This is a genomic window from Providencia sp. PROV156, assembly GCF_028480905.1.
GTDB classification, from domain to species: Bacteria; Pseudomonadota; Gammaproteobacteria; order Enterobacterales; family Enterobacteriaceae; genus Providencia; species Providencia hangzhouensis.
The window spans coordinates 173,014-224,111 of the sequence record NZ_JAMPPE010000005.1; the positions used below are offsets into that span (position 1 = coordinate 173,014).

Consider the following 51,098-nt stretch of genomic DNA (forward strand, 5'->3'; position numbering starts at 1 on the left):
CGTTTATCTTGCTGTACTAATTGATAAAGTGCATTAAGGTGCTCTACACCGGCTTCAATTTCATCATCTAATTGTTGGCATACCATAAATTTCACTCGTTCATCATCATAGTCACCTAATGTTTCTTTAAAGGCGGCGACTTGATTATTTTCACAGCCTAAACCGATGACTAAAACGCCACCTGCATTAGGGTGCTTAACCATATCTTGTAAAATAGTACGGGTTGTTAAATGGTCATCACCGAGCTGGGAACACCCTAAAGTATGGTTATAAAGATAAACACCATCAATATCAGAAGCGCCATTATGTTGTTTATTAAAGCGTTCGATCATTTTTCTCGCCAGTGCATTAACACAGCCGACTGTTGGTATCACCCAAATTTCATTACGGATAGCGACATCACCATTTGCTCGGCGATAGATTTGCACTTCTGGATCCGGCCGTGTAACGGCAATTGTGTTGTGTTCAGGGCGGTACTCATAATCATTTAAGGCACTTAAATTGGTGGCGGTATTATGAGTATGAACATGCTCTCCAGCCGTTATGGTCGTCGTTGCATGGCCGATGGGAGCGCCATATTTAATAATATTATTGCCAGACTCAATCAAGGTGAGGGCAATTTTATGCCCTCGATCAACATCTTGTTTTAATGTTACTGATTGCTCTGCAACACTAATGGTTTCCCCTGCTTGTCGGTTAACTAAAGTAATGGCGACATTGTCATTGGGATGTATTTTAATTATATCTTTTATCATATTGCGTTCCCTGAACTGGAAATCGGATTAAGCATGATCAGCCATAAAAAGTATGAATGATCTTTTGTTGTCTAAATTTCATTCATTATACGATCCGGTTTACAACTTTAAAAGATGTTATACCAATTTATTATGATTTATTTATTAGTGAAGTTCTATTTCACCCATCGTCGAAAAATTTCGTTATACTGTGGACATTGATGGCCAGCGAGTCGGGTGGTTATGTGAAAGGAGAAAATAATGAGCTCACAAGAGAGTGAACCGCGCCTATACCAACAAGTTGCGGCTCTGGTCAAAGAACGTATCGAAAATGACGAATACCCAGTTGGCACTAAATTACCTGCGGAACGGTTACTTGCTGACGAAATGAAGGTGAGCCGTACTGTGATCCGTGAAGCCATCATTATGTTAGAAGTAGAAGGCTATGTGGATGTACGCAAAGGATCTGGCATACATGTTATTAGTAACCGGTCTAATAACTCAGTCAATACAGAAACAGGATTAGAGTTTAGCCGCTGTGGGCCGTTTGAGCTCTTACAAGCAAGGCAATTGATTGAAAGCCATATCGCCGAGTTTGCCGCGACCCAAGCCACCAAAGAAGATATTTTAAAACTAGTTGATATTCAAAAGCATGCTCGCAAAGAGGATCGTTTTCGTGATTCAACATGGGATCTTGCTTTTCACATGCAAATTGCCGCGTCGACCCATAACAGTGCGATGGTGGTGATCGTTGAGCAAATGTGGAGCCAACGCTTACGTAACCCTTACTGGCTCAAGCTTCATGAGCATATTGATAACCGTTCGATTGAGAGCTGGTGCGATGAACATGACCAAATTTTGCAGGCGTTAGCGCGTCGAGACCCTAAAGGGGCGCGGCAAGCTATGTGGCAACATTTGGAAAATACCAAAAAAATGTTATTCAATGCGACCAGTGATGACTTCGAATTCACCATGGATCGCTATTTCTTCGCAGATAGCCCAACCATGGATGATAACAGCTAGTTATTCCTCATCATCTTCCGATATTTGCTTCAGCGCGGGGAGGTTAACTAAAATAATTTTCCCGTATTTTGCATCAATCCAGCCTAGTTTTTCCCATGCGACTAAACGCTTATTGATGGTTTGCCGTGTGGTATTAATGATGGTCGCTAAGTCATCTTGTGTGAGATATAAGCTTAGTTGAATTCCTTTTTCATGAGGTTCGCCATAGCCTTCTGCTAAGCTCAATAAGCGTTTGGCGAGTCGGGCTGAAACAGATAATAAGGCACTGTCATTGATAATGGTAAAGGCATTACGAATCACTTTGCAGAGTAAAATATTCAGAAATTGGTAAAAAACGGGGTGTTTTTCCAAGATCATGGTTAAGTCTTTCGGTGATATCGTCAGTAATATGGTTGGGCTAATCGCTTTGGCATCATGGGTGCGCGCTGATTTATCTAGCATGGCAATTTCGCCAAACCAATTGCCTGGTGAAAGATAGCGAAATACACATTCACGGCCATCTGAGGAAATTGAACTTACTTTTACTGAACCTTGAATCACCGCATATAGACCACGAGCAGGGTCACCCTGATAGTGAACCATTTCACCATCTGGATAGAAACGTAATGTGGCGCATGTCATTAAGATGGAAATCAAATAATCAGGTAAGTTACTAAACCAACTATTTGTTTTTAATATTTCAAGAATATTTTCATGCGTTAGAACTAATTGGCTGTTTTGTACCGCAATGTTCATCTGAATGCTCCCTGCATGATTGGCTAACTTTATCATGACATTTGGTAGGGTTATGTTCAATCATGAACCGCCGTAATATTCGAGTAAACCTCATAAATAAGAAATAAGGTAATAGAAAACCCGAGCCATTAATGTGGCTCGGGAGGGATTTAAAAGATAATTAATTAATCTTCAAATCGTTTTTCAATACCTAATCTTTTTAATGTCAGAATCAACAGACCACCGATAAAGGTGACCAATGCGATAAAATAGAGTCCTGCACGGGCAGATTCAAAGGTAGTTTCAGCCCAAACTCGTAAGTTTGGTGCCACAAAACCACCTAAGTTACCCACTGAGTTAATCAAAGCAATACCCGATGCAGCTGCGGTGCCGCCTAAGTATGCAGATGGGAAGCTCCAATACAGAGGCTGCATCGCCAAGTGACCAGCCGCTGCCACACACAGGGCAATAATCGCAATGACGGGAATGCTATCGAATAAACCAGAAACCGCAATTCCCGCCGCACCTAACATAAAGGTGATGGCAGCGACTTTACGACGTTCTTTTAGACGTTCTGAAATACGAGGTACATAATAAACCGCAATTGCCGCACACAGTGGTGGAATGGCGGTAACAAAGCCTACAAGTATGCCGACTTTACTGCCCAACAACGTACCGATTTGGGTTGGTAAGAAGAAATAAATCCCATAGCCACATATTTGAACGGTAAACCAAATCAGACACAGGTAGAGAACGCGCATATCTAATAATGCTCTCAAGGCGCCTTTCGGGCTATGGCCTGCTTTGGCATCTTCTTCCAAGGCTAATTTAGCGGAAAGTGCACTTTTTTCCTCAGCTGTCAGCCATTTGGCTTTTTCAGGGCGGTCATCAAGGTAAAAGAACACCCAAATCCCGACAATAGATGCTAATAAGCCTTCTACGACAAACATTAACTGCCAGCCGTATAAACCGAAGGCAAATGAAGTTCCTTCCAACGACAATAATGAGCCAGATAATGGGCCGCCAATGATAAACGCCAGTGGTGCCCCAAATAAGAAGTAGCCTGTCACCCGTGCCCGGATATTTTGTGGGAACCAGAAGGTTAAATACAGAATAACCCCCGGAAAGAAGCCAGCTTCACTGACACCAAGTAAGAAACGCAGCACAATAAAGGTGGTTTCATCATGAGCAAACATCATGGCGGCAGAGACTAGCCCCCATGTGACCATAATGCGCGATAACCATACCCGAGCGCCAATTCGGTACAACAGAATATTACTTGGCACTTCAAATAGTGCGTAGCCGATAAAAAAGATCCCTGCGCCAAATGCGTATGCAGCGTCACTTAACCCAGTTGTTAATTGAAACTCTTGTTTTGCAAAACCAATATTTGAACGGTCTAAATAAGCCAATATGAACATTAATACCACCATAGGTATTATTTTTCGTATTGCTTTGCTGGTAGCCGATGATAAATGATCCGTATTGGTGGACATGGTTCACCCCAGTTTTTTGTAAGATAGTAATGTTATCTATTCATTTTTATTATGTGTTTAGCCCGCCGCTGAATAACCAGCAGAGTAGAGTATAGAGCTAATGTACTCGTCATACTTCAAGTTGCAGTGTTGTTGATTGCACCATGAATTATTCAGAGTATAAATAAGTAATTTAAAATGAATAATTCTTGTTATTAATTTCCCTTTTTCATGTTGTTAGAAATGAAATATTGAAAAAGGGAATGATCATTATTTCACGTTAAATTTGGCTAATGCTTCAGGTTTTAACGTCGTACCTGCCCCAGGCGCGGTTGGTGTGGTATAAACACCATCAATGACTTCGACTGGGTCAACAAAGCAATCCAGTGTCCATGGAATAAATTCCAGTAAAGAACAAGCGGGATGTGCCATTACCAGATGCAATTGTGCCTGCATCATATCGCCATGGTGTGGTGTCACTGGTAAATTAAAGGCCATACCTAAGTCAGCAATTTCCCATACCGCTGTTAAACCGCCACAGCGTGTTGCATCAGGTTGTAAGTAATCAACGGCACCCGCCAAGACAAATTCTTTAAATGAATCATTGTGATAAAGTAATTCACCTAATGCGATAGGTGTATCCATATAAGCGGCAAGCTGTTTATGGCTGGCGACATCATCATGCCATAATGGTTCTTCAAACCACTTAATATTGAAATCATTTAAACGGTGGCCATATTGCTTGGCAATACTGATATCCCATTTACCGTTTGCATCGACCATTAGGTCGATATCGTCGCCAATTGCGTTACGAACAGCTTCAATACGTTGTAGATCTTCGCGTGGATCTGGTTTACCAATTTTCATTTTTATTGCTTTGAAGCCTTCTTCAAAGATCATTTTTTTACAATCATCGACTAAGTCTTCTTGGCTACGCACTAACCAACCGCAGTCGGTGTTATAGGCGTTAACTTTATTGTGTTTTGAACCGCCAAACAGTTGCCATAGCGGCTGATCCGCGGCTTTAGCTTTAAGGTCCCAAAGGGCGATATCGATGGCAGAAATCGCCATTTGCATCAAACCACCACGACCTACCCAGATATTGGTTGAGCTGCGAGTGAGTTTTCGATGTAAATAGCGCACTTCTGTTGGGTCTTCGCCGAGTAACATTGGGCCGAAAACATCTTCAATAATAGTGGTGATTAAACGGTCAGTGGTGATGTCGGCATGTGTCCCTGTGTGGCCATAACCGACTAATCCACATTCTGTTTTGATCATGACACCCGGCATCCCCCAATGGGTAATGCTGTGAGTTGAGTCACCAATTAGGTCATTAGTGACAGGTACGTGCATGATAAAAGTACTAATTTCTTTTATTTTCATTGTTGTTCCCAGGTGTTGTAAGGTGGTTGAATGCCAATCTAACAGTGGGAAGTGGATTAAACTGTCAAATGATTTACAGATTGTGCCTGTATGGCGCTTTTTACTGATAAATATGAGCTAGATCTCTTTATTTTGTATGATAGATTATGGCGTATCTTTAAAATTGGTATAACAGCTTAATAGGTGAAAATAGTGGGAAGCAGGGAACAATAAAAATTTTTATCAGGGTATGGGGTTCAATCTAGAGTAGGTTTAGAATAATGGCGGAAACCCAGCTTTATAGTGGATAAAACATGTCTAAACGATTTCTTTTATTGCTTTGTATTTTATTTACGAATTATCTTCCCCAATCTTTGGCTTCTGAGACCGTCAACAACACTGACGATTGGCAGTTGGCAGACATCCCACCAAAGCTAGTGCAAACAAAACAGCCTGAAATTATTTTTGCGATGATTGCTGGAGAAATGCGAGCCGTCGCAGAACTCAATGCAGAACACGGTTTTTATGCCTATTCTCCTTCGGGGGATTATTGTGCAATGCAGTTTGGCAATGGGTATGCCTTTGTAAAAACAGTATCGTTTTCTAACCAAAAACCGCGTTATGTACCTGAAGTGGATAGGCTAAATGATTTACAAAATCCCATTTATGATTATTTGGTCACGCACCAAAAAACAGCGGTATATAACTCAACTCAGAGTAATAGTAAGCAAATTGCCTCTTTATGGGAAAACCTGCGCTACCCTGTGTTAGCACGGATGATTAAAACGGATAAAGCAGGAGAAAAGACTGCTTGGCTAACGATTCGCCTAGGGGATAGGCTGGGCTATGTGCGTTTAGATGATGTAGCATTAGATAAAGGCATTCCAATTTTAACTTATCACCATATCCTCAAAGACAGTGAAAATAAGCATTTTCGTGACACGTCAACGACGACATCCGTGGAAGCATTTCGTGAACAAATGAATTATTTAAAACAGGCGGGTTACCAAACGCTTTCGCTTGCCGATGTGGAAGATTATCTGAATAAATCTGCTAACTTACCAGGTAAAGCAGTCGTGCTGACATTTGATGATGGTTTAAAATCAGTTTATCGCTATGCATTACCGATTTTAAGGCATAACCGCCAGCAGGCGACGCTATTTATTATTTCTTCGCGGATTAAAACACAGCCACAAAAATGGTCAGCGCATGACTTACAATTTATGAATAAACAAGAGATAAAAGATAGCCGAGACGTTTTTAATATCCAATCTCATACTCACTTTTTACATCGTTTAGATAATCATAATTCACCCATTTTATTTAGCCGGAAAGAACATACGATCATGTTGGATTTCAAACGGTCGATGAGAATTCTAAGCCGTTTCGAACCTGAGCAGCGTTACCTTGCATATCCATTTGGTGGTTATAACCAATCAGCGATAGATGCAGCTAAAGATGCGGGGCTACATCTTGCCCTAACGACCATTCAAGGAAAAGTTAAATTGGGGGATAACCCTTTTGCGCTCAAACGTTTGTATGCTTTTCGGACTGACCCATTAGAGAAATTTGCTCAGATGGTAGGTAATAGTGAAAAAAGCGTCATAAATCAAAATATTATTATCGACAGATAATCAATATAGCGAAGTAAGCACTGGGTTGTTTGGCTCAGTGCTCATCCGCTTGCTTGCCCGTTCCCATCTCTTTTAAAAATTGTTGTTGGTAAACAAACAATTCTTTCGCGCTAATACAATGATAATCCATCGAAAACTGTTCGGCGGTTTGCTCAATGATCTTAGCAAGTGCAGGGTAATGGCGGTGGTTCCAATTCGGAAATAAATGATGTGTAAGATGTAAGTTTAACCCGCCTAACCAATAGGTTAGCCAACGAGGTGTGGTTTGCCAATCATAAGTGGTTGAAAAAGTATGAGTATAAAAACCATGCGGCATATTGCCTTCTTTGGGGGGCGTATAAAAAGTTGCTTTCGCCCAATGGGTGCCAAGTATTAATACAACAAATACGAGGGAGGCAAGCATTTGGCTAAATAAGTAAGTGAGTAGCAAGGTACCTAAACTGATATCAGTGATAACAAACGCAGGTATGACTATTGCAACAATCAAATGTAGTAACTTAGCCAATAAAAATGCCCCAATACCACGACGGCCTTGATGGCGCATATGAGGAGCGACGCGCGTCATATGAAATCTATCCATCCAATCAAAGAACCAAATCAATGCAGGGAAAGTCATTGCGGCAATTAATGGCCAATACAGATGCTGAGCTCGCATAAACGGGTACCAGCGCTGATAAGGGGTTTGGCGCAAGACAAAATTTTCTTCGATATCTAAATCATAATGACGAATGTTGGTGTGAGCATGGTGAAAAATAATATGCCTGACTCGCCAACATTCAGGGTCTAAACCCAACGGAATAGTGACCCAAAAATTGAGCCAATAATTGGCTTTGGCCTGTTTGAAAATCGCATTATGGGAAGCATCATGAACTAAATTAATTGCCAATAATAATGCGAAACAGATAAACAGGGGATAAAAAATAAAAAAAGCCCAAGACGCGTTAACACATAGCGCTATGCCGTAACTGCCTAGGCAGCACAAGATTAAAACCAAGCTTTTTAAATAAAAGCGTAAGTCAGCGAACCGGTGATCTGCACGCTGTTGTAAATAGTGTTTAGCGGCCTTGTTCAACGCTTTTTGGAACGCTTGATCATGGCGGTGTTGGTAGCCTAACGGCCTTAGCGGCTCAGGCGACATCACGCACCTGTATGGGTTTTCTGCCGATACCAAGTAACATTAATAAACTATGCAGCCACAGAGCCGTGGTAAAAATTACCCAAAATGGCGTTGTCCATTGCCAAATAAATAAAATGCAAATTAATAGTAAGCAAGCGATAAAAAACCAGCTCATCAGGCCAATTTTGCGGCCATCTGAAATACCTGATAGTGCCACGGTACCTAAGGCTAATAAGATAAATAAAATCACTTGCTGTTGAGTCGTTCCCTGATAACCATAGCCATAAATATAGACATAACCAATAACTAGGCTAAATAGGAGAAGTGTTCCCATTACTAATGCGATTTGGTTCACGCGAAATAATGGTGCGGGTTTTTCCTTGGGTTGACTGCGACGTTTAATGATACGCCAAAAAGGCAAATTACTATCAATAAATGGGTTTTCAGAAGCAGGAGCCCCTTTGATGCCAAAATGGTGTTCCGTTTCAGGTAATTTGGAAAACGTACCAAATAGTTTGTCCCAAAAAATAAAACTGCCGCCAAAATTACGGTTGGAATAGTGTCCTTCTTTCACATGGTGAACTCGGTGGTGCTGTGGCGTTACCATAAATTTCTCCAACCAACCCAAACGCGGGATCAGCGCACTGTGGTTAAAAAATTGAATGGTATAGTGCAATATTGAAACGGTGATAAACACTTCTAATGGGATCCCCATTAGTGCCAGCAACATAAAGAATGGGATTGATGTAAGTGATGAATACCACGAATTACGTACGCCTAATGATAGGTTATAGTGCTCCCCTTGGTGATGTACCACATGAACGGCCCATAAAACACGGTAAGTATGGTGTAAACGGTGTAGCCAGTAAAAACCAAAGTCCCAAGCAAAAATCGCAAACACCCACACCAGTGCGGTTGGCCAGTTTTCAACGAGGTTGAATGAGTAGTGGGTCACGACAAAGCCGTAACAAAAAATCTCTAACCCTCTAAATAACCACAACATAATATGGCCAGAGTTCAGGTTGAACACCAATTCTTGCCAGCTAACGGTTCCTTTTTGCGTTTTGGCGATCACTAAACCTTCTGCGACCACGACCGCTAACATGAAAACAATCGGAAAGGTTAATTCATTCATCAGTGTTTCTCTTTAAGACAAACTTCGCAGTGTGAACAATCACTAATGCCCCACAAGCGGTGAGTGCGCCAGTGACCACATCAATAAATAAATGGCGTTTTAACACCAATACAGAAGCACAAATAGCAAGGGCCCAAATTACGGCTAGAACCGTGCGAAATTTTTGTTGTGTTGACCATAATGCATTCAGTACGACGAGAGTCAATGAGACATGTAGAGAAGGGAGTAAATTTTGTGGGCTATCAATATTCATTAAAGCAGATAAAGCCAGTCCGGATAAGGTTGATAAGTCGTAATCGTGGTATAGCATAGTCGTGGGGTAGCACAAATAAACAGCCCCAGAAACCAGCGCACAGAGTTGCATGGCATACATAAGTGGGCGCGCTTTTCTTAGGGGGCAGAGAAAATACCCAAGTGGGATAAACAGAAAAAAGGAGAGGTAAAGCCAGATGGCATCGGGGGAAAATGGGACGGCATTATCTAGTTTACTAGGGAGTAAAATATGAGCTTGCCCAGTCACTTGCCCGGTATATTGGTAAACAATACCTACGGTTCCCCAGCCGAGTAGGCAATAAATAAAGCGAGTGAATAATTCCCTGTTGTTCATTTTACTTCCTTACGGGTTATACGTCGCTTTTTAACCGAGAGTGCTTGCGTAATAGCGGCTGATGATAATTGCCAATCTAATTGCGTAATATCAACGTGTTGGCTTGCAAAGTAACTTGCTAGCTGTTGCTGGCAATGGGATAACTCCATGGGAGAGCATTCAGCCTGTAAATATAATGAGTTGCCTTGCTGTGTTAAGCGGAAATCAGCAGTAACAGGTAAGTGATTCACAATAACCCGCGCACAGGGATCTGCAAAAATAGTCACCATTTTGCCGTTATAACCCGGAAGTTGAAGCAAATCATCACAGCGACCCTCAATGCGTTCTATCGCCATTTCAGGGGAGCCACATGGGCAGGTGTTTTTTTTCACCACTAACACATCATCCAGTTGATAACGAACGATAGGCTGTGTTTTACGGGTAAAATCCGTAATAATCGGCGAAAAACGGTTATTATCAAGCCAATTAGGCTCAATATGCACAAACGCTTCATTTAAGTGTAAAGTACCATGAGAACAAGTACAGCCTAAAAAACCTTCCGTTGCTTGGTAGACCTCTCCAACATTGGGGAAGCAATTCTGTAATTTTTGTTTATCATGGGGTTCTAATACTTCAGCCACGGAAATGACTTTCTGCACATTTAGTTGAAGTTTCTGTTGGTTAATGGCGTCAGCTATTGCGCATAGCACTTGGGCTGGCGCAACAATAATTGATGGTTGATATTGTTCAAGTGCAGTAAGTTGCAGGTCAAAATCTGCAAAAAGGTCATAAAAACGCAGTGAAATCCAACGGTTATTGACACTTTCATACAGGTTATTATTAGCACGTAAAAATAGAGCAACACGTTCACCACTAAACAGACTTTTAGGTAGCATTTTAGCTAACATGCTGCCAGACCAAACATTTTGTTCTTCTGGGCTAACAACGAAAAGGCCTCGACGGCCTGAGGTTCCAGAGGACAACCCGACACTGTAGCGCCCTACTTTAGGGGCAAAATCCCGAGATTGCTCACTTTTTTGTGCACATTCTAGAAGTTTTTGGCTAGAAAGCCCGGCGGTATTCATCTCATCAAAATTATCCATCATGACTTGTTTATTCATAATGGGAAAATTCGATAATGGCTGATTGATATATCGCTGAAAGTAAGGGCTTTTCGATAACACTTTGCGCTTAAAATGTGCCAAACGTTTTTGTTGATAAGCTTCTAGCTCGTCACGGTTGCGAAACGTCAAATGACGAGCGCGCCAGTAATGCCAAAGCATCGAGAGGATCACAATAAATCCCCTTCGTGGCACAGTTGGATAACCACATTGCGTTTATCAATTTCATGTAATTTATTGAGTGTTTCGTAATAAGCCTGCTTATCATCCATGATGATATTGGCAATGGCCATAGGGCCGCGCAATTCACGGTAATTAGTGGGAGACCATGCTGCGTCACCTGCGAGCAATATCCAGCCTGAGTCAGTTAGTACACACAAACCAATATGCCCTGCAGCATGCCCAGGGAGCGGCACAATGAATAACGTCTTCTGTTGATTTACCGCATAGCCTTCGCCCAAAACTTGTAATTCATTAGGTAACGCCACCTTTGGGAAACTTTCATAAAATACAGTACGTTGTTCAAAGTCTTCTGGTAGAAGACCACTGACAAAGGCATTTTTCAATGCAGCAAACCCTGTTAAAGGGCGTGTTTTAGCCCAGCCATCTCCTGAGCAAATAATGGGGATGTCAGGGAAGTCACGTAGCCCAGCGATATGGTCACCATGAAAATGGGACAAAATCACACCATTGATATCATTAGGTTTTAAGCCATCATTAGCCAATTGATTGACAAGGGCGTCTTTGCTTTCGAAATACACTGGGGTAACAGTTCGATATAACCGCATAATGCCATGGCGCGTGTGATCATAAAAATGGGTGGCATAACCCGTATCAAATAGCCAACGCTGGTGTTCATCTTCAATCAGCCATGCTCTTGCTGGGAATTTACAGGATTTAAAACTAGCACCTTTTAAAGCCACACAGCCTGGATGTGTGCAGTAACCCACTTCATATTGATGAATTTTTAGCATGGGTTCTCCTGTTGTTTCAGCCATTTAGCGGTCAAATGAATACCTTGTTGCATACTATATAAAGGATAGTAATCCAGTTCTTGCTGTGCTTTTTGGTTATCTAATGTCATGGTGAAATAGGCTGCGCCAAGGCTATAGCGTGTGAGTAATGGTTCTTTTCCCGTTAAATAGCCAATGGCTTCTAATAGGCTGGCAATAACATACAGTAAAGGGTAAGGGGCTGAACGAATTTCGCAATCTAAGTTTAGCTCACTAAATAACTGATTTAATGTCTGTTTTAGTGCTTGGGGCTGTTGGTTGGTAATATTATAAATGGCGCCATTAGGGAGTATTTCTTTGAAAGTCGCCAACTGCATGCTGTGAACCACATTTCCCACATAGGTGAGGTCAAAATGGTTATTTCCCCCATTAGGTAACACCAATTTTCCCTTACGTGATTTTATTTGGGCGAGCAAACGCGGTAGCAAAACGCGATCATGGGGGCCAAATAAACCTCGAGGGCGCAAAATAGTGTAACGAGTTGTCGGAAACTGCTTAACGCACTGCTCAATCCTAGTTTCGGCTAAATATTTTGTTCTGGCATATTGGTTAGCGAAATGTTTATTAACCGTGGACTCATGAATATTTTGCTGGTGGGTGAAATTAAAATAAATGGCTGGGGTGGAAATATGGATAAAGCGTGAGACTTTGGCTTCCCCCGCGGCGGTAGCCAAAATTTGAGTCGCATGAATATTTGTTGTCTCAAAATCTTGGCGTTTGCCCCAAGGTGAAGAAAGAGCAGCGCAGTGCCAAATGGCATCACAGCCAGTCATCATCTCTTTGGCCTGTTGCAAAGAAAGCTGAGCCAGTTCACAAGGGATAAATTCAGCTCCCATTTTTACTAGCTGTTCTCCTGCTTGCGGGTTTCGCCCACAAGCGACGACTTCAAAACCTCGCCCCAGTAAGTACTCACTTGCATTTCTACCAAGGCCACTCGTGGCACCTGTGACGAGGATCTTCATGGCACTAATACCATGGCGCACAGCGCTAACCCAGCGGCAGTGCCAATTAGCATGGCACTGGGCTTTTCATAGAAACGGCCTGTGATAATTGCTTCGTGTAATGCTGAAGGGATAGAGGCCGCAACTTGGTTCCCACGATGGCAGTAGATATCGACTAATTGCTCAGTTGTTACGCCCACACGTTGGCGCATATGTTCTAAAGAAAGATGGCTTGCTTGGTGTGGGATCACGGTACCAATTTGTTTGAGTTGTATATCTGATTCACTGGAAACCTGTTGCATAAAATCTTCAATCAAAGAAGATGCGAGGCGAAACAATTTTTTCCCCTGCATATGGAATAGAAAATCATCATCGGTCATCCCTGCACGTGGATTGCGTCTTGTGCCACCTGCGCGAATTTCACAAAAATCAATGCCTGCTGTATAAGTGGTGTGTGTGTAAGAAATAATTCCACTATTCCCATCCCCTTTTTCCACAACAACGCAAGCTGCACCATCACCAAAAATCAACGATGATTCTTTATCTTGCCAATCAATACCACGCGAGGCGATATCCGCAGAAACAATTGCAATGCGTTGATAAGCACTGGTGGCTAATAACCCCGCAGCAACCTGTAGCGCAGTGATAAAGCTGATGCAACTTGAATTAACATCAAAGCAGGCAATCCCTTGATTTAAATTTGATTGTTCAAGGATATGCGCTGCGGAGCAAGGCAAAGCTTGCACGGGAATTGCAGACGCATTAATTAGCATATCAATACTGCTTGGTGCGATATGGTTCGCATGCAATGCATTTTGAATCGCCAGGGAAGCTAACACTGCTTGTGAATCGGTATGACTTGCATGGAAGCGATATTCGATACCTGAATGTTTTTCAACAAAACCTTTTGGTTTATTGAGCTTTTCATCAAGCATTGAGGAGTAAATTTTGTTTTCAGGTAGTGCCACACCAGAAGCAATGATTTTTAGTGGGGTGATTGACCTATTACCAGACATATAAGTAGTGCCTATCTCATCATAATATTGACAATAAATATCAAAGTTCAAATATTTAATATATAGGAATTACGGAGAGGAATTACGGAATTATTCTGATTCACTCTCTCTTGAAAATGTTTCATAAACTTCATCAATCAATTCATTGATGGTGTTTTGCCATAATTTAGGCAATGAAGCCTGCCATACCACATCAATCCCCCATTGGGCTTGTTCACAATGTTGAATTGGAATAAAGCGGATGTCTTTTGAGCTAATATTTCTTGCGCTATAGGGTAAAAGACTTATGCCAACCTCAGCGGCCACAAGGGCAATTAATGTTTGAATATCATTTGCTTCCTGAGAGGGCGTAATTGATAAGCTTTCATATTGTAGGTAGCTCTGAATTTGCTGATGAAGCTTTGAGCCACGCTCTGCGCGTAATAACAATAAAGGAAAATGGGTTAGATATTCTTTCATTGATAATAAGGAGACCGATTTTTGTGCTACTGCTAAGGCAAGAACTTCAGATTTTAATGTTTTGCTCTCTAAGTTATCGGTTGTTTTAAAAGCAAATTGACGAGTAAAAGCAATATGCAATCCATGGGCTTGTAGCTGTTTCTCCATTTCGTGAGAAGGCATATCATCCAGTTGGATTGGAATATTTGGTAATTTTTCACGTAGCCGTGCCACAAAGAAAGAGGCTTCTTGAAATGTTGATATACCAAACCCGACGGTTAACTTTATAGGGGGCTGTTCTCGAAGCACTGCGGATTGGTGTAAAAATTCAGTGGTTTGAGTGAGTACTTGTTGTGCATAGGGAAAAAGTATTTTCCCATGAGGAGTCAATATTGCACCATGACGTCCCCGCTCAAATAGTACTATATCCAATTGTTTCTCAAGAAGTTGAATTTGTTTTGTTAAGGCTGGCTGACTAATATATAGGCGTGATGAAGCTTCGCGGTAATTTTTTGTCTCTGCGAGAGTGATAAATGCACGGAGTAGTCGAGTATCCATAGTTGTTAGCCAGTTCCTGATAATAGAAGACGCTATAACATTTCTATTATGAATGCTATAGCGAGCCATTGACTTTAACTATTATTGCTTTTCTTGATGATAAGGGGAATTCTCAGAAGCAAAACGGACATGGCGAATATCCGTTTCGTAACCCAGAGTTTCAGTGATGATTCGGTAGAGCTCAGGGCGTCTTCCGGTTAACCAGCGACGGCCATTCGAGGTAGGCAATAAATCTAATTCAAGATCCGCGATGACGATATCATCATCTATTGCGCAGCTTTCTTTAATTACTCGTCCGTAAGGGTCTATGATCATGGCGTTTCCGGTTCGAATTTCATCATCATCTAAGCCAACGCCATTACTAAATAAATAAAATACACCATTATCATGGGCTCTGGAGGGTAACCAGCGCATTAGCCATCCGCGCCCATGCTCCCCTAGACATGCATCTAATAATGCTTGAGGATTTTGTTTTCTATTTTCCCAGAGACGAAGGTCGAGCGGTTTCATGCCATGGGGGCTACTCGAATGAGTTCCACCTGTTTGATGGGGGGCAAGAATAATATCTGCACCAAGTAGCGCGTTGACGCGTGGATTTTCAATTAAGTTATTATCCCAACAAATTAAAATACCGACTTTTACCCCCCATGGCGTATCAAAAACAGTGTAATTGTCTCCGCTATGAATGGCGGGGTGCTCAAAGGCATGTAATTTACGATGAGCGTGGTATTGGCCATCTGGCATACAAGCGACCCAAGTATTGTAGCATTTGCCATCTAATCCTTTTTCAATCAACCCAACCCCGATAATCATGTTTAATTCAATAGCCCGTTGGCGGATTAATGCTAATGACGGGCTATCATGTAAAGTTTCACTTAAAGCATAAACGGCATCATCTGGTAGCTTCGGCACGTGCCAATAACCAGTAATACACATTTCAGGTAAAACCAGTATTTTTACCTTCTCTTGGGCGGCCTGAGTAATAAACTCATGGATACGTTCTAAATTGTAGGTTTTGTCGCTAGGACGGTGTTGGAACTGGACAGTTGCAACCCGAAGCTGTGATTGTGCTGGCATCATTTTTATCTCCTTAGTTAGGGAAATAAAAACATGTAATTTGAGCTAAAAATAATGAGTTATTTTCTCATTCCATAACGATAGGTTATTGAATGAATCTGTCTGGTCACCAATATTAGCATTTTTATACATAAATTAACGTAAAAAGAGATGTTGAAATATATATAATACGGAAAAATAGCCTAGTTAAGTGTAATCTTCCTAGGTTGTCCATTTTGGTTTAAAGCGTATCAGGTCAATTATTCCTCAATGAAATGCTTTCATTTAGTGAATCAAGCATACAAATGCTCTTTATTCTCGGTATTAAAAGCACAAATTTAACCTAAGCTATATGTGAAACATACAATAATAGTAAGCATTTACCTTGTTGTTTTGACTGATTTCTTGTGAAAGTGCGAGGTAAAACTCTTGTTTTACTCGTTTTATAGCTCCCTGTAGTGCAATTATTATGTTTTCTTTTTGTTATATTTCATTTTTACCTTGTTGATCTGCAATAGACTTTTGTGTTTTGTTACAATTGGAAACAAGTATAACATATTGTTATTTATACGTTATTTTTGTTGGTGATTGTTGTTTTTTACTCGAAATGTGAGTTATCGATGGCTATTAATATTGTTATTACTCTTAATATGAATAACTTGATTTATTTATGAGTAGATAGCGACCAATAAAAAAAAATTGCAGTTTTTTATATCCTATAACTCTTATTGTGAGTAATTAAAAATACTATTAAATTAAATTAAATGATAAGAATAAAAAAACCATTGTTAGTTGTTTTTTTGAAGCAAACATTAAAAATGTAAAAAATAAATTAATTTATAAAAATAAGTATATAAAAATACTTAGGAATCAATGAATACCATATAAAATTAATTATAAATGCCTTCATTCCATTATAAATTAAGGCGTTGTTATATTTTTGGATGTTACCATTGATAGTGGTAATTTGTTATTTTTCTTTAATATCAATTAGTTGTATATTATTTGTTTATTTAAAAAAGAATAATAACTAATATGAATTATGTGTTTTTTATCTTATATGATAATGCAAACTAAAAAAATGAAATATTGATAGGTTTCAGTGGCTTTAATTTATTCTATCGATCGTTACAAACAGTTTTACTTTTATATATTGAAAACTATAATTAACTCAAATTTCGTGTTTTAATTGGTTTGTTCTTTTTTGATTTTTTATATAATCAGTGCAATTTATTATGTGAAATTTTTTGATTTGTAATATAATTTAGCCATTTAATATTTTAGGTTATTTTGGGCTATTGTTGATGATAAATGTAAATCGTATAGTAGGCAGAGAGATTAGAAAAAGAAGAAAGCATTTAGGGCTTTCAGGCATCGAATTAGCTAATCTTGTTGGTGTTAGCCAACAACAGATTTCACGTTATGAAAGGGGTGAGTGCAATATAAATATTGAAAACTTGCACACCCTTGCTAACGCTTTAGATACAGAAATGATTTGCTTTTTTATTGATGATGTTTTTATCAATAAAGAAAGTAATTAATTTAAAAAATTAAGAGTAATCTAATTATAAAAATATTCATATTTAAAGTTAACTAAATATCTAAAAAAATAAAAATGTAGTGTTTTTATTTTTTTAGTAAAAATCTAACTTTCTTATTTTTACCTTTACATTCTCAGCAAATAAATATCAACCTAGTAATTTATTGATTATTAGGTGATTGGTACATCTGTCGTCTTTTTATAGGAAAATATAAATGAAATTAACTAAGATTGCATTAGCTACAATTATCGCTTCTTCATTTGGTATTGCACAGGCAGCACCTGTAGATCAAGGTAGTGGTGTCATCAATTTTACTGGTAAAGTTATTAATGCACCTTGCTCAATCCCAGGTGACGGTACAATTAACGTTGACCTCGGCCAAGTTGCAAATAAAGTATTAGAAACTGGTAACAAATATAGCCAAAGCGTTCAATATAATATCCAGTTAGAAAACTGTGATTTAGGTGAAGTTAAAGATGCTAGCGATGTAGTTGTCTTCCCTGCAGTTAGCAAAGTTAAAGTAACTTTCACGGGTACTCCAGATACTACAGCAAAAGAATTACTGGCTAATACAGGTACTTCTAAAGGTGTTGGTGTTCGTTTAATCAACGCAGATGGCGCAACAATGAAAGTTGGTGATACCAGTGTTGAGCTGCCATTAGCGGATGGTCCAAATAAATTAGTATTCAGTGCACGTGTTGAAGCAAATGGTAGCAAAGTTGAAACTGGTAGCATCATTTCTCAAGCAACTTACGCTTTAAACTACCTGTAATTTTTTATTTAAAATAACAGGCATATATTTGCCTGTTATTTTTCTTTCTTTATTTTTATTTTTCTTACAGGGAACATCATGTCTCTATTTCCTCAGTTTAAAATAAATAAAATATTATTTTCGATTGCTTTGGCATTTTCCTTTTCTGGAATGTCTAATGCAGTGGAATTTAATATGAATATTATTGATGCTAAGGATAGAGATAATATTGACTTAAGTCAGTTTTCTAACCCAGACTTTATTCCTGCAGGTGAATACCTAACGGATATTACATTAAATGGTCGAAAATTATCAGGGCAATATTTAATTAAATTTATTGAAGAGAGTAAAGATACCTCAACACTCTGTGTTACACCAGAGATGGTAAATATTTTTGCATTAAAAAAGAAAGTTAAGGAAGAACTTCTGCAAAATAATAATGGCCAGTGTATTGAGCTATCTAAAAATTTAGATATTAATTATCGCTTCGACAAAGCTAACCAGAATATCTTATTTTCTATTCCTCAAGCTTGGTTAGAATATGATGACCCGTACTGGGTTCCACCTTCCCAATGGGAAAATGGAATTATGGGTGCATTTCTTGATTATAACCTGTTTGCCAACTATTCCGCTCCTAAAAATAATAGTGAAACATTCAGTGGTAGTAGTAACGGTACCGCTGGCGTTAACTTAGGGGCTTGGCGTTTCCGCGCTGATTATCAATATCAATATAATCGTTCCCAAGGTAAAACGAATGAACGGTTTGATTGGACTCAGTTATATGCCTTTCGTGCTTTGCCTCAAATGGGTGCAAAAGTTTTACTTGGTGAGTCTTATTTGAAGACTGACTTATTTGATAGTTTTCGCTTTATAGGGGCATCTATTTTTAGTGATAATCGAATGCTTCCACCGTCACTACGTGGTTACGCGCCTCAAGTGACGGGTATTGCTAAAACGAATGCAATGGTGATTATTTCACAGAATGGGCGTGTGATTAAACAAGTTAAAGTCGCTCCAGGGCCATTTAATATTCAAGATATTACTGAAGCGGTGCAAGGCACTTTAGATGTCACCATTGAGGAAGAGGACGGTTCAAAAACCACTTATCAAGTGACGGCGGCATCGCTGCCGTTTTTAACTCGTCAGGGGCAGCTGCTTTATAAATTTACCATGGGGCAATCTGACCCATTTGGCCGCTCGCAGAAAGTTGACCCTAAGTTTATTGTAGGGGAAGCTTCCTATGGTTTATTTGGTGACACATCCATCTTTGGCGGGTTAATTGCTACGGTAGATAATAACAATTACCAAGCGATAAACTTAGGAATAGGGCAAAACATGAATATGTTTGGGGCTATTTCCTTTGATATTACTCGCACTCATGCAAATGTAGATAACTTTGGCTCTTACTCGGGTAACAGCTACCGTTTAAATTATTCTAAACGTTTTGAATCTACCAATTCGCAGGTCACATTTGCAGGTTATAAGTTTTCTGAAAAAGAATTCTTAACTATGCCTCAATACATTGATGCAGCGAATGGTGTGCTTGATTTTAGACGTGACAAAAACGTGTATACCGCGTCTTTTAACCAATATATCAGTCCGTTGGACTTAACTGTCTATTTTAATGCTTCTCACCATCAATTTTGGAATAGTGAATCTACAACAAACTTTGGTATGAGTTTTAGTAAGTTATTTAGCATAGGGCAAATTAAAAACATTTCCGGCACCTTATCACTTAATAAAATTAAATATGAAGAGACGGATGATAATCAAATTTACCTTTCTTTCTCCATGCCACTTGAAAATGGTGCGTCAGTCAGTTACGACGCTCAATATGCAGATAATGACCATAGCTTTGGCCAATCGGTAGGTTATTACAGCCCGAACGAGAATAATAACTACTGGAGTATGCGTGTTGGTGGTGACCAGCACAAACTTGGACGTGCTGAGCCAAATATCAGCGGTAGTTATCAATATTCATCGCCTTATGGCGTATTGAGTGTTAATGCGACAGAAAATGTGAACTCATATCGTGCTTTTGGCGGTAGTTGGTATGGCTCCATGACAGCAACGAAATATGGCGCAGCTATGCACCGTAACGGGACTAACAACGAACCTCGAGTGATGATTGATAGTGACAATGTCGCTGGGATTTCTATTAATAATGGTGAATCTGTCACGAACCGATTTGGGATTGGTGTTGCGACAAGCTTAAATAGTTTTTCTAATTCAGATGTTTACATTGATATGAATACACTGCCTGACGATGTGGATGTCAATGACAACATTATTGGTAAAACATTAACTGAGGGTTCAATTGGTTTTCAGAGAATAAAAGCGAACCAAGGAAAACGTATTTTAGCAGTTATCCGTTTGAATAATGGGAATTATCCACCGCTTGGTACCAGTGTGACTGAATTAAGTACAGGAAGAGAAGTCGGAATTATTGCAGATAGTGGTGTTGCTTATTTAACGGGTGTGGCTCCAGAAGAAAGCTACATAGTGAAATGGGCTGCTGGCGCAAACCAATGTAGTTTGAATTTACCTAATATTGCCGAAAAAAATCAGGGGAAAGTCCTGATCCCTTGCCAATAAAGGAATGATGTATGAGTAAAAAGTATGTAGTAGCTTTAGGATTTTCATTAGTTTTTGTCGGCATGCAAGTTGCGTCTGCTGCGATTAATATTGACCGTACACGGATCATTTTTCCAGGCAAAGATAAATCAATCAGTTTGGTTATTAATAACCAAAGCAAAACAATGCCCTACTTAGCTCAATCTTGGATGGAAGATGAAAAAGGGAATAAGGTTTCTGAACCTTTTACAGTTTTACCTCCAATGCAACGTGTTGAGCCGAATGCTAAAAACCAAATAAAAATTATTAAAACAGAGGGAATTGATGCTCTTCCACAAGATAGAGAATCTCTGTTCTATTTAAATGTGCGTGAAATTCCACCGGTGACAGATAAAGAAAATGTCGTACAGATTGCGATTCAAAGCCGTCTAAAAATGTTTTATCGACCACCTCAAATCGAAAATAACAGCGATAAAGTATGGGCTAAAGAGCTGAAATATACGCACACAGGTGGGCAATTACTTATTGAAAATCCAACTAAATATTATGTGACATTGGGTTATCTCAGTAATAATAACCAGAAAAATTTTCCTGGTTTTGAAAGTGTGATGATTGCCCCGCTTTCTAAGGAAAGTGTTCCCGTACCAGCAAGCAGTTTTAATCAGTTATATACCGGTTATATGGATGATTACGGTGGCATGAAAATGTTGACTTACCAATGCGCTGCGTCGACCTGCCAGCTGTCAAAAGAGAGCCAATAGGATTTTAGATATGAGAAATTGCTACTTTTCAATATGTCTTTTTATGCTATCTCTATGTGGAAGCCAAGCTTATGCAGATAGTAGCATGATGAGAGGTGATCTTAATTTTACGGGAAATGTGGTGGCATTGCCTTGTAAGATTTCATTTTACTCGATAGATCAAAATATTGAATTAGGACCAATATCTCTGAATTACTTTAATGAAATTGGAGACAGAAGCCCTAAGCATGAAATCAAACTAAAGTTTGATGATTGTATTTTTCCAAAACGCAATCGCGATGATAGGGTTCCGGTTGTTCGGATCATGTTTATTTCAGAACCAACTGAAAGTACAGACCGTAATTTATTTGGTGGTAAAACCATTCTAAATGGTTATGGGATTCGATTAATGGATAAAGATGGCAATATTGTCCCCAATGGTGAATACCGTAGTTATCCAATCTATTTTGATGATAACCAGCAAATTACGATTTATTCCATGCTAGAGAGTTATCTACCAAGAAATGAATTAACAGTGGGTAATATTAAAACGCAAATTACCTTAAATATTACTTACATATAAGGTGTATAAATCATGATACACAAGTTTATTCAAAAATATGGTTTTTATATTTTATTTCTATTCGTTTTTATTAGCCCAAAAACCTTTGCATTAGATTGTGTGGAAAAGGGGACTGGAGTCGTCGAAAAACCCGCAGTTCCTGTAGGTCAATTGGCCATTCCTGCTGATACAACGGCAGGTTCTATTATTTGGCAATCCGACCCTTTAACAGTAACCGTTTATTGTGACAATGTACTTGGTAATGCTGTTGACGTTGTTCATATGTATTTTAATCCGAAATCTCAAAAACTTGGGACAGGGTTATTACTAGGCGCGAATTACCAAGGCCAACAATTGGAACAAAATGAGCAGCGTGTCAACTTAGGGACTCCACCTATTCGCCGCGGAGAGAATGTCACGGTAACAGTGACTTTTACACTATATATCAAAGTGACGGGTATTGTTCCTCCTTCAGGTAACTACACAGGGGATAACCAATTTACGGTTTTCCAGTTTGATGGAAGTGGTGGGATAAACCATACCAATGGTGCAAAAAACTTGAAGTATTCTATTACTGGGTTACGAGGTATTCGCTTCCTCAAGTGTGGGGCTGATATTAAAGTTTACCCAGAGTCACAGCAAATTGACTATGGTCAGTTAATGATTACTGAGCTTAATCAAGGAAAAGAGTTTAAAAAAGATTTTCAGATACAAGCGGTGAAGCGGGGCTGCTTAGATAATTTTTCCATGAATATTAACTTCGAAACTACAGACCCGTTAAATGGAGAGTATGCCATTGATCTAAAAAACGGGACTAATTTAATTATTTCGGATGATAAAGCGGAAAAAATAAAATTTAATTACTTCCAGTTTTTCGGAACACTCCCCTTAGGGAGTACATCGATTACACGTGACTACAGTGCGACGGTTAAAAAGGTGGGAGCGGTAAAAACAGGACCATTTAGCGCCTCAACGATTGTCCGTATTAACTATTATTAACATTAATCCGAAGAGATGACTAAAAATACATGATGAAAATCAATAGATTGATTTTCGGCTGATAACGCAAAGCGGGAAAAATCACACTGTTATCCCACGTTGTCAACAACCAAAGAGCAGGCCAAAAGCCTGCTCTTTGCTATGTTACATCGTTATGCAGTGATATAGGCTAACGAAATTTAGCGCATTCCTTTGCGCTAGAGTGGCAAATCTTATTTAACGCATTTACTGCAAGTCTCATTTTGGACTTGTTCAAAGAAGTTATTGCCTTTGTCATCAACGAGAATGAATGCAGGCAGCCCCTCAACTTCCATTTTCCAAATTGCTTCCATTCCTAATTCTGGATACTCAAGGCAATTTAAACTTTTCACATATTCTTGAGCGAGAATCGCAGCTGAGCCACCGATACTACCTAAATAAAATCCTCCGTGTTTTTTACATGCATCGGTTACTGCCTGAGTTCGGTTGCCTTTCGCCAACATCAGCATACTACCACCGTGGGATTGGAACAGGTCAACATAGGGGTCCATGCGGTTACCGGTTGTCGGGCCTAAAGAACCGGAAACCATATCTTCTGGTTTTTTGGCAGGTCCTGCGTAATACACCATGTGGTCTTTAAAATATTGAGGCAATTCTTCGCCGTTATCTAAACGTTCTTTAAGCTTAGTATGCGCAATATCTCGAGCAATAATCAGTGGCCCGCTGAGAGAAACACGTGTTGATACCGGGTGTTTACTCAGCTCAGCCAAAATATCTTTCATTGGGCGGTTGAGGTCGATGTGTACCACTTTTCCTTCAGCTTGGTTACGCATAGATTCAGGAATGTATTGGGCTGGGTTATGCTCCATTTTTTCAAGCCATAAACCGCTTTTGGTAATTTTAGCTTTAATATTACGGTCGGCAGAGCAAGAAATGGCTAAACCGATTGGGCAAGAGGCACCATGGCGAGGTAAACGAATAACTCGTACATCGTGAGCAAAATATTTACCACCAAATTGTGCGCCAAAACCAAGATGACGAGAAGCTTCTAATAACTCATTTTCTAGTTCAATATCACGGAAAGCACGGCCGTACTCATTACCTGTGGTTGGCAGGTTGTCGTAGTATTTTGCAGAGGCGAGTTTGGCGGTTTTCAGTGTTGTTTCCGCTGAAGTACCGCCGATAACGAAGGCAATATGGTAAGGCGGGCAAGCTGTTGTTCCTAAGTTCTGCATTTTTTCAATTAAGAAATTTTTTAACTTGGCTGGGGTTAATGTTGCTTTTGTTTCTTGGTAAAGTGCTGATTTATTTGCTGAACCACCGCCTTTGTTAACAAATAGGAAGTGATATTCATCGCCTGTGGTCGCAAAAATGTCAAACTGTGCTGGCAGGTTTGTGCCAGTATTAACTTCATTAAACATATCTAGCGGTGCATTTTGAGAAAAACGCAGGTTTTCGTGTTGGAAGACATTATAAATCCCTCGAGAGAGGTACTCTTCGTCATTGCAGTCTGTCCAAACTTGTTGGCCTTTTTTCCCAACAACCGCAACCGTTCCTGTATCTTGGCAGTTTGGCAAAATACCTTTTGCAGAAATTTCAGCATTGCGAAGTAATTGTAACGCCACGTATTTGTCGTTTTCGCTGGCTTCTGGGTCTTGTAAGATAGCGGCGACTTGTTTCTGGTGCGCAGCTCTTAAAAAAAACTGGGATTCATAAATTGCGTGTTCTGCAAGGAGAGTTAATGCCTCAGGTTCTATCTTTAAAATTTGCTTACCAGCAAATTGTTCTACAGAAACATATTTATCAGAGACTTGGAAATACTCAGTTTTATCCTCAGATAATGGATAAGGTTCTTGGTAAAAAAACTCTTTATTAGCCATTTTGCTCACTCACATATTAATTTCAGTGGAATTTCCAAAGGTAATCACCCGAAGGCTTATGTTTATTCTTTAATTGATTTAACTCGAAAGATACAAAGTAAAATTTATAGGTGTAATAATGAAACAAAAATCACAAAATAAGTCACTAAAAGTTACAGTTTAGATTGAAATTATATCAATTTGATTATTATATTCAAAGAGATGCAAAGAATAATATGATATTGGTTAAATTTATTGAGATAAAAAATAAGGATTAATGAAAATTAGATTTAAATCACATAATAATATTATCAACTGCGACTTTAATTATTTGTTATAGATGTTACCAGTTATTGCCTTTGTTCTATATATAATCACGATATATATCTACTGGATATAACTACCATCAAAACTCGACGAGTTAGTTATGGTAAAGGCTTATTGTATTTTTATCTCGCATGAAGTTTTAAAATTTATATCATTAAATATATGAATTAAAAAATTAAAAATAATAAAAACTATTAATTCCATAATTATTATTATTTTTATTGTGAACTGTTTTAACTCTATGAATTTCATTGGATTTGACTTAAGTTTTATCTTCGGATGTATCATGTAAATCTATAGATATGGACAGACTGATTCTATATATCGCTATGTCGCTTATTTTTCTCAAAAATCTGTTTTATTTATTGAGAATTCATAATGAAAGGCAAACGAAGTTGTGAAAATGGCTTTCAATTTGCAAAAACAGTGTTTATCATGCATGCCTTATGAAGTTTAAATGGCGCTACTGGTTTTGGGCTTTGCTGGGGAAAATTATTTACTCATGTTACTTAAGTCGACAGAGTAAACCTCCGACAAGCTTATACAGTCTTTAACGGTGGCGGTTCTATCTGCATTATTCCTAGGGATAGAGTGTATAATAAATGACTGAGACAACCTCTCTGACACCACTCATTGAATTAAAATCTTTAAGTAAAGGTTTTGATGGCAAACAAATTATTTCTGAGCTTGACTTAACCATTCAGAACGGTGAGTTTTTGACCATTCTGGGGCCTTCTGGTTGCGGTAAAACGACTGTTTTACGTCTTATTGCAGGGCTAGAAGATGCCGATGGCGGTCAAATTATTCTTGATGGTCAAGATATTACGGATATTCCAGCGGAAAACCGTTTTGTAAATACCGTCTTCCAAAGCTACGCTTTATTTCCTCATATGACAGTCTTCGACAACGTGGCATTTGGCCTGCGCATGCAAAAAACGCCTGCGGCTGAAATCCAAAAGCGTGTCGACCAAGCCTTGCGTATGGTGCAGCTAGAAGATTTTGCTGAGCGTAGACCCAACCAACTATCTGGTGGTCAACAACAACGCGTGGCGATAGCCCGTGCGGTAGTGAATCGCCCGAAAGTCCTACTACTGGATGAATCATTGTCTGCGCTTGATTATAAACTGCGCAAACAAATGCAAAATGAGCTAAAAGCGCTTCAACGAAAACTGGGGATCACGTTTATTTTTGTGACCCACGACCAAGAAGAAGCCTTGGCTATGTCTGATCGTATCATTGTGATGCGTGAAGGGAAAATTGAGCAAGACGGTACTCCTCGCGAAATCTATGAGGAACCGAAAAATCTGTTTGTAGCTCAATTTATTGGTGAAATTAATATTTTTGATGCGAAAGTATTGTATCGCATTGATGATAAACGTATTCGAGCCAATGTTGAAGGGCATGAATGTGATATTTTCACTGAGCTCTCTGTCAAAGAAGGGCAACACGTCAGTGTGTTATTACGTCCTGAAGACTTGCGCGTTGAAGAAGTGAATGATGCAGATAACCATCCGGGGCTGATTGGCTACGTTCGTGAGCGTAACTATAAAGGCATGACGTTAGACTCAGTGGTTGAAATGGAAGATGGCAAAATTGTCATGGTTAGCGAATTCTTTAATGAAGATGACCCCGATGTCGACCACTCCCTTAACCAAAAAGTTGCTGTGACTTGGGTTGAAAGTTGGGAGGTAGTTCTGGATGATCATTCGTAAACATAAAATTTTGCAGAACGTTATTATCACTGGGGTGGTCGCCTGGCTGCTGCTATTCGTCTTCTTGCCTAATATCATGATTATTGGCACTAGCTTTTTGACGCGTAGCGACACCAACTTAGTTGACTTAGTTTTTACGTGGGATAACTACGTTCGCTTGTCTGACCCGATGTATGCAGAGGTCATGCTGCACTCGCTCAATATGGCGGTGATCGCGACCTTTTTCTGTTTAGTTATTGGCTATCCATTTGCCTTTATATTGGCAAAGCTACCTAAACGGGTGCAACCTTTGATGCTGTTTCTGTTAATTGTGCCATTTTGGACCAATTCATTGATTCGTATCTATGGGTTAAAAGTTTTTCTCAGTACCAAAGGGTACTTAAATGACTTTTTACTGTGGGTTGGTGTTATCGATAAACCGTTGAAAATTATGTATACACCTGAAGCCGTCATACTAGGTCTCATTTATATATTGTTGCCGTTTATGGTGATGCCGCTGTATTCAAGTATTGAAAAGCTGGATAAGTCATATATAGAAGCTGCAAGAGATCTCGGTGCGAATAAATTTCAACGGTTTGTGAAAATCATCATTCCTTTAACGATGCCAGGTATTATAGCAGGCTGTTTGCTGGTTTTATTACCGGCAATGGGGCTGTTCTATGTCGCGGATTTAATGGGTGGTGCGAAAAATCTACTGATCGGTAACGTAATTAAGAGCCAGTTCTTAAATATTCGTGATTGGCCATTCGGGGCAGCAACCAGCATTTTCCTCACGGTGATGATGGGGTTATTGCTGTATGTGTATTACCGAGCAGCTAAGCTTCTGAATAAAAAGGCATATGAAGAATGATCGGACGTACTCTGCGTGGTGGTTTTATGGCCATCATCTACGCTTATCTTTATATTCCAATCATCATTTTGATTGTTAATTCCTTTAATGAGTCGCGCTTTGGTATTCAGTGGCAAGGTTTTTCAACCAAATGGTATGAATTACTAGCTAATAACGATAGCTTATTAGAAGCTGCGGGGCATTCATTAACCATGGCGGTTTTGTCAGCGACTTTCGCGACAGCCATTGGCACATTAACCGCTGTTGCATTATTTCGCTATCGCTTTAGAGGAAAACCTTTTGTTGGTGGCATGTTATTTGTGGTCATGATGTCCCCTGATATCGTCATGGCGATTTCGTTATTGGTTCTATTTATGATCCTTGGGGTCTCGCTAGGTTTTTGGTCATTGCTTTTTTCCCATATTACATTCTGTCTACCCTTTGTAGTGGTGACGGTGTATGCAAGGTTAAAGGACTTTGATGTGAAGATGCTAGAAGCTGCACGTGACCTCGGAGCGGGTGAGTTTACCATCTTAAGGAAAATCATTTTGCCATTAGCGCTCCCTGCGGTTGTGGCAGGGTGGCTACTGAGTTTTACATTGTCGATGGACGATGTGGTGGTTTCGTCATTTGTTACGGGGCCAAGTTATGAGATTTTACCATTGAAAATATATTCAATGGTAAAAGTCGGGGTCTCCCCAGAAGTAAACGCATTGGCGACAGTATTGTTGATTATGTCTTTACTGCTCGTTTGTTTAAGCCAATGGGTGATGCGGGATAAATACTCGAAAAAAGCGAAATCATAAATGAGTGATGGTGTTGGTTTTTTCTATAACAGCGCCTTTTTGATGCCATACGGCGAGAGGGTGGGCTTTATTTAGCCTATAAGATATATACCCTAAATAATTCAAGTGGTTACTTGATGCATTAAGGGATAAAAACACTTTGTTGAGGGAAACTCAGTAATGAAAAAATGGTCCTATCTACTGGCAGCAGGGGTAATGGCTGCAAGTATTGGCACGGCAACTGCCGCTGACGATAACAAAGACGTACTGTATTTCTATAACTGGACAGAATATGTTCCCCCCGGTTTATTAGAGCAATTTACCAAAGAAACGGGCATCAAGGTGATTTACTCCACCTATGAATCAAACGAAAGCATGTATACCAAGTTAAAGACCTATAAAGAAGGGGCTTATGACTTGGTGGTGCCTTCTACTTATTTTATTGCCAAAATGAGTAAAGAAGGAATGCTACAAAAGATTGATCAAAGCAAATTAACCAATTTTAAAAACCTTGACCCAAATTTAATTCATAAAGAATTCGACCCGAATAATGATTATTCAGTGCCTTATATTTGGGGGGCAACAGGGATAGGTATTAATGGTGAAGCTGTTGACCCACAATCTGTTACCTCGTGGGCAGATTTTTGGAAACCTGAGTATAAAAATAGCTTGCTGATGATGGATGATGCACGGGAAGTTTTCCAAGTTGCGCTCACTAAATTAGGTTATTCAGGTAATACGACTGATCCGAAACAAATTGAAGAGGCGTATAAAGAGTTGCAAAAATTACGCCCAAATATTTTAGCCTTCAACTCTGACAACCCAGCAACACCATTTATTGAAGGTGAGGTTGATGTGGGAATGTTGTGGAATGGCTCTGCATTCGTCGCGCGGCAAGCTGGCTTACCGATTGAAGTGGTGTGGCCAAAAGAAGGTGGGATTTTCTGGATGGATAGCTTAGCTATTCCTGCTAACGCCAAAAATGTGGAAGGGGCACATAAGTTAATTAATTTCTTATTGCGTCCAGAAATTGCAGCTCAAGTGGCTGAATCTATTGGTTACCCAACACCAAATTTAGAAGCTAAAAAATTATTACCTGCTGAAATTGCTAATGACCCATCACTTTACCCAAGTGAAGAAGTTCTGCAAAAAGGCGAATGGCAAAGTGATGTGGGGAATACCAATATTATTTATGAAGAGTATTTCCAAAAGCTAAAAGCAGGACGTTAATTATTGTTTTAGTCGCAAGCTAAATAGGTTTTGAAAATAAATTAGGAAAATCAATTTATTGATTTTCGGCTGATAACACAAAGTGGGAAAAACCACGCTTTTATCCCGCTTTGTCAACAACCTCAGGCATCACGATTGTGATGCCTTTTTTTAATGGCTAACGTTTGGCATTATGACCAACAAACTTCACAAAGGTATCTGCCCACGGTTGTAGGAAATCTTTACTTTTGGGTGAAATATTACCTTGTTCATCAACCATTCCTTCATACCACTTCAAATAGCACTCTGGTTGGTTCATTGTCGGCATATTCAAAAATGCCAAGCTATTACGCAAATGTTGTTGTGCAATAGCTGTACTAATATTGCCAATAGATACCCCTAGTACTCCAGCAGGGATGCCATCCCATGAATTATCTCCCCATGGGCGAGAGCCTTGGTCAATCGCATTTTTCAATACGCCAGGCATTGAACGGTTATATTCTGGGGTGGCGAAAATAATGCCATCACAGGCTTTAATTTGAGATTTGAAATTAGCCACAACAGGAGACACATTTTGGTCTGCATCTTGGTTATAGAGAGGGAGTTCACCAATATTGATAAATTTAAACGTGAAATTTGTGGGGAATAATTTAGTCATGGCTTTAGCGACAACTAAATTATATGAATCAGCGCGCAAACTACCCACAATGACACCAATATTGTATTGATTTGACATGATAAAACCTCTTTCACGGGGAGTTAATTAGGAATACTGCAAACCGCTATTTATTGAATAGAGCATTGTTTCACTCTCACTATTAAACATCATAATCTGAGGATGTGCAAAACTAAGTGAAATTAAAATAGATAACTAAACATCAAAAATATTTGATATTTTTAAATTAATTATGGAGTTACAACTTATCATAATTCGATATTGTGAGTCCTCTTCCACTATTTAGATTTACCCATGAACAAATCAGGGTTACTTGATTTTAGTCAAAATGAAACATACCGACTGGTCGGTATCATTCATTGCATGAATAAATCTGCTCAGCATAGAAAAAAAGATCCTATTAAGCTTCAAGTGGAGTTACTGAAAGCTGCTCGTATTATTGCTGGCAGAGAAGGGATCTCTTCACTCTCACTTAATGCAGTGGCAAGGGAAGCGGGTGTTAGCAAAGGCGGGTTAATGCACCACTTCCCAACGAAGCAAGAGCTTATTCATGCACTGTTTGTGCAATTGCTGGGGATTATGGATGAGAGAATACATACCATTATGGATAATGACCCAAATCCCTATGGGCGGTTTTCTCGTGCTTATTTGCACTATATTGGTGAGTTAAAAGAATCTGATGAAAGTTTTCAGCTCGCGTTATTGTCTTTGGCTATGCCAACTGAGCCAGTGTTACGTCAGTGCTGGCGAGATTGGGTAACCAACCATTTGGAAAAGGGGGATGAGTTCGATAACAGTTATTTAGGCGCGTTAGTGCGTTATGCGGCTGATGGGTTGTGGCTTTCATCATTGACTGAGGGAGAAACGTTATTACAGCAAGAACGTGATGCGATTGTTAGCCGGTTAACGACAATATCATTTGAACAAATTCCATAAGTAAAAATAGCACGTAAGTAAAAATAATAGTGGTAATGATAGTGCAATTTTATTCATAAAATAAGCACATGAGGCGACAGTGAAATATAAAATCAATGCTTTCATTCTATATGATGCAGTTGATGGCACTTTATCTTTAAAAGAAGATGAGGTGGATGCACAACTGTCGATAACGGCTAATGCGTTGTTGTTTTATTTTATTCAACACAGAGGTGTTGTTTCCCGAGATGAGGTGTTAAAAGCGGTATGGGATGATAATGGATTAGTTTCATCGAACAGTAATTTAAACCAATATCTAAGTATATTAAGAAAAGCATTTCGTCCATATGGTATTGAAAATATTATTGTGACGGTGGCGAGGGGGCGATTAGAGTTTAATTCAGATGTTTCACTTGAATTAATTGATGATATTAAAATTCCTCCCTCTGAGTTAATCCCTAGCTTAAGTGAAATAGAAGAGGCTAAGGTTGTTTTATCTCCAATTCCCAAACCTATCTCTGAGCCTGCAGACCTCAAAAAAATAGAATCAACATTGACGCCAGAAAAAAAAGAAATCTGTTGGTATCTCGCTAGCGGTGTCTTTTTATTGTGTTCCGTTTTACTCGCGGTCATGGCTTATTTATCAAACCAGCCGTCAGTACCGATTAAGATGACAGTACTTGAGCACACTAATTGTGATGTGCTATCGAATGAAAAAATGATCAATAACTCTGTCGCACTAAACTATGTACAAAATTTTGATAAGGTTAGAAATAACTTAAATTTAGCCTGTGCCGAGAAAGAACGGTTTGTTTTTTTCTATGGAGATAAATTGCAGACTAATGGATTGGGTCGAGTATTTCTTGCACATTGTGCAGTAAATGAAGATAACCCATTTAGCTATTGCGATAATTACTTTTACTATTCTTGGAAACCATCATGAAGATATCAGGAAAAGTATTATGTTTACTGAGCTTTTTGCTATTTATTATTGTTGTGATTTACACTCAATCGGTCTTACTTTCTAATAAACAAGATGGTTTATTAATGTGCTCGACAAAAGGCATTATGCGTTTTGAAAATATGCAGGATGAAAACGTTAATGGCAATATTCATTTCAATTTTGGTGCCAATGGCAAAGGAGCCATCGTTGTTGAAGGATATACCGACTCTAAAGCGGGCTGGTTGTACTTACAGCGCTATGTGAAATTTAGTTATACAACAAAACGAGTTTCTCCCACAGAGCGCCATTATAATATCAGTCAATGGGAAGCAAGTGCTTCTTCTATTGATGAATCACCAGATGTGATATTTGATTACTTTATGCGAGAAATGTCAGATAGCCATGACGGGCTATTTCTTAATGCCCAAAAGCTCAATGACAAAGCTTTATTACTCAGTTCAATTAACTCTCCACTTTATATCTGCACGTTAAAGCCTGGCAGCAAATTTGATTAATTCAGTTCTCATTAAATAAATAAGCTTAGCGGTGAAGCCGTTCACTTCATCGTTAACTGACAATCCCACTTCCCTTTATTTCCTATTTTGTCGTATTCCCTGCTGTAGTATTCACAAACTGCAATATCCTCAATTTAGCTATAAATTGACATCATGACAGGTAGACTATCTCTTGGTTAGAACCTAACTCGCGGATATCTGATGTAGGCAAAGCTTATAACCGAGTGAGCAGACCCACAGTTATCATTTCACAAATTACCCCCCTTTATCAGCTCAATAATATTTTATTAACAATCTACCTAGCTAACGCTAAATCTTTATTTAGCCCATTTTTATCTGCAACACAGATGCGTGAATTTTTAATTTTTTCAGTATGAATATGTAAATAGCTTAATTAATTACTCTAATTTTCAGGTTAAAAGACTAAATATTGTCGTTTTGTGGATTTATATTTTGTTTTTATTTTTCGGTTCTATAGTGAGTTTGAAGCCAAAGGCTGCGTTCAATAGATCACCGCGCAGACACCATTGGCGTAAATGATTACCCAGATATTTCAAGGGACATGTACTCGGACACATTAGCTTGGAATATCGAAGGTAAAGAAAAATAAAGAAGGCTTCTCGGAGGAAACAACAATGGGTGATGCATTAGGTCTTATTGAAACAAAAGGTCTGGTGGCTTGTATCGAAGCGGCTGATGCGATGTGCAAAGCGGCGAATGTAGAGCTAATTGGTTACGAAAATGTCGGTTCAGGCCTCGTTACTGCAATGGTTAAAGGCGATGTCGGAGCAGTCAAGGCAGCCGTCGATTCAGGTGTTGAATCAGCACAGCGAGTTGGTGAAGTTGTGACTTCACTAGTCATTGCTCGTCCACACAACGATATCAATAAAATCGTTATTAAGCATAAGGCATAACTTTTTCCGGAGGAAAAAAACATGGGTGACGCATTAGGTCTTATTGAAACTCAAGGGTTAGTGGCTTGTATTGAAGCTGCAGATTCGATGTGTAAAGCCGCAAATGTTGTGCTGATTGGTTATGAAAATGTTGGGTCAGGTTTAGTTACCGCCATGGTCAAAGGCGATGTAGGTGCGGTGAAAGCTGCCGTGGATTCAGGTGTTGAATCCGCCTCTCGTATTGGCACCGTCGTGACATCACTGGTTATCGCTCGTCCTCATAGTGATATTCAGAAAATCGTCGCCCAGTATAAAGTCACGGAATAAAACAGGAAATTACTTATGAAAGAAGCACTTGGTCTAATTGAAACCAAAGGTTTAGTGGCTTGTATTGAAGCTGCTGATGCCATGTGTAAAGCCGCAAATGTTGAGTTAATCGGTTATGAAAATGTTGGCTCAGGTCTGGTAACAGCGATGGTTAAAGGCGATGTCGGTGCCGTTAACGCAGCGGTTGAGTCAGGTGTTGAGGCTGCAAAACGTATCGGAACCGTGGTGACTTCACGCGTGATTGCGAGACCACACAACGATATTGGCAAAATTGCACAGCAACACAAAGCCTAAGTAATTGGCTGATAAAGCCAATCACACGACAAGTTAATGAATTAATTTTGGCTCCGATACGGGGGAAGACATGGTTGCATTAGACAAAGATCTGCAATCCAGACAACTGGCAAGAGAGCTAGTTAGAAACGCGAAACAAGCGCAGAAAGAGTTTGCGACATTTTCGCAGGAAAAAATCGATAATATCGTTAAACACATTGCAATTGAGTCCGCACTTCATGCAGAAGAGCTGGCAAAAATGGCCAATGAAGAGACTGGGTTTGGTAAGTGGCAAGATAAAGTCCTGAAAAACACTTTTGCTTCAATGCGTGTTTATGAACACATTAAAGATCTCAAAACCGTTGGCATCATTAATGATGACAAAGTCAACAAAGTCATGGATGTGGGGGTTCCTCTTGGTGTGATCACGGCGTTAGTTCCTTCTACTAATCCAACATCTACCATCATCTACAAAACGTTGATTGCCTTGAAGGCGGGTAATGCCATTGTCTTTTCCCCTCATCCAAATGCCAAAGCTTGCAGTTTCCGCACATTAGAAATTGTCAAAAAAGCCGCATTAGAAGCGGGTGCGCCAGCAGGAATTGTCGATGGCGTCACGATGCTAACTCTTGAAGCAACGAAAGAGCTGATGCACAGCAAAGATGTTTCTTTAATTTTGGCAACGGGAGGTGAAGGCATGGTACGCGCCGCTTACGCATCCGGTACACCAACCATCAGCGGTGGCCCAGGTAATGGCCCTGCATTTATTGAACGTAGTGCCAATATCAAGCAAGCGGTGAGTGACATCATCACCAGTAAAACTTTTGATAACGGTGTCATTTGCGCTTCAGAACAATCGATCATTGTAGAACGCTGCATTTACAACGAAGTTCATCGTGAACTGCTCGCTCAAGGCGCTTACTTCATGAATGAAGATGAAGCGAAACGCATGGCATCCATGTTGCTTAGAGCGAACGGTACTATCAACCCTGAAGTGGTTGGTAAAGATGCTATCACACTGAGTCAACGTGCAGGTTTTACGGTTCCGGCGAATACGCGCGTATTGATTGCTTTACAAGACACCGTATCACCGAAAAACCCATACTCCCGCGAAAAATTATGCCCAATTTTAGGGATGTATATCGAGGAAGATTGGCAGTCAGCTTGCCATCGTGTGGTTGACTTACTGACCAACGAAGGCCTCGGTCATACCTTGGTGATCCATACGCAGAACGAAGATGTTATTCGTCAATTCTCTCTGGAAAAACCCGTCAATCGTATTTTGATCAATACACCAGCGGCACTGGGCGGAATTGGTGCAACGACCAATATCACACCTGCTTTAACGCTCGGTTGTGGGGCAGTTGGTGGCGGTTCTAGTTCAGATAACGTCGGCCCGATGAACTTACTCAATATCCGTAAAGTAGGTTATGGCGTACGTTCCATTGATGATTTAAGACAGCCAGTTCAGCCTTGTGCACCTGCACAACCAACGGCATCAACTTCGGTAAATCAACCGCAAGTGAGTATTTTTGATGACAACCGTTTCCGTAACCCTGTTACGGCAGCATCACCAGCCGCGGCTAACCCAACTGGCGATAACCGATTTGGCAGCACTGTAACAACGGCTGCGACTGCTGAGGCGGTGGTTTCTCAAGGTGACATCACTGAAGAAAATGTTGAGCAAATCATCAAGGCCGTTCTCGGGCGCCTAAATAAGTAACTCATTGGAATAAGGCGGTATAAACCATGATCCTCGCAAAGGTAGTCGGACATGTTGTTGCAACGCAGAAATGCCAAGAACTTAGCGGCAGTAACTTATTAATGGTTACCAAGCTAGGGGATGACCTTGAACCGTTGAAAAACAAAACGTATGTGGCAGTCGACAGTGTTGGCGCAGGTATTAACGACATTGTGTTAGCTGAAGCTTACTTCGCTTTGAATAAAGACAATTACAAAGCCATGTCAGTGGTTGCCATTGTTGAGAAGGTTTATACCAAGGAGTAAAAACAGCATGAACCAGTTTTTGATTAAACCTAAAGTCCAATTCGGTGCTAACGCATTGGATTTTATCTCACAAATGAGTGCTCACCATGCCTTTATCGTCACTGACAAAGCGATGGTGAAGTTTGGCTTAGCTGATGAAGTCACTCGCAGGCTAACCCAAAGTGGCATCACATTTTCGATTTACGACGATGTTGTGCCGGACCCAGACATTTCAGCCATTGTTAACGGCATGAAAATCATGGATATGCAATATCCAGATGTGGTGATTGCACTCGGTGGTGGGTCGGTGATTGATGCTGCGAAAGCTGTTATTTACTCCCTCTGGCACACAAGAAAGGACGTCAATCGAGTCAAACCGCAGTTTATCGCGATCCCAACCACCAGTGGGACGGGTTCAGAGGTGACTTCATTTTCAGTCATCAAGTCACAGTCTGAAAAGTTGGTTTTAGTTGACGAATTCATGCTGCCAGATGTCGCCATTTTAGACCCTGTACTGGTGAAATCCGTACCAGCTTCGATTACTGCAGATACAGGTATGGACGTGCTGTGTCATGCACTGGAAGCGTATGTTTCTCGCACCGCATCTGATTTTTCGGATGCCTTAGCAGAAAAAGCAGTGCAATTGGTTTTTGGTCACTTAATTGATTGTTATCGCGACGGTAGCAACTTAGTGGCACGCGAAAAAATGCACAACGCTTCATGTATTGCCGGTATGGCCTTTACTAACGCATCACTTGGGATAACTCACAGCTTAGCCCATGCATTAGGCGGCGTATTTCATATTCCACATGGTCGTGCCAATGCCTTATTGATGGCTCAAGTCGTGGCTTTCAATGCGGATTTTGAAGGCCGCTGTGATAGCGAAGCCGCGAAACGTTACGCGAGTCTTGCAAGAAACTTGAATTTACCTGCTTCAACAATACGTGAAGGCGTTGAGAGCTTAATTATGGCAATCAACGTATTGAAAGATGAAATGAATATGCCAAAAGGCATTCAAGCAACCGGTATTAATGAATTCGATTTTAACGCCCGTTTAGGGGAAATGGTTGGGCAAGCACTGCGCGATAGTTGCACTCCGACCAATCCACGGGATGTGAGCAAGGTGCAACTGGAAGTGCTGTATAGACAGTCTTTTTAACAGTTAACGCTTTTATGTGATGAACAACAAACTAGAAAGAACATCAGGATAGGCTAACATGAATAAATATGCTTTGACCCCACGCGTAAAAATGCTGGCTGAACGCTTAAGTGCCCGCAATAGCTCAATTATTACTGAACGTGCCAATATTTTAGAAGCGCTTGGCAACCAACTGTCTGGCGCACCGCAGGCGATTAAACCTGCACAACGTTTTTATGAATTTATCCGTCATTTTCCTGCATTTATTGCCCAAGATGAGTTGATTATTGGTAGCCAATCATCAACGCCTCGTGGGGCGATTTTCCATACTGAAAATGAAATCAACAGCCACAGCATTTATACGTTTTTAGCTGGCGATAGCGCCATTGATGCACCCGATTACTTAGCGGTATTAAACATCGGTTTTTTAGCTATCAAAGCGCAATTAGAAAATAAAGTTAGAAATATCGGCAGTGCAGTTAGCCGTAATAGTATTGATGAGGCGAATAACTGCCGCTCGGCAATTTACGCATGTGATGCCGCTATCCATTTTGCGCAAGCTTTAGCTTCTAAAGCAGAGAGCATGGCAGCAGCAGAGTCTAATCAATACCGTCGCGCAGAGTTACAAGAAAGCGCAGCAATTTTACGTAATGTGCCAGCAAAACCAGCACAAACCTTCAAAGAAGCTTGCCAAGCGTTCTATTTACTGCAACTTATCCTACATTTAGAAAATGGCAGTTATGCAGTTAACCCAATGGGGTTCGATAAAGCAGTTTACCCATTCTACCAACGCGATATTGAACAAGGCCGCTTAACCCAAGCACAAGCTTATGAGATTGTAGAAAGTTTATGGTTGAAACTGGCTGAGCTCTCTGAAGTTCGCTCAACCAAGCAAGTCGATGGTTACCCAATGTTCGATGCATTAAAAGACGGTATTTATCTGAATGACCCTCGTGTATGCATTAACGAATTATCAGCTATGATGTTATCTGCTCATGAAAACATCAGTGCCATCAATAACGGCTTAAAAGTTCGTTTATATTGCGGAAAAAACAGCATTCAGCCGCAATACGCCGCGCCAAATGCCAGCTATGTTGCTCCAACGGCACAAGCGGAAACTGAATTCAAAGTGATGGAAGGGTTAACGCCTCGCTTACAACGCTTGCGTAACCGCTACTTAGAAGCACGCCCAAGTGTGTCTATCTATCGTGCACTCGCCTTCACTGAAGTTGTCAAAAATAACCCTGGTTTACCGCCAATTCTATTGCGTGCGAAAGCATTCCGCCGCGCTTGTGAAACTGCGCCAATCTTAATTCAGCCGGAAGAACTGATTGTAGGCCATCCATGTGGTAAAGCCCGTGCGGGTGCTTTCTCTCCAGATATCGCATGGCGCTGGGTGGTCGAAGAACTCGATACCATGAGTACGCGCCCACAAGATCCATTTGTTATCTCAGAAGAAGACAAAAAAGTGATCCGCGAGGAAATCGCGCCATTCTGGGAAGGGCGCTCATTGGATGAAATTTGTGAGGCTCAATACCGCGAAGCGGGGGTATGGGAATTCAGCGGTGAAACGTTTGTCAGTGATTTGTCTTATCACCAAATCAACGGTGGTGGAGATACTTGTCCGGGTTATGACGTGCTGTTATTCACCAAGGGAATGAATGGCATTAAAGCAGATGCTCAGGCGAAACTGGCTGAGTTAAGCATGGAAAACCCAGAAGATATTGACCGTATTTATTTCTATAAAGCGTCAATTGAAACCTGTGAAGGGGTAGTGGCGTATTCACACCGTATTGCTGCGCATGCTCGTGAATTAGCCGTGCTGGAGTCAGACCAAAAACGTCGCGAAGAATTGCTGACTATCGCACAAGTCAATGAAAACGTGCCAGCGAACCCACCGGCGACGTTGCAAGAAGCATTACAAAGCATTTGGACTGTTGAGTCACTGTTTGAAATCGAAGAAAACCAAACAGGTCTTTCTTTAGGACGTCTCGACCAATATTGCTTCCCAATGTATGAAAATGACATCAAAACAGGCCGTTTAACTCAAGACCAAGCATTAGAAATGATGCAGGCGTTTATCATCAAGTGTGCTGAGTTAATGTGGATGTCGAGCGAATTAGGTGCGAAATATTTCGCCGGTTATCAGCCATTTATCAACTTAACAGTGGGTGGTCAAAAACGTTCAGGCGGTGACGCTTGTAACGACTTGACCTACTTAATTATGGATGCGGTTCGTTTCGTTAAAGTGTATCAGCCATCGTTGGCATGCCGTATTCATAACCAATCACCACAGAAATACATGGAAAAAATCGTTGATGTCGTGAAAGCAGGTATGGGCTTCCCTGCCTGTCACTTCGACGATTCCCACATCAAAATGATGCTGCGTAAAGGCTTTGACTTTGAAGATGCGCGTGATTACTGCTTGATGGGCTGTGTTGAGCCACAGAAATCAGGCCGTATTTATCAATGGACATCAACTGGTTACACCCAATGGCCAATCGCGATTGAGTTTGTATTAAACCGTGGTCGCATGGTGCTATTCGATAGCTACCAAGGCTTAGATACCGGTGATTTACGTGACCTGAAAACATTCGAAGACTTTGATAATGCAGTGAAAGCGCAGATTGCTCATATTATTCGCTTATCCGCTATCGGTACCGTTATCAGCCAGCGAGTTCACCGTGATGTGGCACCAAAACCCTTAATGTCTTTGCTAGTGGAAGGCTGTATGGAAAAAGGGAAAGACGTTGCAGCGGGTGGGGCGATGATCAACCACGGCCCAGGGCTGATTTTCTCTGGTCTTGCAACCTATGTTGACTCCATTGTCGCGATTCGCAAATTGGTTTATGAAGATGGTCGCTACACCCTTGAGCAAATTCGTGATGGATTATTAGCTAACTTTGAAGGCTATGACGAATTACGCCGTGACTGCTTAAATGCGCCTAAATTTGGTAACGATGATGACTATGTTGACCAATATGCGCTGGATATTACGGAGTGGACAGAGCGTGAGTGTCGTAAGTACGACATGTTGTATTCAACACTGAGTCACGGAACTTTATCCATCTCCAACAACACGCCGATTGGTGAATTAACCGCAGCGAGTGCCAATGGTCGCTTAGCGTGGATGCCGTTATCCGATGGTATCAGCCCAACACAAGGTGCGGATAAACAAGGCCCAACTGCCATCATTAAATCAATCAGCAAAATGAATGTTGAAACGATGAACATTGGCATGGTGCATAACTTTAAGTTCTTAAAAGGCTTATTGGACACACCAGAAGGCCGCCACGGCTTAATCACCTTGCTAAGAACCGCGTCTATCTTAGGAAACGGTCAAATGCAGTTCAGCTATGTCGATAACGAAATGCTGAAAAAAGCCCAGCAAGAGCCTGAAAAATACCGTGATTTAATCGTTCGTGTCGCGGGGTACAGCGCCTACTTCGTTGAACTCTGTAAAGAAGTTCAAGATGAAATTATTAGCCGTACTGTAATTGAGAAGTTCTAAACCCATGTAGGCAGGTATGAATTTATACCTGCCATTTTATAACAACAATAATAAATTCTGATTTATAAACATAGTGTTAGAGGTGCAATGATGAGCGCGGCAGAGATTAAAGGTCGGATATTTAATATCCAAAAATACTCGATTTATGATGGCGACGGTATCCGAACACTGATTTTCTTAAAAGGGTGCAATATTCGTTGCCCATGGTGCGCTAACCCAGAAGGGTTAAGTAGCCAGTTTCAAGTGATGTTTTCCCACGATAAATGCGTCAATTGTGGGAAATGCGTTGATGTCTGCCCGACAGGGATCCACTACAAAACTATTAATGAGCAAGGTGAGCAAATTCACCGCGTGAATCGCAGCATTGATTGTATCGGTTGCCGTAAATGTGAAGAAGTATGCATTGGCGGTGCATTAGACATCATGGGTAAAGATGTCACTGTGGCCGAAATGATGGATATCATCATGCAAGATTATGATTTTTATATTTCTTCCGGTGGTGGTGTGACAATCGGTGGAGGCGAAATGAGCCTACAAACCGATTTTGCAGTCGCTCTACTGCGTGAGTGTAAAAAAATGATGATCAACACCGCAATAGAAACCCAAGGTACAACATCGTTAGAAAACTATGAAAAGTTAGCTGAAGTTGTCGACCTATTCCTCTATGACATTAAACATATTGATACTGCGCAGCATAAAAATCTATTCGGTATTGGCAATGAAAATGTTCGCCGCAACCTCGAAAGATTGATTGATCTCGGCGCGAACGTGGTTGTCAGAATGCCATTAGTTCGTGGCTATAACGACTCGTTTGATGCCATTACAGGGGCGATTAACTATGCGATGGAATTATCCAAACGCGGCAATGTAAAACGCATCGATATTCTGCCTTATCACCAGTTGGGCCGCGGTAAGTACGACAAACTGGATATGATTTATCCTGTTAAGCAAGACCCAACCTATAGTGCAGAAGAATTAGACCAACTTGAAGCATTCTTCAAACAATTTGATTTCGATATTCGACTGGTTCGTCACTAAGTAGGAGAGACAGATGAAAAGTTTAGGCGTAATTGAAACTCGGGGACTGACATCCGCAATACAGGCTGCTGATGCGGCGTGTAAAGCCGCCAGTGTAGAAATTGTAGGTTATCGAAAAATCGGCTCTGGACTGGTATCCGTTTGTTTCCAAGGCGAAATCAGTGCTGTTCGCACCGCAGTTGACCATGGTATTGAAGTGATCGCCAATAGTCAGCTACTCGTCGGCTCATTAGTGATTGCGCGGCCTGAAGAAAGCGTAATCAGTAAATTGCTAACAGTGAAAAGTAAAAAAGGTGAGTTAGAGAAAAGTCTTCAGCCAGAAGTAAAAGCAGAAAAGTTAGTGGAAAAAGCGGTTGTTGAGGCTAAAACAGAAGCGCCTGTGGTTGAAGTTAAAACCGACATCAATGTGAAAGACATCAAGAATGACCCGCGTAAAGGGAAAAAATCATGATGAATGAGCAATTAATGGGGAAAATATTGGAGCGGCTTTCAGCCTATACACCAGCACAAGGCAGCGTTTCCAACATTGCTATCCCTGTCGGAATATCTAACCGCCATGTTCATCTTTCACAACAGGACGTTGAAGCCTTGTTTGGCCAAGGATATCAGCTGACGCCATTTAAAGATTTAAAACAGCCCGGGCAATTTGCGGCGAAAGAATGCGTCATGGTGGTGGGACCAAAAGGGTCGATTAGCAAAGTCAGAGTACTAGGGCCTGTTCGCCCAAAAACGCAATTAGAAGTGTCTAAGGCCGACTGCTTTGCGCTTGGTATAAAAGCGCCGGTAAGAGAGTCAGGTGACATGGCAGGTTCAGGCAATGCTTTACTGATTGGCCCAGCGGGGCATGTCAATCTTGAGTCGCAGGTTATTTGTGCTCAGCGTCATATTCATATGAGTGTGATGGACTCAAGAGCATTAAATGTGGTGAATGGGCAAAAGGTGAATATCCGTACTGAAGGTGAACGCAGCTTAGTGTTTGATGAAGTTGTCGTGAGAGTGGATGAACGCTTTTCTCTTGAGTTTCATATTGATACCGATGAAGCAAATGCCGCGGGCTTACGCAATAACGATAGCGTATTTATCGCGGGCTAAGGAGTGGTGGCAGAATGAACGAAAAACTGATCGAGCGAATTGTGCAGCAAGTTTTACGTCAGTTAAAGCGACAAGTTCTGGTGGTGCTATCGCCTGTTGAGGGGTATCAGCAAGCTATTTACCAAAGACTGGCACAGTTAGATTCTGTTTCTTTTTCCTTTTATGCCACCGCATCAATGCACCAGTCTTTTGATGTTGAAAAATGGGCTGAATTGGGAAGTGTTATAAATAAAAGCACCTTATCAATAAATAGTTTAAATCATTATGACAGCCTGTTTTTACCGTTTATTGATGCAAAAGTCGTTGGTGAGATAGCCAATGGTTTGTTTATGAGTGAGGAAAGTGAGTTAGTCTTTCATGCATTATCACAAAACATGCCGATATTGGCACTGAAATACCATTGTTGCCCTGAAAGTGAATTAAGTCAGGTTTTAGGTTTAAATAAAAATGAAAATTATAATCAGTTGATTAAAGAAAATATCACTAAAGCAATCAAGTTAGGTGTTTATTTTGATTCATTTAATGAAATAGAAAATAAATTTTTAATTCGTGATATTACTGAAAATTTAAAACCTGAAATAAATAATGAATATCCAAATCGCTATATTACTTTAAAGGAAGTAATGAATAACCCTAGGGGGTATTGCGCGAATGAAAATAAATTAACAGATTCAGCAATCGATTATTTAAAGTCTCTTAAAAAATAAAGTTATTTAATCAAATTAAAAATTAATCTTTCTATTTATTGTAGGAGTATTATCTATGTCCCCTAAAGCAAAGTCATGGCTTTGGATGCTGGCGGTTATTGTTTCTGAAACCTCAGCAACATCGACCTTAAAAATGTTTGATAATAGTGAAGGTATGACTAAATCATTATTATTGGCATTAATCGTTGTGCTATATGTTATTTGTTACTATTCACTTTCTCGGGCAGTAAAATATATTCCTGTTGGTTTGGCTTATGCAACATGGTCAGGTACAGGGATCTTAATGGTTTCTACCCTCGGCATGCTATTTTATGGGCAACACCCAGACACTGCGGCGATGATCGGTATGGCCGTGATCGCGAGTGGCATTGTGATCATGAATCTATTCTCCAAAATGGGCTCCGATGATCTGGAAGAAACTGAACCATCTAAAGATGAAACTGAGTCTTCATTATTATCAACAAAAAATAACACAGCTCATTAATTCAAAGTTAAGGGGAATATTATGTTTACTGGATTTTTATGGTTAGCGCTTTCTATTGGCTCTGAAATAACGGGTACTTCAATGATAAAAAAGACCAATAGCTTTAGCAAATTGGGTCCATCTGTATTAGTCATTGTTGCTTATTGCTTGTGTTATTTCGCACTAACCCGTGCAATGGGTTATATCCCAGTCGGTGTGGCTTATTCATTATGGTGTGGGTTTGGTATTGTCGGTGTGACACTCGTTTCTATGATTTTATATAAACAAAAACCCGATTTCCCAGCAGTATTTGCGATGGGCCTCATTATCACTGGTGGGATCATTATGAATACATTTTCAACGATGTAGTAAAAAAGAAAACGCCGTACTTCAACATACTTTCTGTTATTTATCTTTAGCCCTCATTTTTATGAGGGTTATTTTTTGCTTATCATCTGAGCCCTGTGGTGGTTTGGCTACATAAAATGACGTTCTGGCGATAAACCGCAAAGTCTGTTGTATGTTAATTTATTACACATAAGTAATTTAATTTAGGAATGGATTTATGCAAATTATTGAATGGGATGATTTTACCCGTGTTGAAATGCGTGTTGGGACTATTGTTAGTGCACAAGTCAACAGTAAAGCCAAAAAGCCAGCTTATGTTATGGAAGTTGATTTAGGCGAATTGGGTATTAAGCGCTCTAGCGCACAGATCACTGTCAATTATACGCCAGATGATTTGATTGGTAAGCAGGTACTATGTGTGTGTAACTTTGAAGTCAAGCGTATAGCAGGCATTAAATCGGAAGTGTTGATCACGGGGGCACCTGATGAAACGGGGGCGATTGTTCTTGCGGAGTTTAACTTACCTTTGCCGAATGGGGCGCTTTTAGCCTAATGCTCGTCATACTTCGTGTTATCGCGTTGTTGGCTTCACTCGCTCGCCCTAGTCACATACTTTTGTATGCTCCTAGGGGCTCGTTTGCTTGCCGTCTAGCGTAGTCGGTGCCATCACTGCCATTCATCAATAAAAAGGTTATACTGCTATCTTCAGTATTAGTAGGAGTATGACCCTTTGCGATTGCCTGAGCTTCATTTTCGCCAATACTCAGACGAAGTTATTTCTCATCATCATGATGGGCAGTGGCAAGTTGTTTTGTCGTTATCTGGGCAGATGGAAATTAATATGTACCGGCAACATTTTCTGTTAAATGCAGGAAAGGGGGTCGTGATCCCGCCTAGTGTGAGCCATGCATTTCGCGGGCAGCTAGGAAATCAAAATTACGTATTAGAAATGCCTGCCACAGCACAATGGGCATTAAATGAAAAAATGACGCAATTTACTCTGACACCTGCCGCAATTGGTCTTTTGAATTGGTTGCAAAACTTCCCACAAGCTCCGGAACATAATTTTACGGTTGCTCGTCTATTGTTGGCACAGTTAAAACCTGAAAATAAATGGATTGATGAGCTTTCTCAATGGGTGGAACTGCGTCTACACCATCCTATTAGTTGTGAAGATATGGCAACGGCTTTTTGTATGTCAGTGAGTACGCTTCAACGAAAAATAAAGGCTGAAACACAGTTAACGGCGATGCAGTTTCTATTACAAAAACGCATGGAAGCGGCAGGGCGCTTATTATTATCCAATAAATCAATAGAACAAATTGCATTAGCGGTGGGCTATGACTCACATTCGGCATTTAGTCATGCATTTCGCCAATTTTATAGCAAAACACCGAATGAATATCGTTTGCAGGGAAGTCACTTACGGTAGGTTATTTTGGGGAGCTTCGTTGCCAGATAAAAATTAGCCACCTCGCCCGCAGCCAATTTTTATCTTTTTACTGCTTAGACCATGCGGATCCCTTCAAATGGGTTCCAGTTGTCCAATCCTTTGGTTTCTTTAATATAGTAAGCATAATTGGCAACCATGGCCCACAGCGCTGACATACCGACAGATACCCCTGTAAAGACGGCATTAGGGATCGTTCCACCAATCATAAAATCAATAATATTCAAAACTAGACCAACCCCAAGAGTGATACCAAGCATCACCAACCCTTTCTTCCACAGCCCTAAAATCAAGAAGTAAATAATACCGAAGAAGAAGGCAAAAATGTTCATATTAATGAGAATACGTTTACCGAAAGAGGCGGCTTTCAACGCTGCTTTGAATTCAGGCGTATCAGGAGCACCATGCTTATCAAAAAAGTCGAAACGTTCTTGCCATTTATTAGAATATTGTTTCTGTTCCATTTTCCATCTCTTGCTTATTAATAAGTATAAAATAGGGATTGATAATACTTGGATAACCATATAAAAAAGAGGTAAATAGTCTTAATATGACTATTAAGGGGCATTTTTAATAACGAATCAAGCAAAGAGAAATAAAGGAAGAATGATTAAGATAAATAGTAAACGGATAATGGATTAATTTATTGTAAGACTTACCTACATTATTTGGTATTTGACTTGTTGGCTATTTGTTCAGAAATTGAATTTGCATAGTTGCCATGTAAAAAATCAGTATTTACATTGGCTTGTTTGAGTTTTAGTTCGAGTAAAGCTAATTGCTTACTCACCGACGTATAATTGGGGTCGTCCACAGAGAGACCTTGTAGCATATGGCTTAGCGTTAGTGCATCTTTCCTTTGTTGTAATTCAGTGGGTAAATAGCCCGAGTTCTTTAATATTCGATACCCAGCCCTAAGTTCAGGTGGAACTAAACTATCATCTTCAAGCTGTAACATTTTTCCCTCCCCATTTAAATTTGAAAGCTCCCCTTTACTCAGAGCTTCTTGAATATGGCGTTCTGCCCAAAGATCAATGACTGACATGATGTGACTCCATGAATTGATTTTTTACTATTATAGCCTTCCATATCAATATAAAGAAAGTTGGTAGATTATTCTTTGTTGGGGTTGTTATTCCGAATTATAAGTAAGGTTTTATCGAGTGTTTATAAATAAGGTTTTTACTATTAATATGAAATAAAACTGCTAAAAAATAATATTTAATTAGTGATAAATGACGAATAAACGTCATGGATAATATGAAAATTGTTATATTGACCACACTTATAGAAATTAATTTATCTGATTTACCTTGGTTTTAATTAACGTCTTTATTTAAATTAATAATATTAATGCCTAATAAAAATGAATTATCCCTAATTATGTTGAATTTTATGTCTAAATCGTGTGAATTTTGTTGATTTGAAATGATCTATTTGTAAATGGTAAAAAACAAAAACATTGTGTAATGTCCGTTTTTCTTGTTTATAAGGAGAAAATATGGAACAAAAGAAGCAAGAGGGAAGCCGTTTTTTGCGAACGGTTGAGTGGCTAGGTAATGCACTACCACATCCCGTCATTTTATTTATTATTTTAATTGCAATTTTATTAGTTTCCTCAGCAATTGGTCAGTACTTTGGTGTAAGCGTGCCAGATCCGCGCCCAGAAGGCGCAAAAGGGCGGGCAGAAGACGGTATTATTCATATTGTAAGTTTATTGGATGCCGAAGGGATCCGAAAAATTATTGCGAATGTCGTCACCAACTTTACAGGTTTCGCACCATTAGGGACGGTATTAGTGGCATTATTAGGGGTTGGAATTGCAGAGCGGGCCGGCTTACTTTCCGCGGCTATGCGCTTAATTGTCACCAAAGCTCCGCGAAAATTAACCACAATGGCTATCGTGTTTGCGGGGATCATGTCAAACACCGCGGCAGAATTGGGCTATGTGGTGCTTATTCCACTGGCTGCCATTATTTTCCATTCATTAGGTCGTCATCCTTTAGCGGGTCTTGCCGCCGCATTTGCTGGCGTTTCAGGTGGTTATTCAGCAAACTTACTATTAGGTACGGTTGACCCGTTACTTTCGGGTATCACTCAGCAAGCTGCGCAAATCATTGATCCAACTTATATCGTGGGTGCAGAAGCAAACTGGTACTTTATGTTTGCCAGTACGTTTTTAATCACTATTTTAGGTTATTTGATCACCGAAAAAATTGTGGAACCCCAGTTGGGTCCATATACAGGTGGTGCTGTTGATGAAGATGAAAATAGCCTTTATGCTTCTGCAAACGTTACTCCACTTGAGAAAAAAGCGTTATTCTGGGCATCAGTTACCTTCTGGGGATTAGCGGCAATTTTGGCGTTAATGGTGGTACCCGAAAATGGAATATTACGTAACCAAGATACTGGGTTAGTCAGCAACTCGCCTTTCCTAAAAGGCATCGTAGTGTTTATTTTTGTGTTTTTTGCCGTCCCGGGTATTGTGTATGGCTATATTGCTAAAACTATGCGCTCGGATAAAGACATTGTTGACGCAATGGCAGGGGCAATGAGTACTCTTGGCTTATATCTGGTTATCATTTTCTTTGCCGCACAATTTGTTGCTTTCTTTGGTTGGACAAACATCGGGCAAGTTATCGCAGTTAAAGGTGCTAACTTCTTAAATAGTATCGACCTTCACGGTGGTGTGCTGTTTATTGGCTTTATTCTTATCTGTGCATTTATTAATTTAATGATTGGCTCAGCATCAGCCCAATGGGCGGTAACGGCACCTATTTTTGTTCCTATGCTAATGTTAGCGGGCTATGCGCCAGAAACTATTCAAGCGGCATACCGAATTGGTGATTCGGTCACGAATATTATCACACCGATGATGAGTTACTTTGGCTTAATTATGGCGATTGTTGTGAAATATAAGAAAGATGCAGGGATTGGTACACTTGTCTCAATGATGTTGCCTTATTCCATCATTTTCTTCATTGGTTGGTCATTGTTCTTTATCGTATGGGTATTTGTATTAGGGATTCCTGTAGGGCCTGGTTCCCCGATTTATTTCACACCGGGAAGTTAGCGTTTTGATATTTAATTGAAAAACCATTGGTTGCCCTATTTTTAATTCATTGGATGAAGGGCAACCAATGAGGATGTAAGTTATGATTTTGTTATTTTAAACATAGGAACTAGATTAGATAGTAATTATGAAAATAAACTGCTGTGAGTGAGACAGTTTATTTTACTAAGTACCAACAATTACAATATTACGGTAAAAAATTATTTTTATACTTAATAGAATGAAAGAGCTAATCAAGTCCCTCCCAGAAATAGTCCTTTAGTTTTATTTTATCGTTCAAGTCAAAAATAATACCTTCATTTATAAGGGCTTGTTTGTGACGTAGATAGCACTCGCCTTTGACTGATAACTTACCCTGACTATTAATAATACGGTGGCAAGGTAAAGAACTTCCCGCAGGGATGGTTCTAATAACTTGGCAAACTTGGCGTACATGAGCTGGGTAACCTGCCATTTTTGCCAACATTCCGTAAGTGACAACTCTACCTCTTGGGATACTCCCTATAAGGCTATAAATGATGTCTCGGAAAGATGGCGCGTTGTTCATGGTTATAGCCTCAATTACGATGGGTGTTTATCAACCTAAATATGTAGGTGTTGGTGGGCAGTGCATGATTAAATTGTATAGCAAGTTTGTCAATGTGATAGTTTTCTTTGGCGGAAATCACCACAATGGGATGAGAGGGAGAAGTATCTGTTTTATGACTTGAGTTTTAAGCTGTAAATGGTGTTGAATTAAGTAATTATATTTTTCATGAGCGTAGAGGATCTTTGATTTGAATTATCTCTTTCTTAATATCACACGCCTTCTTTATATTTCTACTATTTTTACTAATAGTAAGTGACATTGTAGAGATTAAGGCAAAAATCTCATATCTCTCCTCCATTTTAGGCTAAGCCAATACCACCGCACAAAGGTGATATTGACTTAATACAAACCTAAAACTCACTAACGGTAGGTAAATAAAACATTCACAGTGTTACTGAACTGCCCTGATTTAATGGCTTCAGCATCTTTCTTGGATAACTCGATACTGTAAGGGAAATAGCCGGGCTGTTGTTTACTGATACTCCCTTTATAATAATACTGATCAAACGCAACCTGTTGGTTATTGGTTCTGTCTGTAATTGCAGCTTGTAGGCCATTGTTAAAGACGATGTACTTTTTATTTATCACGCCACTGTTGCTTTGGAACGCAACACTGACTTCTAATGCCGCATCACACGTTGAATCGGGCACTAAATCTAATGAAAAGTTTTCTCTAACTGTTTGACCACCTTCAAAATTTTCAGCCGTGAGCTCTTTAAAATCAACCACTTTATCGCTCATGCGGACAATCGGTGTTGGGCAATAGTTTACCAATTTCCCGATAATCCTCGCCTGATAGATATCACCTAAACTTTTTCTCTGGTAATCACTGTGATAACCAACATTAAAAACACCGGTATCAAAAGATTTTAACTCTCCCGTACCTCTGACCACTCGATACGTGTAACCAAATAGCACATTTTTAGGGCCCGCTTCCCAGACGCCCACTTCTAACTGCGGGGTGTTGGCCGCAGTTATTTCAACAGAGCCACTATACATACTGTCCTGATAAAGCCTAACACCGCTGTTTTTAAGTGTATTTTTTATGGTTGTTGGCGTTTGGTTGTTAAACCAAATTGTCCGCTCCGCCTTTGAGCCTGAAAACACACAAGCCCATGAAAAGAAACCACTACTGGCAGAGCCCAATAGCGTGCCGGGAGCAACGGTGCCGGGGGTTGTATTCATATCAATATAGACTTCAGGGAGTGGGTTCCACGCATTTCCCGTCGAGCCGGGTACACTATTACCCGGTCGGCATGTCACTCCGGCATACGCGGCAGAAGTTGACATCAGAAGGAGAAAGAACACGCCACTTTGCCATGACCGTTTTTTAAATTTCATTTCAGTAAGCTCCCACATTTGTATTTTTTA

The 51,098-nt window shown here is 40.1% G+C and carries 50 protein-coding genes (1 of these 50 running past the window's edge); 31 read left to right on the forward strand and 19 right to left on the reverse strand.

Features of this window, described 5'->3' with window-relative positions; translation table 11 throughout:
• Positions 1 to 755, reverse strand: partial view of a UxaA family hydrolase gene (locus PSF31_RS05395; RefSeq protein WP_096864483.1) — the 5' portion only. 739 nt of this gene lie to the left of the window's left edge; 755 of the gene's 1,494 nt are visible here — the first part of the coding sequence; it begins with the start codon at positions 753 to 755; its stop codon lies beyond the left edge, outside the window.
• A 240-nt stretch (positions 756 to 995) separates the two neighbouring features.
• Between PSF31_RS05395 and exuR the strand changes: the two genes are divergently transcribed.
• Positions 996 to 1,757, forward strand: a complete 762-nt coding sequence (exuR, locus tag PSF31_RS05400; RefSeq protein ID WP_004259169.1) for a transcriptional regulator ExuR — start codon at positions 996 to 998, stop codon at positions 1,755 to 1,757.
• On the opposite strand, the gene PSF31_RS05405 is transcribed toward exuR, so the two are convergent.
• From PSF31_RS05405 to PSF31_RS05415, 3 genes are all read right to left on the reverse strand, one after another.
• Positions 1,758 to 2,492, reverse strand: a complete 735-nt coding sequence (locus tag PSF31_RS05405; RefSeq protein WP_099975398.1) for a Crp/Fnr family transcriptional regulator — start codon at positions 2,490 to 2,492, stop codon at positions 1,758 to 1,760.
• Positions 2,493 to 2,656: 164 nt separating this feature from the next.
• A complete protein-coding gene (locus tag PSF31_RS05410) occupies positions 2,657 to 3,967 on the reverse strand; it encodes an MFS transporter (protein ID WP_096864484.1) in 1,311 nt (436 codons plus the stop codon).
• Between the two features lie 249 nt (positions 3,968 to 4,216).
• Positions 4,217 to 5,329, reverse strand: a complete 1,113-nt coding sequence (locus PSF31_RS05415; RefSeq protein ID WP_004259162.1) for a mandelate racemase/muconate lactonizing enzyme family protein — start codon at positions 5,327 to 5,329, stop codon at positions 4,217 to 4,219.
• Between the two features lie 293 nt (positions 5,330 to 5,622).
• On the opposite strand from PSF31_RS05415, the gene PSF31_RS05420 reads away from it, so the two are divergent.
• Positions 5,623 to 6,942, forward strand: a complete 1,320-nt coding sequence (locus PSF31_RS05420; RefSeq protein WP_096864485.1) for a polysaccharide deacetylase family protein — start codon at positions 5,623 to 5,625, stop codon at positions 6,940 to 6,942.
• 34 nt (positions 6,943 to 6,976) lie between these two features.
• On the opposite strand, the gene PSF31_RS05425 is transcribed toward PSF31_RS05420, so the two are convergent.
• The 9 genes from PSF31_RS05425 to PSF31_RS05465 form a co-directional block, all read right to left on the reverse strand.
• The gene (locus tag PSF31_RS05425; RefSeq protein ID WP_096864486.1) at positions 6,977 to 8,080 is read right to left on the reverse strand and encodes a fatty acid desaturase family protein; all 1,104 of its coding nucleotides are present in this window, start codon (positions 8,078 to 8,080) and stop codon (positions 6,977 to 6,979) included.
• Positions 8,070 to 9,194: a sterol desaturase family protein gene (locus tag PSF31_RS05430; RefSeq protein ID WP_096864487.1), complete on the reverse strand. Its 1,125-nt coding sequence runs from the start codon at positions 9,192 to 9,194 to the stop codon at positions 8,070 to 8,072. Before PSF31_RS05430 ends, PSF31_RS05425 begins: the two co-directional genes overlap by 11 nt.
• A complete protein-coding gene (locus PSF31_RS05435) occupies positions 9,187 to 9,801 on the reverse strand; it encodes a phosphatase PAP2 family protein (protein ID WP_096864488.1) in 615 nt (204 codons plus the stop codon). Before PSF31_RS05435 ends, PSF31_RS05430 begins: the two co-directional genes overlap by 8 nt.
• Positions 9,798 to 11,078: a F390 synthetase-related protein gene (locus tag PSF31_RS05440; RefSeq protein WP_172412240.1), complete on the reverse strand. Its 1,281-nt coding sequence runs from the start codon at positions 11,076 to 11,078 to the stop codon at positions 9,798 to 9,800. Before PSF31_RS05440 ends, PSF31_RS05435 begins: the two co-directional genes overlap by 4 nt.
• Positions 11,072 to 11,875, reverse strand: coding sequence for an MBL fold metallo-hydrolase (locus tag PSF31_RS05445; RefSeq protein ID WP_096864489.1), 804 nt, complete (start codon positions 11,873 to 11,875; stop codon positions 11,072 to 11,074). Before PSF31_RS05445 ends, PSF31_RS05440 begins: the two co-directional genes overlap by 7 nt.
• A complete protein-coding gene (locus tag PSF31_RS05450; protein ID WP_096864490.1) occupies positions 11,869 to 12,876 on the reverse strand; it encodes an NAD-dependent epimerase/dehydratase family protein in 1,008 nt (335 codons plus the stop codon). The genes PSF31_RS05445 and PSF31_RS05450 overlap by 7 nt, the downstream gene beginning before the upstream one ends.
• A complete protein-coding gene (locus tag PSF31_RS05455) occupies positions 12,873 to 13,871 on the reverse strand; it encodes a 3-oxoacyl-[acyl-carrier-protein] synthase III C-terminal domain-containing protein (protein WP_096864491.1) in 999 nt (332 codons plus the stop codon). Before PSF31_RS05455 ends, PSF31_RS05450 begins: the two co-directional genes overlap by 4 nt.
• A 90-nt stretch (positions 13,872 to 13,961) precedes the next feature.
• Positions 13,962 to 14,867 carry a LysR family transcriptional regulator gene (locus tag PSF31_RS05460; protein WP_096864492.1) on the reverse strand — a complete coding sequence of 302 codons (906 nt, stop codon included), beginning with the start codon at positions 14,865 to 14,867 and terminating at the stop codon, positions 13,962 to 13,964.
• Positions 14,868 to 14,948: 81 nt separating this feature from the next.
• A complete protein-coding gene (locus PSF31_RS05465) occupies positions 14,949 to 15,944 on the reverse strand; it encodes a nitrilase family protein (RefSeq protein WP_036958235.1) in 996 nt (331 codons plus the stop codon).
• Between the two features lie 1,283 nt (positions 15,945 to 17,227).
• Here PSF31_RS05465 and PSF31_RS05470 point away from each other — a divergent pair.
• The 6 genes from PSF31_RS05470 (at position 17,228) to PSF31_RS05495 (ending at position 23,090) form a co-directional block, all read left to right on the forward strand.
• Entirely contained in the window at positions 17,228 to 17,464 is a 237-nt protein-coding gene (locus PSF31_RS05470; RefSeq protein WP_004259130.1) for a helix-turn-helix domain-containing protein, read from the forward strand.
• A 214-nt stretch (positions 17,465 to 17,678) separates the two neighbouring features.
• Complete coding sequence (locus tag PSF31_RS05475) at positions 17,679 to 18,236, forward strand: fimbrial protein (protein WP_004259129.1); 558 nt, start codon at positions 17,679 to 17,681, stop codon at positions 18,234 to 18,236.
• Positions 18,237 to 18,314: 78 nt separating this feature from the next.
• Entirely contained in the window at positions 18,315 to 20,810 is a 2,496-nt protein-coding gene (locus tag PSF31_RS05480) for a fimbria/pilus outer membrane usher protein (protein WP_096864493.1), read from the forward strand.
• A gap of 11 nt (positions 20,811 to 20,821) precedes the next feature.
• The gene (locus PSF31_RS05485; RefSeq protein ID WP_004259120.1) at positions 20,822 to 21,550 is read left to right on the forward strand and encodes a fimbrial biogenesis chaperone; all 729 of its coding nucleotides are present in this window, start codon (positions 20,822 to 20,824) and stop codon (positions 21,548 to 21,550) included.
• 43 nt (positions 21,551 to 21,593) lie between these two features.
• Positions 21,594 to 22,112: a fimbrial protein gene (locus PSF31_RS05490; protein WP_004259115.1), complete on the forward strand. Its 519-nt coding sequence runs from the start codon at positions 21,594 to 21,596 to the stop codon at positions 22,110 to 22,112.
• A 12-nt stretch (positions 22,113 to 22,124) separates the two neighbouring features.
• The gene (locus tag PSF31_RS05495; protein WP_004259112.1) at positions 22,125 to 23,090 is read left to right on the forward strand and encodes a fimbrial protein; all 966 of its coding nucleotides are present in this window, start codon (positions 22,125 to 22,127) and stop codon (positions 23,088 to 23,090) included.
• 212 nt (positions 23,091 to 23,302) lie between these two features.
• Here PSF31_RS05495 and PSF31_RS05500 read toward each other — a convergent pair whose 3' ends face one another.
• Positions 23,303 to 24,949 carry a fumarate hydratase gene (locus PSF31_RS05500; RefSeq protein ID WP_096864494.1) on the reverse strand — a complete coding sequence of 549 codons (1,647 nt, stop codon included), beginning with the start codon at positions 24,947 to 24,949 and terminating at the stop codon, positions 23,303 to 23,305.
• Positions 24,950 to 25,857: 908 nt separating this feature from the next.
• On the opposite strand from PSF31_RS05500, the gene potA reads away from it, so the two are divergent.
• From potA to potD, 4 genes are all read left to right on the forward strand, one after another.
• Positions 25,858 to 26,967 carry a spermidine/putrescine ABC transporter ATP-binding protein PotA gene (gene potA, locus PSF31_RS05505; protein ID WP_004259102.1) on the forward strand — a complete coding sequence of 370 codons (1,110 nt, stop codon included), beginning with the start codon at positions 25,858 to 25,860 and terminating at the stop codon, positions 26,965 to 26,967.
• The gene (gene potB / locus PSF31_RS05510) at positions 26,954 to 27,817 is read left to right on the forward strand and encodes a spermidine/putrescine ABC transporter permease PotB (RefSeq protein ID WP_004259100.1); all 864 of its coding nucleotides are present in this window, start codon (positions 26,954 to 26,956) and stop codon (positions 27,815 to 27,817) included. Before potA ends, potB begins: the two co-directional genes overlap by 14 nt.
• Positions 27,814 to 28,602, forward strand: a complete 789-nt coding sequence (gene potC, locus PSF31_RS05515; protein WP_004259098.1) for a spermidine/putrescine ABC transporter permease PotC — start codon at positions 27,814 to 27,816, stop codon at positions 28,600 to 28,602. Before potB ends, potC begins: the two co-directional genes overlap by 4 nt.
• Positions 28,603 to 28,761: 159 nt before the next feature.
• On the forward strand, positions 28,762 to 29,811 hold the full coding sequence (gene potD, locus PSF31_RS05520) for a spermidine/putrescine ABC transporter substrate-binding protein PotD (protein WP_004259092.1): 1,050 nt from the start codon (positions 28,762 to 28,764) through the stop codon (positions 29,809 to 29,811).
• Between the two features lie 157 nt (positions 29,812 to 29,968).
• Here the strand turns inward: potD and PSF31_RS05525 are convergent, their stop codons facing one another.
• Positions 29,969 to 30,526, reverse strand: a complete 558-nt coding sequence (locus PSF31_RS05525; RefSeq protein ID WP_094961559.1) for an NADPH-dependent FMN reductase — start codon at positions 30,524 to 30,526, stop codon at positions 29,969 to 29,971.
• A 303-nt stretch (positions 30,527 to 30,829) separates the two neighbouring features.
• Between PSF31_RS05525 and PSF31_RS05530 the strand changes: the two genes are divergently transcribed.
• The 18 genes from PSF31_RS05530 to PSF31_RS05615 all read left to right on the forward strand — a co-directional run bounded on the left by PSF31_RS05530 (position 30,830) and on the right by PSF31_RS05615 (position 46,047).
• The gene (locus tag PSF31_RS05530) at positions 30,830 to 31,402 is read left to right on the forward strand and encodes a TetR/AcrR family transcriptional regulator (RefSeq protein ID WP_096864505.1); all 573 of its coding nucleotides are present in this window, start codon (positions 30,830 to 30,832) and stop codon (positions 31,400 to 31,402) included.
• Between the two features lie 79 nt (positions 31,403 to 31,481).
• Positions 31,482 to 32,324: a transcriptional regulator gene (locus PSF31_RS05535; protein ID WP_094961558.1), complete on the forward strand. Its 843-nt coding sequence runs from the start codon at positions 31,482 to 31,484 to the stop codon at positions 32,322 to 32,324.
• A complete protein-coding gene (locus PSF31_RS05540; RefSeq protein ID WP_004259073.1) occupies positions 32,321 to 32,839 on the forward strand; it encodes a FidL-like protein in 519 nt (172 codons plus the stop codon). Before PSF31_RS05535 ends, PSF31_RS05540 begins: the two co-directional genes overlap by 4 nt.
• 635 nt (positions 32,840 to 33,474) lie before the next feature.
• A complete protein-coding gene (locus PSF31_RS05545; protein ID WP_004249182.1) occupies positions 33,475 to 33,753 on the forward strand; it encodes a BMC domain-containing protein in 279 nt (92 codons plus the stop codon).
• A gap of 21 nt (positions 33,754 to 33,774) precedes the next feature.
• Positions 33,775 to 34,059: a BMC domain-containing protein gene (locus PSF31_RS05550; protein WP_004259066.1), complete on the forward strand. Its 285-nt coding sequence runs from the start codon at positions 33,775 to 33,777 to the stop codon at positions 34,057 to 34,059.
• A 15-nt stretch (positions 34,060 to 34,074) separates the two neighbouring features.
• Positions 34,075 to 34,353, forward strand: coding sequence for a BMC domain-containing protein (locus PSF31_RS05555; RefSeq protein WP_004259063.1), 279 nt, complete (start codon positions 34,075 to 34,077; stop codon positions 34,351 to 34,353).
• Between the two features lie 70 nt (positions 34,354 to 34,423).
• Positions 34,424 to 36,055: an acetaldehyde dehydrogenase (acetylating) gene (locus PSF31_RS05560; protein WP_096864495.1), complete on the forward strand. Its 1,632-nt coding sequence runs from the start codon at positions 34,424 to 34,426 to the stop codon at positions 36,053 to 36,055.
• 26 nt (positions 36,056 to 36,081) lie between these two features.
• Complete coding sequence (locus PSF31_RS05565; protein ID WP_004259057.1) at positions 36,082 to 36,339, forward strand: EutN/CcmL family microcompartment protein; 258 nt, start codon at positions 36,082 to 36,084, stop codon at positions 36,337 to 36,339.
• A gap of 7 nt (positions 36,340 to 36,346) precedes the next feature.
• A complete protein-coding gene (locus PSF31_RS05570; protein WP_096864496.1) occupies positions 36,347 to 37,477 on the forward strand; it encodes a 1-propanol dehydrogenase PduQ in 1,131 nt (376 codons plus the stop codon).
• A gap of 58 nt (positions 37,478 to 37,535) precedes the next feature.
• Positions 37,536 to 40,967: a choline trimethylamine-lyase gene (gene cutC / locus PSF31_RS05575; RefSeq protein WP_096864497.1), complete on the forward strand. Its 3,432-nt coding sequence runs from the start codon at positions 37,536 to 37,538 to the stop codon at positions 40,965 to 40,967.
• A gap of 87 nt (positions 40,968 to 41,054) precedes the next feature.
• Positions 41,055 to 42,005: a choline TMA-lyase-activating enzyme gene (gene cutD, locus PSF31_RS05580; RefSeq protein WP_004259033.1), complete on the forward strand. Its 951-nt coding sequence runs from the start codon at positions 41,055 to 41,057 to the stop codon at positions 42,003 to 42,005.
• Between the two features lie 13 nt (positions 42,006 to 42,018).
• A complete protein-coding gene (locus PSF31_RS05585) occupies positions 42,019 to 42,456 on the forward strand; it encodes a BMC domain-containing protein (protein WP_047757251.1) in 438 nt (145 codons plus the stop codon).
• Entirely contained in the window at positions 42,453 to 43,097 is a 645-nt protein-coding gene (locus PSF31_RS05590; RefSeq protein WP_004259030.1) for a phosphate propanoyltransferase, read from the forward strand. Before PSF31_RS05585 ends, PSF31_RS05590 begins: the two co-directional genes overlap by 4 nt.
• Before the next feature lie 41 nt (positions 43,098 to 43,138).
• Entirely contained in the window at positions 43,139 to 43,804 is a 666-nt protein-coding gene (locus tag PSF31_RS05595; RefSeq protein ID WP_232062932.1) for a hypothetical protein, read from the forward strand.
• Between the two features lie 55 nt (positions 43,805 to 43,859).
• Entirely contained in the window at positions 43,860 to 44,288 is a 429-nt protein-coding gene (locus tag PSF31_RS05600; protein WP_096864499.1) for a DMT family transporter, read from the forward strand.
• 21 nt (positions 44,289 to 44,309) lie between these two features.
• Positions 44,310 to 44,636 (forward strand): DMT family transporter, encoded by a 327-nt coding sequence (locus PSF31_RS05605; RefSeq protein WP_004259019.1) that lies wholly within the window; start codon positions 44,310 to 44,312, stop codon positions 44,634 to 44,636.
• Positions 44,637 to 44,832: 196 nt separating this feature from the next.
• Positions 44,833 to 45,168, forward strand: a complete 336-nt coding sequence (locus PSF31_RS05610; RefSeq protein ID WP_096864500.1) for a tRNA-binding protein — start codon at positions 44,833 to 44,835, stop codon at positions 45,166 to 45,168.
• 177 nt (positions 45,169 to 45,345) lie between these two features.
• On the forward strand, positions 45,346 to 46,047 hold the full coding sequence (locus PSF31_RS05615; RefSeq protein ID WP_096864501.1) for an AraC family transcriptional regulator: 702 nt from the start codon (positions 45,346 to 45,348) through the stop codon (positions 46,045 to 46,047).
• A 74-nt stretch (positions 46,048 to 46,121) separates the two neighbouring features.
• Here PSF31_RS05615 and PSF31_RS05620 read toward each other — a convergent pair whose 3' ends face one another.
• Both PSF31_RS05620 and PSF31_RS05625 read right to left on the reverse strand, forming a co-directional pair.
• On the reverse strand, positions 46,122 to 46,529 hold the full coding sequence (locus tag PSF31_RS05620; protein WP_036958052.1) for a DUF2628 domain-containing protein: 408 nt from the start codon (positions 46,527 to 46,529) through the stop codon (positions 46,122 to 46,124).
• Positions 46,530 to 46,729: 200 nt separating this feature from the next.
• Positions 46,730 to 47,110: a DUF1992 domain-containing protein gene (locus PSF31_RS05625; protein WP_004259005.1), complete on the reverse strand. Its 381-nt coding sequence runs from the start codon at positions 47,108 to 47,110 to the stop codon at positions 46,730 to 46,732.
• A 456-nt stretch (positions 47,111 to 47,566) separates the two neighbouring features.
• On the opposite strand from PSF31_RS05625, the gene PSF31_RS05630 reads away from it, so the two are divergent.
• Entirely contained in the window at positions 47,567 to 49,138 is a 1,572-nt protein-coding gene (locus PSF31_RS05630; RefSeq protein WP_004258999.1) for an AbgT family transporter, read from the forward strand.
• Between the two features lie 229 nt (positions 49,139 to 49,367).
• Here the strand turns inward: PSF31_RS05630 and PSF31_RS05635 are convergent, their stop codons facing one another.
• Together PSF31_RS05635 and PSF31_RS05640 are read right to left on the reverse strand one after the other, a co-directional pair.
• Complete coding sequence (locus PSF31_RS05635) at positions 49,368 to 49,685, reverse strand: MGMT family protein (RefSeq protein WP_096864502.1); 318 nt, start codon at positions 49,683 to 49,685, stop codon at positions 49,368 to 49,370.
• A 402-nt stretch (positions 49,686 to 50,087) separates the two neighbouring features.
• On the reverse strand, positions 50,088 to 51,068 hold the full coding sequence (locus tag PSF31_RS05640; RefSeq protein WP_175427131.1) for a hypothetical protein: 981 nt from the start codon (positions 51,066 to 51,068) through the stop codon (positions 50,088 to 50,090).
• Positions 51,069 to 51,098: the final 30 nt, after the last annotated feature.

What these genes read in the sequence shown, in the direction of transcription:
- exuR (WP_004259169.1), top strand. Translation starts at nt 996, where the DNA reads ATGAGCTCACAAGAGAGTGAACCGCGCCTATACCAACAAGTTGCGGCT.
- PSF31_RS05405 (WP_099975398.1), bottom strand. Translation starts at nt 2,492, where the DNA reads ATGAACATTGCGGTACAAAACAGCCAATTAGTTCTAACGCATGAAAAT.
- PSF31_RS05410 (WP_096864484.1), bottom strand. Translation starts at nt 3,967, where the DNA reads ATGTCCACCAATACGGATCATTTATCATCGGCTACCAGCAAAGCAATA.
- PSF31_RS05415 (WP_004259162.1), bottom strand. Translation starts at nt 5,329, where the DNA reads ATGAAAATAAAAGAAATTAGTACTTTTATCATGCACGTACCTGTCACT.
- PSF31_RS05420 (WP_096864485.1), top strand. Translation starts at nt 5,623, where the DNA reads ATGTCTAAACGATTTCTTTTATTGCTTTGTATTTTATTTACGAATTAT.
- PSF31_RS05425 (WP_096864486.1), bottom strand. Translation starts at nt 8,080, where the DNA reads ATGTCGCCTGAGCCGCTAAGGCCGTTAGGCTACCAACACCGCCATGAT.
- PSF31_RS05430 (WP_096864487.1), bottom strand. Translation starts at nt 9,194, where the DNA reads ATGAATGAATTAACCTTTCCGATTGTTTTCATGTTAGCGGTCGTGGTC.
- PSF31_RS05435 (WP_096864488.1), bottom strand. Translation starts at nt 9,801, where the DNA reads ATGAACAACAGGGAATTATTCACTCGCTTTATTTATTGCCTACTCGGC.
- PSF31_RS05445 (WP_096864489.1), bottom strand. Translation starts at nt 11,875, where the DNA reads ATGCTAAAAATTCATCAATATGAAGTGGGTTACTGCACACATCCAGGC.
- PSF31_RS05450 (WP_096864490.1), bottom strand. Translation starts at nt 12,876, where the DNA reads ATGAAGATCCTCGTCACAGGTGCCACGAGTGGCCTTGGTAGAAATGCA.
- PSF31_RS05455 (WP_096864491.1), bottom strand. Translation starts at nt 13,871, where the DNA reads ATGTCTGGTAATAGGTCAATCACCCCACTAAAAATCATTGCTTCTGGT.
- PSF31_RS05460 (WP_096864492.1), bottom strand. Translation starts at nt 14,867, where the DNA reads ATGGATACTCGACTACTCCGTGCATTTATCACTCTCGCAGAGACAAAA.
- PSF31_RS05465 (WP_036958235.1), bottom strand. Translation starts at nt 15,944, where the DNA reads ATGCCAGCACAATCACAGCTTCGGGTTGCAACTGTCCAGTTCCAACAC.
- PSF31_RS05470 (WP_004259130.1), top strand. Translation starts at nt 17,228, where the DNA reads ATGATAAATGTAAATCGTATAGTAGGCAGAGAGATTAGAAAAAGAAGA.
- PSF31_RS05475 (WP_004259129.1), top strand. Translation starts at nt 17,679, where the DNA reads ATGAAATTAACTAAGATTGCATTAGCTACAATTATCGCTTCTTCATTT.
- PSF31_RS05480 (WP_096864493.1), top strand. Translation starts at nt 18,315, where the DNA reads ATGTCTCTATTTCCTCAGTTTAAAATAAATAAAATATTATTTTCGATT.
- PSF31_RS05485 (WP_004259120.1), top strand. Translation starts at nt 20,822, where the DNA reads ATGAGTAAAAAGTATGTAGTAGCTTTAGGATTTTCATTAGTTTTTGTC.
- PSF31_RS05490 (WP_004259115.1), top strand. Translation starts at nt 21,594, where the DNA reads ATGCTATCTCTATGTGGAAGCCAAGCTTATGCAGATAGTAGCATGATG.
- PSF31_RS05495 (WP_004259112.1), top strand. Translation starts at nt 22,125, where the DNA reads ATGATACACAAGTTTATTCAAAAATATGGTTTTTATATTTTATTTCTA.
- PSF31_RS05500 (WP_096864494.1), bottom strand. Translation starts at nt 24,949, where the DNA reads ATGGCTAATAAAGAGTTTTTTTACCAAGAACCTTATCCATTATCTGAG.
- potA (WP_004259102.1), top strand. Translation starts at nt 25,858, where the DNA reads ATGACTGAGACAACCTCTCTGACACCACTCATTGAATTAAAATCTTTA.
- potB (WP_004259100.1), top strand. Translation starts at nt 26,954, where the DNA reads ATGATCATTCGTAAACATAAAATTTTGCAGAACGTTATTATCACTGGG.
- potC (WP_004259098.1), top strand. Translation starts at nt 27,814, where the DNA reads ATGATCGGACGTACTCTGCGTGGTGGTTTTATGGCCATCATCTACGCT.
- potD (WP_004259092.1), top strand. Translation starts at nt 28,762, where the DNA reads ATGAAAAAATGGTCCTATCTACTGGCAGCAGGGGTAATGGCTGCAAGT.
- PSF31_RS05525 (WP_094961559.1), bottom strand. Translation starts at nt 30,526, where the DNA reads ATGTCAAATCAATACAATATTGGTGTCATTGTGGGTAGTTTGCGCGCT.
- PSF31_RS05530 (WP_096864505.1), top strand. Translation starts at nt 30,830, where the DNA reads ATGAATAAATCTGCTCAGCATAGAAAAAAAGATCCTATTAAGCTTCAA.
- PSF31_RS05540 (WP_004259073.1), top strand. Translation starts at nt 32,321, where the DNA reads ATGAAGATATCAGGAAAAGTATTATGTTTACTGAGCTTTTTGCTATTT.
- PSF31_RS05545 (WP_004249182.1), top strand. Translation starts at nt 33,475, where the DNA reads ATGGGTGATGCATTAGGTCTTATTGAAACAAAAGGTCTGGTGGCTTGT.
- PSF31_RS05550 (WP_004259066.1), top strand. Translation starts at nt 33,775, where the DNA reads ATGGGTGACGCATTAGGTCTTATTGAAACTCAAGGGTTAGTGGCTTGT.
- PSF31_RS05555 (WP_004259063.1), top strand. Translation starts at nt 34,075, where the DNA reads ATGAAAGAAGCACTTGGTCTAATTGAAACCAAAGGTTTAGTGGCTTGT.
- PSF31_RS05560 (WP_096864495.1), top strand. Translation starts at nt 34,424, where the DNA reads ATGGTTGCATTAGACAAAGATCTGCAATCCAGACAACTGGCAAGAGAG.
- PSF31_RS05565 (WP_004259057.1), top strand. Translation starts at nt 36,082, where the DNA reads ATGATCCTCGCAAAGGTAGTCGGACATGTTGTTGCAACGCAGAAATGC.
- PSF31_RS05570 (WP_096864496.1), top strand. Translation starts at nt 36,347, where the DNA reads ATGAACCAGTTTTTGATTAAACCTAAAGTCCAATTCGGTGCTAACGCA.
- cutC (WP_096864497.1), top strand. Translation starts at nt 37,536, where the DNA reads ATGAATAAATATGCTTTGACCCCACGCGTAAAAATGCTGGCTGAACGC.
- cutD (WP_004259033.1), top strand. Translation starts at nt 41,055, where the DNA reads ATGATGAGCGCGGCAGAGATTAAAGGTCGGATATTTAATATCCAAAAA.
- PSF31_RS05585 (WP_047757251.1), top strand. Translation starts at nt 42,019, where the DNA reads ATGAAAAGTTTAGGCGTAATTGAAACTCGGGGACTGACATCCGCAATA.
- PSF31_RS05590 (WP_004259030.1), top strand. Translation starts at nt 42,453, where the DNA reads ATGATGAATGAGCAATTAATGGGGAAAATATTGGAGCGGCTTTCAGCC.
- PSF31_RS05600 (WP_096864499.1), top strand. Translation starts at nt 43,860, where the DNA reads ATGTCCCCTAAAGCAAAGTCATGGCTTTGGATGCTGGCGGTTATTGTT.
- PSF31_RS05605 (WP_004259019.1), top strand. Translation starts at nt 44,310, where the DNA reads ATGTTTACTGGATTTTTATGGTTAGCGCTTTCTATTGGCTCTGAAATA.
- PSF31_RS05610 (WP_096864500.1), top strand. Translation starts at nt 44,833, where the DNA reads ATGCAAATTATTGAATGGGATGATTTTACCCGTGTTGAAATGCGTGTT.
- PSF31_RS05620 (WP_036958052.1), bottom strand. Translation starts at nt 46,529, where the DNA reads ATGGAACAGAAACAATATTCTAATAAATGGCAAGAACGTTTCGACTTT.
- PSF31_RS05625 (WP_004259005.1), bottom strand. Translation starts at nt 47,110, where the DNA reads ATGTCAGTCATTGATCTTTGGGCAGAACGCCATATTCAAGAAGCTCTG.
- PSF31_RS05630 (WP_004258999.1), top strand. Translation starts at nt 47,567, where the DNA reads ATGGAACAAAAGAAGCAAGAGGGAAGCCGTTTTTTGCGAACGGTTGAG.
- PSF31_RS05635 (WP_096864502.1), bottom strand. Translation starts at nt 49,685, where the DNA reads ATGAACAACGCGCCATCTTTCCGAGACATCATTTATAGCCTTATAGGG.
- PSF31_RS05640 (WP_175427131.1), bottom strand. Translation starts at nt 51,068, where the DNA reads ATGAAATTTAAAAAACGGTCATGGCAAAGTGGCGTGTTCTTTCTCCTT.